The sequence below is a fragment of the Capnocytophaga sp. oral taxon 326 str. F0382 genome, assembly GCF_000318295.1.
Classification (GTDB): domain Bacteria; phylum Bacteroidota; class Bacteroidia; order Flavobacteriales; family Flavobacteriaceae; genus Capnocytophaga; species Capnocytophaga periodontitidis.
Map to the genome: position 1 here is coordinate 1 of NZ_KB291457.1, position 57,671 is coordinate 57,671.

48 protein-coding genes, 2 tRNA genes and 2 pseudogenes are annotated in these 57,671 nt (G+C 38.3%); 25 read left to right on the forward strand and 27 right to left on the reverse strand.

The annotated features are described in order from the left end of the window. Positions 1-199: 199 nt before the first annotated feature. The 12 genes and pseudogenes from HMPREF9073_RS12625 (at position 200) to HMPREF9073_RS12680 (ending at position 11,054) form a co-directional block, all read left to right on the forward strand. Positions 200-562, forward strand: a complete 363-nt coding sequence (locus HMPREF9073_RS12625; RefSeq protein WP_009414173.1) for a hypothetical protein — start codon at positions 200-202, stop codon at positions 560-562. Positions 563-583: 21 nt separating this feature from the next. Beyond that, a pseudogene (mtaB, locus tag HMPREF9073_RS12630) lies at positions 584-1,892 on the forward strand (tRNA (N(6)-L-threonylcarbamoyladenosine(37)-C(2))-methylthiotransferase MtaB). Positions 1,893-1,927: 35 nt separating this feature from the next. After that, positions 1,928-2,554 carry a hypothetical protein gene (locus tag HMPREF9073_RS12635; RefSeq protein ID WP_009414175.1) on the forward strand — a complete coding sequence of 209 codons (627 nt, stop codon included), beginning with the start codon at positions 1,928-1,930 and terminating at the stop codon, positions 2,552-2,554. Continuing rightward, positions 2,551-3,204, forward strand: a complete 654-nt coding sequence (locus HMPREF9073_RS12640) for a DUF4348 domain-containing protein (RefSeq protein ID WP_009414176.1) — start codon at positions 2,551-2,553, stop codon at positions 3,202-3,204. The genes HMPREF9073_RS12635 and HMPREF9073_RS12640 overlap by 4 nt, the downstream gene beginning before the upstream one ends. 1 nt (position 3,205) lies before the next feature. Next, positions 3,206-3,835, forward strand: coding sequence for a trimeric intracellular cation channel family protein (locus tag HMPREF9073_RS12645; RefSeq protein WP_009414177.1), 630 nt, complete (start codon positions 3,206-3,208; stop codon positions 3,833-3,835). Between the two features lie 102 nt (positions 3,836-3,937). Further along, positions 3,938-5,266 (forward strand): trigger factor, encoded by a 1,329-nt coding sequence (gene tig / locus HMPREF9073_RS12650; RefSeq protein WP_009414178.1) that lies wholly within the window; start codon positions 3,938-3,940, stop codon positions 5,264-5,266. Positions 5,267-5,542: 276 nt separating this feature from the next. Next, entirely contained in the window at positions 5,543-6,202 is a 660-nt protein-coding gene (gene clpP / locus HMPREF9073_RS12655; protein ID WP_009414179.1) for an ATP-dependent Clp endopeptidase proteolytic subunit ClpP, read from the forward strand. After that, positions 6,202-7,434, forward strand: a complete 1,233-nt coding sequence (gene clpX / locus HMPREF9073_RS12660) for an ATP-dependent Clp protease ATP-binding subunit ClpX (RefSeq protein WP_009414180.1) — start codon at positions 6,202-6,204, stop codon at positions 7,432-7,434. The genes clpP and clpX overlap by 1 nt, the downstream gene beginning before the upstream one ends. 24 nt (positions 7,435-7,458) lie before the next feature. Beyond that, a complete protein-coding gene (locus tag HMPREF9073_RS12665) occupies positions 7,459-8,061 on the forward strand; it encodes a thioredoxin family protein (protein WP_009414181.1) in 603 nt (200 codons plus the stop codon). A 13-nt stretch (positions 8,062-8,074) separates the two neighbouring features. Continuing rightward, complete coding sequence (locus tag HMPREF9073_RS12670; RefSeq protein WP_009414182.1) at positions 8,075-8,713, forward strand: hypothetical protein; 639 nt, start codon at positions 8,075-8,077, stop codon at positions 8,711-8,713. Between the two features lie 4 nt (positions 8,714-8,717). Further along, positions 8,718-9,392, forward strand: coding sequence for a tRNA (guanosine(37)-N1)-methyltransferase TrmD (trmD, locus tag HMPREF9073_RS12675; RefSeq protein WP_009414183.1), 675 nt, complete (start codon positions 8,718-8,720; stop codon positions 9,390-9,392). 27 nt (positions 9,393-9,419) lie between these two features. Next, the gene (locus HMPREF9073_RS12680; RefSeq protein ID WP_009414184.1) at positions 9,420-11,054 is read left to right on the forward strand and encodes an AMP-binding protein; all 1,635 of its coding nucleotides are present in this window, start codon (positions 9,420-9,422) and stop codon (positions 11,052-11,054) included. On the opposite strand, the gene HMPREF9073_RS12685 is transcribed toward HMPREF9073_RS12680, so the two are convergent. The 14 genes and pseudogenes from HMPREF9073_RS12685 to bioD form a co-directional block, all read right to left on the reverse strand. Next, a complete protein-coding gene (locus HMPREF9073_RS12685; RefSeq protein ID WP_009414185.1) occupies positions 11,049-11,537 on the reverse strand; it encodes a hypothetical protein in 489 nt (162 codons plus the stop codon). The genes HMPREF9073_RS12680 and HMPREF9073_RS12685 overlap by 6 nt on opposite strands. Further along, on the reverse strand, positions 11,521-12,603 hold the full coding sequence (locus tag HMPREF9073_RS12690) for a methylmalonyl-CoA mutase family protein (protein ID WP_009414186.1): 1,083 nt from the start codon (positions 12,601-12,603) through the stop codon (positions 11,521-11,523). Before HMPREF9073_RS12690 ends, HMPREF9073_RS12685 begins: the two co-directional genes overlap by 17 nt. 38 nt (positions 12,604-12,641) lie before the next feature. Further along, positions 12,642-13,915, reverse strand: a pseudogene (locus HMPREF9073_RS12695) (NAD(P)/FAD-dependent oxidoreductase). Positions 13,916-13,990: 75 nt separating this feature from the next. Then, positions 13,991-16,396 carry an RND family transporter gene (locus tag HMPREF9073_RS12700; RefSeq protein ID WP_009414189.1) on the reverse strand — a complete coding sequence of 802 codons (2,406 nt, stop codon included), beginning with the start codon at positions 16,394-16,396 and terminating at the stop codon, positions 13,991-13,993. A 63-nt stretch (positions 16,397-16,459) separates the two neighbouring features. Beyond that, positions 16,460-17,428 carry a polyprenyl synthetase family protein gene (locus HMPREF9073_RS12705; RefSeq protein ID WP_009414190.1) on the reverse strand — a complete coding sequence of 323 codons (969 nt, stop codon included), beginning with the start codon at positions 17,426-17,428 and terminating at the stop codon, positions 16,460-16,462. After that, positions 17,425-17,946, reverse strand: coding sequence for an NUDIX domain-containing protein (locus HMPREF9073_RS12710; protein ID WP_002678754.1), 522 nt, complete (start codon positions 17,944-17,946; stop codon positions 17,425-17,427). Before HMPREF9073_RS12710 ends, HMPREF9073_RS12705 begins: the two co-directional genes overlap by 4 nt. Positions 17,947-18,113: 167 nt before the next feature. After that, positions 18,114-18,713 carry a 50S ribosomal protein L25/general stress protein Ctc gene (locus HMPREF9073_RS12715; protein ID WP_002678801.1) on the reverse strand — a complete coding sequence of 200 codons (600 nt, stop codon included), beginning with the start codon at positions 18,711-18,713 and terminating at the stop codon, positions 18,114-18,116. Positions 18,714-18,763: 50 nt separating this feature from the next. Next, positions 18,764-19,708 (reverse strand): ribose-phosphate pyrophosphokinase, encoded by a 945-nt coding sequence (locus HMPREF9073_RS12720; protein ID WP_009414191.1) that lies wholly within the window; start codon positions 19,706-19,708, stop codon positions 18,764-18,766. A 105-nt stretch (positions 19,709-19,813) separates the two neighbouring features. Then, a complete protein-coding gene (locus HMPREF9073_RS12725; RefSeq protein WP_009414192.1) occupies positions 19,814-20,995 on the reverse strand; it encodes a proline dehydrogenase family protein in 1,182 nt (393 codons plus the stop codon). Positions 20,996-21,361: 366 nt separating this feature from the next. After that, positions 21,362-21,604: a hypothetical protein gene (locus HMPREF9073_RS12730; protein ID WP_009414193.1), complete on the reverse strand. Its 243-nt coding sequence runs from the start codon at positions 21,602-21,604 to the stop codon at positions 21,362-21,364. Positions 21,605-21,673: 69 nt separating this feature from the next. Then, a tRNA-Leu gene (locus HMPREF9073_RS12735) sits at positions 21,674-21,759 on the reverse strand. 23 nt (positions 21,760-21,782) lie between these two features. Beyond that, a tRNA-Gly gene (locus tag HMPREF9073_RS12740) sits at positions 21,783-21,855 on the reverse strand. 135 nt (positions 21,856-21,990) lie between these two features. After that, positions 21,991-23,784 (reverse strand): arginine--tRNA ligase, encoded by a 1,794-nt coding sequence (gene argS, locus HMPREF9073_RS12745; RefSeq protein WP_009414194.1) that lies wholly within the window; start codon positions 23,782-23,784, stop codon positions 21,991-21,993. A 16-nt stretch (positions 23,785-23,800) separates the two neighbouring features. Beyond that, on the reverse strand, positions 23,801-24,412 hold the full coding sequence (bioD, locus tag HMPREF9073_RS12750) for a dethiobiotin synthase (RefSeq protein WP_009414195.1): 612 nt from the start codon (positions 24,410-24,412) through the stop codon (positions 23,801-23,803). A gap of 201 nt (positions 24,413-24,613) precedes the next feature. Between bioD and HMPREF9073_RS12755 the strand changes: the two genes are divergently transcribed. Continuing rightward, positions 24,614-25,546 (forward strand): malate dehydrogenase, encoded by a 933-nt coding sequence (locus HMPREF9073_RS12755; protein ID WP_002678807.1) that lies wholly within the window; start codon positions 24,614-24,616, stop codon positions 25,544-25,546. Between the two features lie 135 nt (positions 25,547-25,681). Continuing rightward, positions 25,682-26,275, forward strand: a complete 594-nt coding sequence (locus HMPREF9073_RS12760; RefSeq protein WP_009414196.1) for a M15 family metallopeptidase — start codon at positions 25,682-25,684, stop codon at positions 26,273-26,275. Positions 26,276-26,291: 16 nt separating this feature from the next. Here HMPREF9073_RS12760 and HMPREF9073_RS12765 read toward each other — a convergent pair whose 3' ends face one another. Beyond that, positions 26,292-27,365, reverse strand: a complete 1,074-nt coding sequence (locus HMPREF9073_RS12765) for a glycoside hydrolase family 6 protein (RefSeq protein ID WP_034555950.1) — start codon at positions 27,363-27,365, stop codon at positions 26,292-26,294. A 132-nt stretch (positions 27,366-27,497) separates the two neighbouring features. Between HMPREF9073_RS12765 and HMPREF9073_RS12770 the strand changes: the two genes are divergently transcribed. The 5 genes from HMPREF9073_RS12770 to HMPREF9073_RS12790 are packed head-to-tail and all read left to right on the forward strand — an operon-like array spanning position 27,498 to position 33,462. Then, positions 27,498-28,670, forward strand: coding sequence for a metallophosphoesterase (locus HMPREF9073_RS12770; RefSeq protein WP_009414198.1), 1,173 nt, complete (start codon positions 27,498-27,500; stop codon positions 28,668-28,670). Positions 28,671-28,690: 20 nt separating this feature from the next. After that, entirely contained in the window at positions 28,691-29,569 is an 879-nt protein-coding gene (gene rfbA / locus HMPREF9073_RS12775; RefSeq protein WP_009414199.1) for a glucose-1-phosphate thymidylyltransferase RfbA, read from the forward strand. Between the two features lie 11 nt (positions 29,570-29,580). Next, on the forward strand, positions 29,581-30,642 hold the full coding sequence (locus HMPREF9073_RS12780) for a hypothetical protein (protein WP_009414200.1): 1,062 nt from the start codon (positions 29,581-29,583) through the stop codon (positions 30,640-30,642). A 27-nt stretch (positions 30,643-30,669) separates the two neighbouring features. Then, a complete protein-coding gene (radA, locus tag HMPREF9073_RS12785; RefSeq protein WP_009414201.1) occupies positions 30,670-32,034 on the forward strand; it encodes a DNA repair protein RadA in 1,365 nt (454 codons plus the stop codon). A 12-nt stretch (positions 32,035-32,046) separates the two neighbouring features. Beyond that, the gene (locus HMPREF9073_RS12790) at positions 32,047-33,462 is read left to right on the forward strand and encodes an oligosaccharide flippase family protein (RefSeq protein WP_009414202.1); all 1,416 of its coding nucleotides are present in this window, start codon (positions 32,047-32,049) and stop codon (positions 33,460-33,462) included. Positions 33,463-33,474: 12 nt separating this feature from the next. Here the strand turns inward: HMPREF9073_RS12790 and ybeY are convergent, their stop codons facing one another. From ybeY to HMPREF9073_RS12840, 10 genes are all read right to left on the reverse strand, one after another. Then, a complete protein-coding gene (ybeY, locus tag HMPREF9073_RS12795) occupies positions 33,475-33,894 on the reverse strand; it encodes an rRNA maturation RNase YbeY (RefSeq protein WP_009414203.1) in 420 nt (139 codons plus the stop codon). A gap of 3 nt (positions 33,895-33,897) precedes the next feature. Next, positions 33,898-34,113: a DUF2892 domain-containing protein gene (locus HMPREF9073_RS12800; protein WP_002678703.1), complete on the reverse strand. Its 216-nt coding sequence runs from the start codon at positions 34,111-34,113 to the stop codon at positions 33,898-33,900. Between the two features lie 260 nt (positions 34,114-34,373). Continuing rightward, positions 34,374-35,357, reverse strand: a complete 984-nt coding sequence (locus HMPREF9073_RS12805; protein WP_009414204.1) for a polyprenyl synthetase family protein — start codon at positions 35,355-35,357, stop codon at positions 34,374-34,376. Positions 35,358-35,408: 51 nt separating this feature from the next. Next, the gene (gene ftsH / locus HMPREF9073_RS12810) at positions 35,409-37,376 is read right to left on the reverse strand and encodes an ATP-dependent zinc metalloprotease FtsH (protein WP_009414205.1); all 1,968 of its coding nucleotides are present in this window, start codon (positions 37,374-37,376) and stop codon (positions 35,409-35,411) included. A gap of 4 nt (positions 37,377-37,380) precedes the next feature. Continuing rightward, the gene (gene rsfS / locus HMPREF9073_RS12815) at positions 37,381-37,752 is read right to left on the reverse strand and encodes a ribosome silencing factor (RefSeq protein WP_009414206.1); all 372 of its coding nucleotides are present in this window, start codon (positions 37,750-37,752) and stop codon (positions 37,381-37,383) included. A 191-nt stretch (positions 37,753-37,943) separates the two neighbouring features. Further along, positions 37,944-38,732, reverse strand: a complete 789-nt coding sequence (locus HMPREF9073_RS12820; RefSeq protein WP_009414207.1) for a zinc ribbon domain-containing protein — start codon at positions 38,730-38,732, stop codon at positions 37,944-37,946. 2 nt (positions 38,733-38,734) lie between these two features. Then, entirely contained in the window at positions 38,735-39,832 is a 1,098-nt protein-coding gene (locus HMPREF9073_RS12825; RefSeq protein WP_009414208.1) for a Nif3-like dinuclear metal center hexameric protein, read from the reverse strand. Next, complete coding sequence (locus tag HMPREF9073_RS12830; protein ID WP_009414209.1) at positions 39,829-40,377, reverse strand: tyrosine-protein phosphatase; 549 nt, start codon at positions 40,375-40,377, stop codon at positions 39,829-39,831. The genes HMPREF9073_RS12825 and HMPREF9073_RS12830 overlap by 4 nt, the downstream gene beginning before the upstream one ends. Next, on the reverse strand, positions 40,374-41,036 hold the full coding sequence (locus tag HMPREF9073_RS12835; protein ID WP_009414210.1) for an RNA methyltransferase: 663 nt from the start codon (positions 41,034-41,036) through the stop codon (positions 40,374-40,376). The genes HMPREF9073_RS12830 and HMPREF9073_RS12835 overlap by 4 nt, the downstream gene beginning before the upstream one ends. Continuing rightward, positions 41,033-41,542, reverse strand: coding sequence for a GNAT family N-acetyltransferase (locus HMPREF9073_RS12840; protein WP_009414211.1), 510 nt, complete (start codon positions 41,540-41,542; stop codon positions 41,033-41,035). The genes HMPREF9073_RS12835 and HMPREF9073_RS12840 overlap by 4 nt, the downstream gene beginning before the upstream one ends. 113 nt (positions 41,543-41,655) lie before the next feature. Between HMPREF9073_RS12840 and HMPREF9073_RS12845 the strand changes: the two genes are divergently transcribed. Next, positions 41,656-42,405: an ABC transporter ATP-binding protein gene (locus tag HMPREF9073_RS12845; RefSeq protein WP_009414212.1), complete on the forward strand. Its 750-nt coding sequence runs from the start codon at positions 41,656-41,658 to the stop codon at positions 42,403-42,405. A 64-nt stretch (positions 42,406-42,469) separates the two neighbouring features. Here the strand turns inward: HMPREF9073_RS12845 and HMPREF9073_RS12850 are convergent, their stop codons facing one another. Next, positions 42,470-44,149, reverse strand: coding sequence for a leucine-rich repeat protein (locus HMPREF9073_RS12850; protein ID WP_009414213.1), 1,680 nt, complete (start codon positions 44,147-44,149; stop codon positions 42,470-42,472). A gap of 76 nt (positions 44,150-44,225) precedes the next feature. Beyond that, positions 44,226-48,107 (reverse strand): response regulator, encoded by a 3,882-nt coding sequence (locus HMPREF9073_RS12855; protein ID WP_034555951.1) that lies wholly within the window; start codon positions 48,105-48,107, stop codon positions 44,226-44,228. A gap of 373 nt (positions 48,108-48,480) precedes the next feature. Between HMPREF9073_RS12855 and HMPREF9073_RS12860 the strand changes: the two genes are divergently transcribed. The 5 genes from HMPREF9073_RS12860 to pckA all read left to right on the forward strand — a co-directional run bounded on the left by HMPREF9073_RS12860 (position 48,481) and on the right by pckA (position 57,527). Next, a complete protein-coding gene (locus HMPREF9073_RS12860) occupies positions 48,481-51,399 on the forward strand; it encodes a SusC/RagA family TonB-linked outer membrane protein (RefSeq protein ID WP_009414215.1) in 2,919 nt (972 codons plus the stop codon). A gap of 21 nt (positions 51,400-51,420) precedes the next feature. Continuing rightward, positions 51,421-53,055: a RagB/SusD family nutrient uptake outer membrane protein gene (locus HMPREF9073_RS12865; RefSeq protein ID WP_009414216.1), complete on the forward strand. Its 1,635-nt coding sequence runs from the start codon at positions 51,421-51,423 to the stop codon at positions 53,053-53,055. Between the two features lie 20 nt (positions 53,056-53,075). After that, complete coding sequence (locus HMPREF9073_RS12870; protein WP_009414217.1) at positions 53,076-54,152, forward strand: substrate import-associated zinc metallohydrolase lipoprotein; 1,077 nt, start codon at positions 53,076-53,078, stop codon at positions 54,150-54,152. Between the two features lies 1 nt (position 54,153). Further along, on the forward strand, positions 54,154-55,467 hold the full coding sequence (locus tag HMPREF9073_RS12875; protein WP_009414218.1) for a DUF4302 domain-containing protein: 1,314 nt from the start codon (positions 54,154-54,156) through the stop codon (positions 55,465-55,467). A gap of 476 nt (positions 55,468-55,943) precedes the next feature. Beyond that, positions 55,944-57,527, forward strand: a complete 1,584-nt coding sequence (pckA, locus tag HMPREF9073_RS12885; protein ID WP_009414220.1) for a phosphoenolpyruvate carboxykinase (ATP) — start codon at positions 55,944-55,946, stop codon at positions 57,525-57,527. The last annotated feature ends 144 nt before the right edge of the window (positions 57,528-57,671 follow it).

The following is a 57,671-nucleotide window of genomic DNA, read 5'->3' on the forward strand; positions in this document are numbered from 1 at the left end:
GTACGACAAACGTGAGTTCTACGGTAACTTCACTCTATTTAGATAATAAAGCAAATTAACAAAATAATGAGAGAGCTATTCACCAGAGTAGCTCTCTTGTTATTATTTCGTAATTTGTATTTCGTAATTCGTAATTCGTAATTCGTAATTCGTAATTCGTAATTATTTTGTACCTTTGCCGCCAAAATGATTTTTTATTATGACGGAACACGAGCTGCTAAAAGCCCGTTGGGAGGAAATTGTGCAACGCCTCTCCGATACTTTTACAGAGGGTGAAACTCTGAATGTCGATGGTATCATCTATCTCATTGGAGTACAAGAACTCGGACAAATAGGTCGCCCTTACGCCAAAGATGAAAAAGTAGACCTAATGCACATCGCTATTTGTAAACTCCTTGAACCCTTTGGTTATTATAAATATGAATTTACTGACCCTGATGGTTGGCCTCATTATAGTTTAGTACAAGAGCTCCCCGCTCTCAAACCTGGAGAACAAACCATACTGATGAAAAAAGCCATTGTCCAATACTTTTTGGATAGAGACTTTTTTTCTAACGACTAATGACTAAACGCTAACAACTAAATGAAAAAAGTAGCATTCTATACTTTGGGTTGCAAACTCAACTTTGCCGAAACTTCTACTATTGCACGTAGCTTTGAAGAAGATGGCTATATTCGTGTTGATTTCGACGACCCTGCTGATATATATGTGATTAACACCTGCTCGGTTACCGAAAACGCCGACAAACAGTTCAAACAAATTGTACGCAAAGCACTGAAAACAAACCCTAAGGCATTCTTGGCGGCAGTAGGTTGTTATGCTCAATTAAAACCAGAAGAACTCGCTTCAGTAGATGGAGTTGATTTAGTATTAGGTGCCAAAGAAAAGTTCAATATCACTCAATATATTGATGACCTCACCAAAAACAACGAGGGCATCGTGCACTCCTGCGAAATTTCCGAAACCGATTTCTATGTCGGAAGTTATTCCATTGGCGATCGTACACGTGCTTTTTTGAAGGTGCAGGACGGTTGCGATTATAAGTGCACTTATTGCACTATCCCAATGGCACGTGGTATTTCGCGAAGTGATACCATCGAAAATATATTGAATAACGCTAAAAAAATATCCGACAAAGGTATCAAAGAAATTGTGCTTACGGGTGTGAATATAGGCGATTACGGCAAAGGAGAATTTGGTAATAAAAAACACGAACATACCTTTTTAGAATTAGTGCAGGCTCTTGATAAGGTCGAAGGTATCGAACGCCTGCGCATTTCCTCTATTGAACCTAATCTTATCAAAGACGAAACTATCGACTTCATAGCACAGTCTAAAAGTTTTGTACCTCACTTTCACATTCCATTACAAAGTGGTAGTAACGATATATTAAAAAAAATGAAGCGCCGCTATTTGCGTGAACTCTATGTAAGTAGAGTCGCCAAAATACGTGAAGTGATGCCTGATGCTTGTATCGGGGTAGATGTGATTGTAGGTTTCCCTGGCGAAACCGATGAACATTTCTTAGAAACTTATCATTTTCTAAACGAATTAGATATTTCTTACTTGCACGTATTTACTTATTCCGAGCGTGACAATACCGAAGCAGTACTTATGGATGGTGTAGTCCCCGATGCAGTACGAGCTAAACGTAGCAAAATGTTACGCGGATTGTCAGCTAAGAAACGCAATGCTTTTTATGAGAGTCAGTTAGGTAAAGAAAAAACAGTCCATTTTCGAGAGCGACAACAAGCAGGGATACATTCACGGGTTTACCGAGAATTATGTAAAAGTAAAAGCTCCTTGGGATCCTGCTTTAGTGAATACCCTCCACAAAGTAAAACTTACCAAAATAGATGTAGACGGAATGGTGCGCTTTGAGTTTGTATAAGTAGAACAAAGAAATTTAAAAATAATAAAACAACAATGGTACACTATAAAACAGAATTAATGTTAGAATTCCCTGGGTTTGTACTCTTCGATCCAGTAGTACTACAAGAGTTCCTACTCGAAAAAGGTATAGAAGATAATGATTTACTGAAATACTTCATCAATAACCCTGCAATAGGAGAGGAAAGTATCCAACGAGGAATATTACTACCTATCTATAATATAGAACCTTTTGATTATGAAATACTCATAAATACGACCTCAAAAAGTGAAATCCCTACCGATTGGGTAGTTTTTAAAAATGAAGTCTCATTGCCTCTACAAGTAAAAAGCGGAAGATTAGCTGTGGAAGATATCTTTATGATTATGAATTGGGATTATGAAAGTAATTATTCCGATTTTGCTACAGAAAAAAGTCTAAATCCTCAACCTAATGTAGAAGGAGGAGAACTAAATGGAGATACAGGAGATAGATTTGATATTCCAGCAGGTAATTATGGGGTAAAAGTATTAGGCTTTTTAGATGTAAATGAGCCTGATATTTTTGAGAGTAAGTGTGGTTATGAATTGTTTTTTGAAAAGATGGATACTTTGCCTATGATTCCTGAAAACATAAATGTAGATAAGTTGGATTATAAAGTAAAAGTAATATCTGAAAGATGAAAATCCTTTTAACAATTACCCTATCTCTACTGCTTTTTTCCTGCGATAACTCCGTTATAGGCTTCAAAAAATCTTGCAATGCCGATACTGCAAAGCAAACAGTTGCCGAATTAGCAGAAGTAAAAGCTAAAATAAAGCAATTAGAAACCCTTGCAGGGAATAATCCCACTTATTGGGTGCAGGATAGTGTGCAAAGAGATAATAAAACCTATTATCGTTTGCAACTACTCAACAAATTGTCGTATACCGATGTACATCTCTATACTTTTGCAGTGCCAAAAGATGATTGTAAACAGGTGTTTTGGGAACAAAAAAAAGGGACTCTATTACCTTATGCCGAAATGAAAAAACTAACTGAGCAAACAAAAACTCAGCAAAAGCAATTCCCCGATTTTTTTAAGCAATTCACTACTGATATGGCTTTTAGGCAGCAGCACTTAGCTGAACCGCTCTTGCGCTTATTGAGGCAGAATGACGACAGTGTACTTCTTACCGAAGAAGAACTCCTTACCGATGAGTTCAACGAATTACAAACATATAACTTTAGTTATTATCCTGATAGTGTGTTGTGTGAAAACACTGAAAAATCAATAACACTCGTCTTTATTCCTATAGGAAACACTTGGAAACTTACTCAAATTTGGCATTAAAATGGATGATTTGATTCAATTTTTATCACAAATCGACCAGATTTATCTCTGGGATTTAATCGGAACGACTGTTTTTGGTGTTTCGGGCGTATTGCTGGGCTTAGAACGCCGTATGGATATCTTTGGAATGCTCATCTTAGCCTTTGTAACAGGAGTAGGAGGGGGAACACTCCGCGATATTATGATAGGTAGTGTACCCGTATTTTGGATGAATAACCTCACTTATATATTGATGATTGTCATTAGTGTTGTGATTACCATTCTCTTCAAAAAGCAGTTTTCAGAACACTGGAGCAAATCACTGATGTTATTCGATACCATTGGGTTGGGGGTCTTTACAATTATAGGGATAGAAAAAGCCCTGCGTTTTGGTTTATCGCCTACCATCGCTATTATTCTGGGTACGATGACGGGTAGTTTTGGAGGAGTCATACGTGATATCTTAGCCAACAAATTGCCTGCCCTCTTTCATAAAGAAATTTATGCAACCGCTTGTATTGCAGGAGGTACAGTCTATTTCCTTATCGATGATTTTGTCAATCACAACTTAGTTGTATTCATCACTATAATGGTAGTAATTGCTGTGCGATTGCTATCGGTAAAATACCATTGGGAACTGCCAAAATTCTAATTCCTAATTCCTAATTCCTAAAAAAAACACATAAAACCTTGTGTATATAAACATTTTGTACTATCTTTGCAATTTGAAATTTTAGATTAAATATTTTTAAAAATGAATATCAACAGAGAGCAAGTAGATGCTTTAAATGCGATCATTAAGATAGCAATTGAAAAAAACGACTACGCCGATAAAGTAGAAAAAGTACTAAACGATTACAGAAAAACCGCTTCTATCCCTGGATTTAGAAAAGGTCACGTACCTGCAGGTATGATTAAAAGACAGTACGGCAAAGCTGTAAAATTTGACGAGATCAACCGTGTGTTGCAAGACTCGTTGTACAAATATATAAACGACGAAAAACTCAATATCTTAGGAAATCCACTGCCTAAAGAAAAACAAGATATCAACTTAGATGCCGACGATTTTACTTTCGAGTTCGAAATTGGCTTAGCTCCTACTATCGAAGTGAATTTAAAACCTAAAAAAGCTATAGTTCGCTATGAAATAGAAGTAGCCGATGACCAAATCGATAAACAAGTAGAACGTATCCAAAAACAATTTGGTAAACTCGTTGCTAAAGGTGAAGTAATCAACGATGATAGCCTTGAAATTACAGGTACTTTCTTCAACGAAGAAAAATCTATCGATTCTCAAGCTACTTTCACTTTAGAAGAACTTAGTGATGCAGCACGCAAAGAGTTCATCGGTAAAAAAATAGGCGACCAATTCCAATTGCAAACTAAAGGTTTGTTCAAAGATGCTCATAGTCTAATGCACTACCTCAAAGTATCTCACGACGAGGCTCACCACTTAGAGGTGGAAGTTACTTTCACTTTGGAAGAGGTAAACGAACGTCAAGGCGCTGCTTTAGATCAAGAGTTGTTCAACAAACTCTTCCCTGATGGAAGTGTAACTACTGAGCAACAATTGCGCGACAAAATAAAAGAAGGCGCTCAACACCAATACAACGAGCAAGCCGACCAGCATTTCCTCAACACAGTTACCGATTATTTAGTAGATAATACTAAGTTTGACCTCCCTGAAACTTTCCTTAAAAAATGGTTGCGTACAGCAGGTGAAAAAGAACTTACCGAGCAAGAAGCTGAAGAAGAATACAGCCGTTCAGAAAAAGGTTTGCGCTACCAACTTATCGAAGGTAAAGTGTTGGATGAAAATAACTTACATCCTAAGTTCGAAGAGTTGAAAGATTTTGCACGTGATTATATCAAAGGTCAATTAGCTCAATATGGTATGCCTACCGATGACGATAGCTATGTAGATGGTATCGTTGATCGCGTATTGCAAAACCGTGAAGAAGTACAACGTATTCAGCAACAATTAGTATTCAAAAAACTCATCGACTTCTACAAAGAAAATGTTAAAACAGAAGTTAAAAAAGTAACATTTGATGAGTTCGTAAAAATAGCTTTCCCTGAATAGTAATTTTTGCAAAATACTATAAACCAGTCCAAAATTGCTAATGATAAATACTATTGTTGTATCTTATTTGGCAATTTTGGACTACATTTATTAAAAATGAAACAAACAATTCTCAACCGACTACAAGCCCTTGGCGATGATATTAGTAAACTAAAGATAACCATAGAAGAACTCATCAATATTTTAGAAAATCAATATTTTAGAAAAATATAGATAAATTATAACCTAATCACCACAACACTAAAAACTAATGACTAACAACTAATAACTAAACAAATGAATTTAGCAGACGAATTTAAAAAATACGCAATTAAACAACACGGAGTAAACAGCCTTTACTACGATAAAATAGTAGGTAGTATGACTCCCTATATTATGGAAGAACGCCAGCTAAACGTAGCTCAAATGGACGTTTTTTCCCGCTTGATGATGGATAGAATCATCTTCCTTGGCACTGATGTGAACGATCAAGTAGCAAATATCGTTACCGCTCAATTGCTTTTCTTGGAAAGCGTGGATAGTGCCAAAGATATCCAAATCTATATCAACTCTCCCGGTGGTAGCGTATATGCAGGATTGGGTATGTACGACACTATGCAGTTCATCAAACCCGATGTAGCCACTATCTGTACAGGTATTGCTGCTTCAATGGCTGCTGTATTACTATGTGCAGGAGCTGAAGGTAAACGCTCAGCTTTGCCACACTCTCGTGTAATGATTCATCAACCCTCAGGAGGAGCACAAGGAGTAGCCAGTGATATGGAAATTAACCTCAAAGAAATGTTGAAACTCAAAAATGAACTCTACGAAATCATTGCCAAACACACTAAGCAACCTTTTGCTAAAGTGTATAAAGATTCTGAACGCGACTATTGGATGATAGCCCGTGAAGCTAAAGAATATGGTATGATCGACGAAGTATTAGAAAGAAAATAATGGCTAAAAAACAAGTAGAATATTGTTCGTTCTGCGGTCGTGCAGAATCTGAAACCGAAATGCTCATTCGCGGTATGGCTGGTAATATATGTAATTATTGCGTTGAACAAGCCAATCTCATTATTGAAGAAGCATTTGGTAGTAAAGCTCAAAAAGGTAAGCCTGTAGTATCAGGTGATATGACCCTCAAAACACCTCAAGAAATCAAACAATTCCTCGACCAATATGTGATAGGTCAGGATTTTACTAAAAAAATCCTCTCTGTGGCGGTCTATAATCACTACAAACGCCTACAACAACCCGATGCAGACGATGAGGTCGAAATCCAAAAAAGCAACGTCATTATGGTTGGCGAAACAGGTACGGGTAAAACCTTGGTGGCCCGTACTATTGCCAAAATGCTCAACGTGCCCATTGCTATTGTTGATGCTACAGTACTTACTGAAGCAGGATATGTGGGCGAAGATGTCGAAAGTATCCTATCTCGCCTCTTACAGGCTGCCGATTACGATGTAGAGAAAGCCGAACGTGGTATCGTTTTCATAGATGAAATTGATAAAATTGCCCGCAAGAGCGATAATCCTTCTATCACTCGTGATGTATCGGGTGAAGGGGTGCAACAAGCATTGCTCAAACTCTTGGAAGGATCAGTGGTGAACGTGCCGCCTAAAGGCGGGCGCAAGCATCCCGACCAAAAATATATTGAGGTAAATACCGAACATATTTTGTTTATTGCTGGAGGTGCTTTTGATGGCATCGAACGCGTTATTTCTAAACGTCTCAATATGCAAACAGTAGGTTACAACTCGTCCAAAAATACACAAGTCGATAGGAAAAATTTGGTACAGTATATCATCCCCAAAGACTTAAAAGATTTTGGTTTAATCCCCGAAATTATAGGTCGTTTACCTGTGCTAACCTATATGAATCCATTGGATAAGCACGCTTTACGTATGATTCTCACCGAACCTAAGAACGCCATTATCAAGCAGTATAAAAAGCTCTTTGAAATGGATGGTATTAAATTTGATATAACTGAGGAAGCTCTCAATTTTATCGTCGAAAAAGCCTTAGAGTACAAACTCGGTGCACGTGGCTTACGTTCACTATGCGAGAATATTCTCACCGACGCAATGTTCGAACTCCCTAATTCAGGAGTTAAAGAATTGATAGTTACTGAAGAATATGCGGAAGAAAAACTCAATAAATCAACTTTGCAAATTGCTTCCTAACTCTTAACTCTTACCTAAATAACAATGGAAAAAACACAAATCATCCGCAATAGCCTACTAAAATCCGTTTCCTACGAAACCTATCGTAATCTAATAGATAAGTACGAAGCCGAAGGTAAATCAAGTGGGGAAGAACAGACCGAAGAGCGTGTGTACTACACAGCTCTTAACCAAAAACGCTACAAACGTTTGGATAAAACTATAGAGATACCCGAAGAAAAAGCACAATTCTTTATAAATTATCCTAAAAGTATTTGTTTGTTAGTGATTACTGAAAGTTGGTGTGCCGATGCAGCTCAAATTGTACCTGTGGTACATAAAATAGCTGAACTCAACCCTAAAATTACTATGAAACTCGTTTTTAGAGATGAAAATGAAGCTTTGATGAACCTTTTTCTTACCAATGGCGGTAAAGCAATTCCTATAGTAGTGTTTTTAGACTTAGAGGATAAGGTACTAGCACATTGGGGATCTCGCCCATCAGTCGCTACCAAAATGGTAGAAGAGGAAAAAGCTAAAAATGGCAAACTCTCTCCTGAGTTCAAAGAAAACCTACAAAGATGGTATAACCAAGATAAAGGTGCTACCATTGTAGATGATTTCAAAAAGATTTTAGAAACTATATAATAATAATTTTAATATGAAAAAACTTACGTTTGTTGCAATAGCAGCTTTTGCTTTCTTTTCAGCTACTGCCCAAGAAGAAACTTCTATGCGTACTACTACACGTACTACTACTCAAGTAGCTCCTGTAGAAGCAGTACAAGAAGAAAAAATCCCCACTACTCTGTCTGAACAATTTCAGTATATGGTAGATAGATCAAACTCTTATGAGAGATTCAAACTGATTGACAAAACTAAATTAGCTACCTTTCAACGCAGTATGAACGATAGTATCAACAGTGTGAAGTCTCGACTTGAAGCTGAAAAACAAACCGTAAAAACACACGAAAATACTATCAAAACCCTCAACGATAATATCACAGAGCTACAAACAGCACTTGATGAAACTAAAAACCAGAAAGATAGTATGAACTTCTTCGGAGCTTTGCTTTCTAAAGGGCTCTACAATACTATTATGTGGGGAATTGTGGTTGTTTTGACAGTATTGCTTGTTTTCTATATCTATAGATATGCTAACGGAAATGTAGTTACTAAAAAATCCATCAGTGACTTAGCCGAATTGCAAGAAGAGTACGAAAACTATCGCAAAGCAGCTATAGAACGCGAGCAAAAAGTGCGTCGCCAGTTGCAGGACGAAATAAATAAACACCGTTAAACCAATGCGTCTTGATATTATATCGGTAGTCCCTGAAATAATGGAGAGCCCCTTTGCCTACTCCATTATGAAACGTGCTATTGATAAACAATTAGTGGAAGTGCATTTCCACAATCTACACGACTATGCTAATAATGCTTATCGTCAAGTAGATGATTATCAGTTTGGTGGAGGAGCAGGAATGGTGTTGATGATAGAACCTATCGATAAGTGTATTTCAGCCTTAAAAGCCGAAAGAGATTATGACGAGGTGATATTCCTCACCCCCGATGGCAAAACACTCCAACAAAAGATGGCTAATCAGCTCTCGTTAGCTGAAAATATTATCATATTATGTGGGCACTTCAAAGGGGTAGACCAGCGTGTGCGTGATCATTTTATCACTAAAGAAATCTCCATAGGAGACTATGTGCTTTCAGGGGGAGAATTAGGAGCTGCTGTACTCTGCGATGCAATCATTCGCCTCATACCTGGTGTCCTCTCCGACGAAACTTCAGCTCTCACCGATTCATTTCAGGACAATCTGTTAGCACCCCCCGTCTATACACGTCCTGCTAACTACAAAGGTTGGGAAGTACCCGAAATCCTTACTAGCGGTAATACACCTAAAATAGAACAATGGCGGGAAGATATGGCTTATAAACACACTAAAGCCAAACGCCCTGATCTGTTGAAATAACAAAAGAATAACTTAAAAATAATCCTTATGAATAGAAACTTAGCTTACACTTATGGAGCTTCCGATGTATCTCTTTTAGGAGAAACAATCGACCAGAACCTCCGTCGAACAGTAGAAAAATTTCCTCACAAAGAGGCGCTTATCTCTGTACATCAAAACTATAGAGTTACTTACACCGAGTTTTATGAGCAAGTAACAGCAGTAGCCAAAGGGCTCATCGCTTTAGGTGTAAAGCCAGGTGATAGAGGAGGTATTTGGTCTCCTAACTGCTATGAGTGGACACTCTTGCAGTATGCTACTGCCAAAATAGGCGTGATAATGGTGAATATCAATCCTGCTTACCGTACCAGTGAACTGATTTATGTGATTAATCAATCCGGAATATCATTTATTTTTGCAGCTCCTGAATTTAAGAGTAGCAATTATAAAAAAATGATTGACGATGCTCGTGAATTTACTGAAACCCTTAGAAAAGAGGTCTATTGGGGAGATAGCTGGCAACGCTTCTTAGAGAATGGTAAAAAAGTTACAGACGAGAAATTACTTTCTTTTGAAGAAAAAGTACAGTTCGACGATCCTGTAAATATACAGTATACTTCAGGTACTACGGGCAATCCTAAAGGTGTTACACTTTCCCATCACAACATCCTCAATAATGCCTATTTTATAGGCATCCGTATGAATTATACCGAGAAGGATAGGGTGTGTATTCCAGTGCCTTTTTACCATTGTTTTGGGATGGTTATCGGGAATCTTGCTTGTACAGTTCACGGAGCTACAATGGTAATCCCTAATGATAGTTTCGATGCTACCAAAACTCTCGAAACGATAGAAAAAGAAAAGTGTACATCGCTCTATGGAGTGCCAACAATGTTCATTTCTGAACTTTATATATTAGACAAACATCCTTACGATTTGTCAAGTTTGCGTACAGGTGTAATGGCAGGAGCTTTGTGTCCTCCCGAGATTATGAAACGCGTGAAAGAGCAAATGAATATGCACGAAATCACGATATGTTATGGTATGACCGAAACATCTCCCGTATCTACACAAACCAAGATAGGGGCGCCTTTTGAGAAACAAATTCACTCAGTGGGGACTATCCACGACCATTTGGAAATTAAGATTATCAACCCCGAGACTAAAGCAATTGTAAAACGAGGAGAAAATGGTGAACTCTGTACGCGTGGCTATTCGGTGATGTTGAAGTACTGGAATAGTCCGCAGGCTACACAACAGGTAATAGACGAACAACGCTGGATGCACTCTGGCGATTTAGCGATGATGGATGAAGATGGTTATATCCACATTTCAGGTCGTATCAAAGATTTGATCATTCGCGGTGGTGAGAACATTTCTCCTAAAGAAATAGAAGACTTCCTCTATACGTATGTAGGCGTAATGGACGCTCAAGTGATTGGGGTACCAAGTAAGAAATACGGTGAAGAGGTAATGGCTTGGATCAAACCTAAAGAAGGAGTTATCCTCACCGAACAAGAACTTCACGATTTTTGTAAGGGTCGTATTGCCCACTATAAAGTACCTCGTTATTGGAAATTTGTAGACGAATTTCCAATGACTATCTCGGGTAAAATACGCAAGGTGGAAATGCGTGAAATATCTGCAAGAGAACTTGGTTTAGATACCGAAGAAGAATTATAGATAAAAAGGATCAATAGTTTTTGTAACTAAACTATTTGCTATCAAGAGTTGGTTTTCTGGTAAAGCCAACTCTTTATTTTTGGTAATCAAATCATCGGTTTGAGCTATGAGAGCATAGAGATAATCGGTGATAGAATACACCCAGCAGCTGATTGGTATTTTGGCAATAGCGCGCAATTGGCGGAGAAATGCAATCATTTCAAAACTATTCGCAGGACTATCTACTAAAATGCGCAGTTTGTCGTTAAAAGATAATTCTCTGATAAAATCTTGTTGAGTACTATTTTCTAAAAGAAGGGAAGCAGGAATATAAACGTATGTCTCTTCACGAGTAAGCACTTGAGGTAATTCCTCTAAAGTACTAACTACCATTAGTTCATCGGTGATAATGCGCAAAGGGGGCACTTCTTTTAAATACCCCATTACGTGAAATCCGCGTTCATAAGGTGGTATGCCAGCTATGGCATTATGCGTTTCTGTCATAGTCTTCTTGTTTTAAGCGTTTTTCAAAAGGTTCCCACAAGCGTTTGAGCTCTAATACTTCAGATGATTTTTTTTTGCTAAAAGGATAGAAATCCCAATCTTTACGGCTGTATAAATCTATGGCAGGTAAAGAAGCGCACTGCTCATTAAAAAGTGCTTGCTCTCGTTGTGATTTCTGTTTTATGTCCTTTATCAAGCTAAAGTTTTTTGTGATAGCAGAAAGTCCCCCTTTTTTTGTAATCTGCTCTAACATTACAAGGGCTTTTTTGTACATTTCATAACTGAGACTTTCTATAGCATACATTCCATTAAGCAGAGTAGCGTTGCGTGTAGCTGTGATGTTTTGAATGGTTGTTACATTCGCTTTTTCAGTATTTAGGTTGTTATTTTTAAAGAAAAGAGGATTTTTAGGCAGTAGATAATCAGCACCTCCTAACACGGCAGCTTCATAAGCTAATTGTACATAGTTTTCGTTGTATGATGATTTCAGTAGCGATAAACCTCTACTTGATACTTCAGCGATGAGGCAAAGGGGTAGGGTAGGGAGTTGTTCATTTAGTAGCCTGCGAAAAGCACGCAATTTGGCTATTTCTAATAAAAAAGTACCTCCCACTGCGACTTTTACATTGAGTACATCAGCAGTGTGAGGATTTTCTTTGATTTGGGCTACCCCAAAGGCAATTTGTTGCACCATTGAGGCGCCTGCTTTTTGGTAAATTGTAGTATCAATAGCAAATGAGTTAGTAAATAAACACTGCAAGTTTGCAGGTAGCCATTCTTCTACTTCTTTTTGAGTAAATTTAGGATGTATATCCAACAAAAAGAAAGATACCGATTGCTCTTGCCAAAAAACAATACGCTTGAGTGTTGCTTCTTTATCAGATATGAAAAGAGGGACAGCTACTTGCGTTTTAGCGTTGATAGCATAAGGACTTTTTACATTTTCAGCGGTGTAAAACGGTAAAATAGGAATATCTTCTGCTGAAGTGAATATAAGCGACTCATAGTCTCTTCCCTCCAGCAGATATTGCAATTGTTGTTTCCATTGTTTTGCAACGATATCCATTTTTATTTACCTATTACTTGTTACCTGTTACTTGATTATCATCCTTTTGCTTTTTCGTTAGGGCGCAATACCATACGATAAGATTGATCTTTACTGATGTAATAACCTATCCAGTTGTACAAAGCTCTCATTTTGTTGCGGAAGTTTACCAGCGACATTATGTGTATAAATGCCCAAATAGCCCACGCTACGAAGCCTTTGAGGAAAATGTGTTTAGGCAAATCGGCGACGGCTTGGTTACGACCAATGATTGCCATTGAACCTTTATCGACATAACTGAAGGGAGTAGGGTTTATAAAATCTTTATTGAAGTTTTTTCCTAAGTTGTTAGCTTGTTGTATGGCTACTTGTGCGAGCTGAGGGTGACCTTCAGGGAAATGAGGGTCGGCGGTCATAATGGATGAATCGCCGATTGCATAGATGTTCTCGAAGCCTTCCATTTTGTTGTAAGCATCGGTTTTCATACGTCGTCCACGACCCAAGTATTGTTTGTCGTCAATACCTTTGAAGGTTTTAGCTGAAATCCCTGCTGCCCATATTAGGTTACGAGCATCGAGCACTGTACCGTCCGAAAGGTATACTTCGTCATTTACAAAATCGGTTACCTGTACTCCTAATTTGAGTTTTACCCTTTTTTAAGCAAGGACTTTTCGGTATATGCTTGAGCTTTTTTGCTCATAGGAGCAAGTACGGTGTTTTGTCCGTCGATGAGATAAATATCACCTAAATCGTCATAAGTAAGCTCAGGGTAATCCTTGCGCATAATGTTCTGTTTCATTTCAGCAAAGATACCTGATAGCTCTACCCCAGTGGGACCTGCTCCTGCAATAGCAAAAGAGAGTAGCTTACGGCGCAATTCTTTATCCTCAGTACGGGTAGCGCGCTCCAAACGGGTGTATACTAAGTTGCGGAGCATCAAAGCATCACCTACAGTTTTCATAGGCATAGCTTTTTCTTCTACATTCTTGTTGCCAAAGAAGTTAGATTCTGCCCCTGTAGCCATTACCAATATGTCGTACTGCAATTCGCCATTGCTCAAAATAATTTTGTTTTCTGAAGGAACAACTTCTTGTAAGGTAGCCATCCTAAAACGTGCATTTTTATACTTTCGGAATAAGCGACGGAAAGGGTAGGAGATAGATGACGGCTCCATAAATCCTGCTGCCAATTGGTATAATAAAGGTGGAAAGAAGTTGTAGTTATTCATATCCACCAAGGTAATTTTATATTTTCCAGAACGGTTCAACACTTTTACTAACTCTAAGCCAGCAAAGCCACCGCCTACAATTACGATATGTTTTTTGTTTTCCATAATAATTATTGTTAATTAGCCGATTTGATAATGACTAATTATTGTTTTTATTATCTTTATTATTAAAATTATAAACTATTTTTCATTTTCGTTGTTTTCCTCCTCTTCTTCTTTTGGAAAAATCTCAATTTTAGGCTCTTTGATAGTTTCTTTGTTAGACAAGCTGCGTTCTAACGACAAAAGCAAACTTGGTAAGAGCAATAAGTTGGTCATCATTGCGAAGAGCAGAGTAGCCGATATGAGTCCGCCGAGGGCTTTGGTACCTCCAAAACTTGAGAGTAAGAATACCGAGAAACCACAGAGCAGTACAATAGAGGTATAGAACATACTTACTCCTGTTTCGCGTAAAGCAGCATATACTGATTTGCTAATCTTCCAATTACGCGCTACTAACTCTAAGCGATATTTAGCCAAGAAGTGAATAGTATCGTCTACCGAAATACCAAAGGCAATACTGAACACAAGTATAGTGGAAGGTTTGAGCGGAATGCCAAAATAGCCCATCAGTCCTGCGGTGATGAGTAGCGGTAAGAGGTTAGGAATGAGTGAGACAACTATCATCTTGAACGAACGGAACATATACGCCATAATGAGCGCAATGAGCAAAATAGCTAAGGCTAATGACCAAATGAGGTTGGTAGCTAAATAATTAGTACCTTTGGTAAACAAATAGGCTTTTCCTGTTATTTTTACATCAAAACGATCGCTAGGGAAGAGCTTTTGGGCTTTGGTGTAGATGTTTTCCTCTATTTGTTGCATCTTTTCCGTACCAATATCCTTCATAAAAGTAGTGATACGTGCTGTTTGCCCTAAAGAATCTACATAAGCAGAAAGCATATTGGCATTGCCTTTAGAGTTCTTTACGTACGAAAGAATGAAATTTTGCTCTTGAGTAGTAGGTAAACTGTAATATTTAGGGTTGCCGTTGTAATAGGCTTGTTTGGCGTATTTTACTAAGTTTACTAATGAAAGAGGTTTGGATATTTCAGGGATTTCCTCAATATGAGTGCAGAGTTCATCAATGCGTTTGAGGTTAGCTAATTTAGTGACGCCATTTTTTTGTTTAGTATTAATGGTGATTTCCAAAGGCATAATTCCTCCATAATTTTTCTCAAAGAAGCCAATATCATCAAAGAAAGCAGCTGATTTAGGCATATCTTCAATGAGACTCCCTGAAATTTTAATTTTGTAAATACCTATGATACTCAAAATGAGCAACGCAATAGCTGTTGTAAATACCGCAATGCGATGGTGTTTAACTGTATTTTCAATGAATTTGATGAGTCCACCAATCCAGTTGCGGTGCAAATGCCTAAGGTGTTTTTCCTTAGGAATACTCATATAACTATAAATAATGGGGATAACCAATAGAGAGATGAAGAAAATAGACACTACATTGATAGAAGCAATCACACCAAATTGTTTAAGCAAGGTACTTTCAGTAAAAATGAAGGTAGCAAAACCGATAGCCGTGGTGAGATTGGTGAGCAGGGTTACATTGCCCACGTTGCGGATAACCCTAATAAGAGACTTGGCTTGGTTGCCGTGTTTACTAATTTCTTGCTGATATTTATTGATGAGAAACACACAGTTAGGGATACCAATTACAATCACTAATGGTGGAATAAGTCCTGTGAGAATAGTAATTTCGTAGCCGAAAAGCCCCAAAAATCCAAAAACCCACATTACTGCAATTGATACCACGCCCATAGAGATGAACATTGCCCTGAATGAACGGAAGAAGAAAAAGAAAATCGCTGAGGTGGAAAGTAAGGCAGCTAAGATAAATAGCCCAATCTCATCCATTATATTTTGAGCGCTAAGGGTACGAATATAAGGCATACCCGAAGTATGCACTTTGAGTCCAGTTTGCTGTTCAAATTTTTCTACAATGGGAATAAAATCGTTGAGGATAAAATCCTTGCGAGCTTGTGTATTGACAATTTTCTTGTTCATATACACGGCTGTTTGCAAGGTGTTATTTTTCTTGTTGTAGATAAGACCTTCGTAGAAAGGCAATTTTTCGGAGAGTATTTGCTGGAGACTATCAGCTTGAGCTTGAGTTTTTACTTCTCCTTCAATGAATTTATGAGTAACAAAGCGTTGCTGAGCAGTGTCCTTTACCAAGATAGGGAGGTTATTAATAGAGATAACTGCGTCTATTTGTTTAAATTGCTTCAGTTCGTTACTAAGGGCAATCCATTTGTTGAGCACCTCGGGCGTATAGATTTTTTCATCGTCTAACGCCATTAATATCAAGTTACCTTCTTCACCAAACTTATTGAGGAAGTGTTTGTACTCCATATTCACGGGGTGATCATCGGGGAGCATATTCGCTTCGGTGAAGGTAAAGCGAACGTTCTTCCACTGAGAAGCTAAGCCTCCAGTGATAGCAATTATGAGTAGTAGAAAAGCAATTCGGTTGCGCAATATTAAGCCAGCTATGGTACTCCAAAAACTGGCTTTTATCCATTTAAACATTTGGGTCTCTTCTTTAAATTAGCGCGCAAAAATAAGAATAATTTGCCAATTAGCAAATTTAAGTTAGACCTTTCTATTCATTAGCTTTAGGGCAAATTCTTTTAGATAATGGCGTTTTTCATCGCTGATGGTGAGCTCGGTGAGTGCACTAAGGGCTCTACGGGTAGTGTACTCTATTTCTTGACGTACAGCTGTAGTTGCTCCAGTGGCTTCGAATAATGCTTTTACTTCGTTGATTTTCTGCTGACTATCTTCGGTAGTAGCGTAGTGTTGTAACAGTGTTTTTCGCTGTTGTTCATCGGCTAATTTTAAGGCAGTTAGATAAAGAATTGTCTTTTTATTTTCGATGATATCACCACCTATACGTTTGCCAAAAGACTCATCGCCAAAAGTGTCTAAATAATCATCTTGCAGTTGGAATGCTAAACCTAATTCTTCACCAAAAGTATAAATCGGCATTTGATTTTCAGGAGAAGCATTAGCTATGATAACCCCCATTTGTAAAGCAGCCCCTATGAGTACAGCTGTTTTGTAGCGTATCATCTGTAAATAATCGGGGATACTTACTTCGGTTTGAATTTCAAAATCCATATCCCATTGTTGTCCTTCACATACTTGTAAAGCAGTACGTGAAAGTATTTTAGTAAGAAGAGAAAAAACCTCAGTAGGATAGTCGTCTAATAATTGATAGGCTTTAACCAGCATTGCATCGCCAGAGAGGATAGCGATATTGGTGTTCCATTTTTTGTGTACAGTAGTCTCTCCACGTCGTAAAGAAGCCTTGTCCATAATATCATCGTGAACGAGGGAAAAATTATGTAATATTTCTATAGCCATAGCTGCATTGAGAGCTTTGTGGTAATCGGCATCAAAAAGATCAGTTGCTATGAGAGTGAGGATAGGGCGCAATCGTTTGCCTCCCAATTGCAAAATGTAACGCATAGGTTCATACAAATTGCGGGGTTCTTTTACAAAAAGTTTAGAGTTGAGATGGTCTAAGAAGGCTTCTCTGTATTGTTCTACTGTTTTCATAGGGCGGATTTTTTTAGTTGTTGGATTACCGTTCTCACCGATACAAAACCTATTTTTTCTTCAGGGATTTCTTGTAGTTTGAACCATTCTAAGGCTTTGATTTCGTCGGGAGCAACTATGTGTACTTGTTCTTCAGCTAATTTGCACTCGAAGAAAATATCCATAGTGCGGTAAGGTACATTTTTGTACAGATAGTTGTTGGGAAAGGTAGTGATAAATCGCAATTGTTCAGGCTTTATAATCATTCCCATTTCCTCTTTTACTTCACGGCAAGCAGCTTCTTGAGCAGTTTCCTCGGGGTCGATAAATCCTCCTGGGAGGTCTAGTTTGCCTTTATCGGGATCCATATTGCGCACTGTAAAGAGTATTTTATCTTGGTGACGAAACACTACAGCTACAGCAGCAGCAATATTATGAAAATAGGTAAAACCACAATCGTGGCAGAGAAAGCGTACGTTGTTAGGGAACTCTATATGAGTAGAAGTACAATTAGGACAATGTTTAAAAATACTTTCCATAAAAAATAGTAATGTATAAAATCAGGCGACAAATATAGTGAAAAAAGTATTATACTCAGTATAAAAATTCTTTTTTAGTTGAATTAATATGAAAGAGACTGTCTAAAAAAGTTAAAACTAAACTTTTTAGACAGCCTCTTTTTGTAAGAAAATCTATTTACTAAATATTATTTCTTTTTAGCAGCTTTTTCAGCTTTAGCAGCGTCTTGAGCAGCTTTCATTGCGGCACGAGATACTCTTATCTGGCAAACTACAGTGTTATCTGGGTGCATAATTTTGTAGTTTTCTTGAGCTAATTTAGTAACATATAATTTGTTACCCATTTCCAAACCTGAAATGTTTACAGGAACGAAGTCAGGCAAGTTATCAGGAAGTGCTTTTACTTTGAGTTTGCGGTTAACAATACGCAAAGTACCACCAGCCATAATACCAGGAGAAGTTCCTTCGATTTGGATAGGCACTTCGATAGTGATTTCTTTGTTTTTGTTCAACTGATAGAAATCGATATGGATGATTTTATCAGTTACAGGGTCAAACTGAATGTCTTGCAGAATGGCATCGTAAGTTTTACCATTTAATTCAATCGCAGCGGTGTATACATTAGGAGTGTACACGATGTTTTTGAACGCTAATTCAGGTGCTGAAAAATGCAGAACATTGTCTCCTCCGTATAGTACGCAAGGAACCTGTCCAGCATTACGTAAGGCTTTGCTAGCTGCTTTGCCCACGCTTTCTCTTTGAGATCCTTTGATTGTAATTGATTTCATTTATTTATATATAGTTATTAAGTTACTTATTTTTAGTTAATCCCTAATTTTTACATTATAAATTTAGAACTGATAGGTTCATTGTGGTGTACTTTGTGCATTACGTCGGCGAATAGTTCAGCACAACTCAATACTTTTATTTTGTTTGAAGGTTGTTTTAGAGGTATTGAATCAGTTACGATTAATTCTTCTAAAGCTGAATTTTCTATACGTTCGTGAGCATTGCCACTGAGGATAGGGTGAGTAGCAACAGCTCTTACACTTACAGCACCTCGATCTTTCATTAGTTGGGCAGCTTTTACTAAGGTGCCAGCAGTATCAACCATATCATCGACTAATACTACATTTTTACCTTCTACATCCCCAATAAGTTCCATTGTTTCAATCACATTAGCTTGTTTGCGCTGTTTGTAGCAAATTACTACATCACATTTTAAAAACTTAGAATATGCATAAGCTCTTTTAGAACCACCCATATCAGGTGAAGCGATACACAAGTTATTTAAATTCAAACTTTGCAAATAAGGCAAGAAAATACTTGAAGCAAAAAGGTGATCTACAGGGCGTTCAAAGAAACCTTGAATTTGGTCGGCGTGCAAGTCCATTGTCATAATGCGAGTAGCACCTGCCGCTTGTAAGAGGTTAGCAACCAATTTTGCTCCTATGGGCACTCTAGGTTTATCTTTTCTATCTTGGCGAGCCCAACCAAAGTATGGCATTACCGCAGTGATATGGCGTGCTGAAGCGCGTTTGGCAGCGTCTATCATTAGCAAAAGCTCCATTAAATTATCCGAATTAGGGAAAGTAGAGCATATTAAGAAAACGCGTGCCCCTCTAATTGATTCCTCAAAAGAGGGCTGAAACTCGCCATCACTATAATAAGATAGTTTAACTTCACCGAGCGGAGTACCGTATTTTTCTGCAATTTTCTCAGCGAGTTCTATGCTTTTAGAACAAGCGAAGATTTTTGAATTAGGGATGGTTTCACTAAACATTTTTATCAGTAAGCATTAAGGTATAAAAACTTCTAATTTTTCAGGGCGCAAAATTACAAATATTAATGATAATAGCAACTATAACCCTAAAAAATATTCTGTTTATTATTTTTTTTCTTGGCTACGGCGTTTTTTCTCAGCTTTTAAAAGAGAAAGCTCGCGTCCTGTTTGTCCAGCTACTGAGGTGTTTTCTTCAGCACGGCGTATTAAGTAAGGCATTACTTCGCGTACGGGGCCAAAAGGCAAATATTTAGCGATGTTATAGCCTTCTTTAGAAGCATTGAAACTGATATGGTCACTCATTCCGTATAGTTGAGCTATCCACACGCGTTTGTCGTTAGGTTGCAATCCTTTTTCTTTCATTAAGTCCATTATCAAAGCTGCACTTTCTTCGTTGTGAGTACCTGCAAAGAGTGCAATTCGGTCGATATGTTCAATGATATATCGTACAACAGCATTGTAATTATCATCAGTAGCTTGCTTGTTAGGGCAGATAGGTGTAGGGTATCCTTGTTCGGCAGCGCGTTCATTTTCTTTTTCCATATAGGCGCCTCGTACGATTTTTACACCTATATAAAATCCTTTGTTTACGGCACGTTCATAGAGTCCTTTTAGATAAGGTAAACGATCGTGACGATACATTTGCAAGGTGTTGTACACAATAGCTTCTTCTTTGTTGTACTTTTCCATCATTTCTTCTACGAGGTCATCGGCAGCGGTTTGCATCCAGCTTTCTTCAGCATCTACTAAGATAGGAATTTTGTAGTCATAAGCACGTTTACAAGCAGCATCAAAACGCGCTTTGATGCGTTCCCATTCATTTGTTTCCGCATCGGTAAGAGCTTTTTTCTCAGTAATTTTTTGGAAGATAGCAAAACGACCAAAACCTGTAGGTTTAAACACTACAATAGGAATACCTTCGTCGCGGTGGAGGTTGCCAAAATCAATGGTTTCCATCGTCTTTTCAAAAGTAGCTTCGATAGAAGTTTCTTCATCTTTTCCTTCTACTGAGTAATCAAGTACAGAGCCAACACCTTTTTGGTGCATTTTTTTGATTACAGGCAGACAGTCTTGTTCGGAGATGCCACCACAGAATTGTTTGAAAACTGTGCGCTTGATAAGACCTTCTATAGGCAAACGCAGTTTTAAAGAGAAGTTGGTGAGGGCGATGCCTAAACGAGTAAGGGTGTTACTACCTATGAGTTTAAAGAGGCGGTAAGCCCAATTGAGTTCAGATTGGCTTTTAAGAGCAAAAGCCGTTTGAGTGTCGGAGAAACGTGTACTCATAACAATTTTACAATTAACGGTTGATGAGGCAAAAGTAATATTTTTATTTTGATTGTACAAATTTTAATTTCGTTTTTTGATAAAAAAGAAAAATAGAGAAGATTTTAGAGTTGTTTTTAGAAAGAGTGATTTATCAAAGTTTAGTGTTTTAATAAATTTATTACATTGATAATCAGTTGTTTTTGTGTTTGATACTAAAAAGGAAGATCTGTCTAAATTTTAGGAAGCTTTTTGTTCTTTTATTCGGGATATTTGCTGGTATCTTGATAGATATTAAAAATACCTTTAATAATCTTCTTTCTATCTTATCTACTACATAGGCCACAATATAAGGGTATCTCTTCATAGTTTAGGTACTACTTTATTTTATAAGGTAATTCCATATTCAGAAGCTACTTCATTAATCATTACATCAAAATTTTCACATTCCTCGAAAGGAGTGTTATGAGCCTCTATTTTATTAAGAAAATCTACTAATCTTGGCGTCATTTCAATAGGCTGAGGTATGTCCTCTTCTTGAATGATAAAGACATTTAAAGATCTTATAAAATCTTTTATTGAATTTAATTTATCTACATCAGAGGTAGCAAAGGTTACAGCTGTTTCCATAGTCAAAATATTTTTAAGGGTTACATAAAAGCAAAAAAATCACTACTTATAAGTAGTGATTAAGGGTTGTACTCGGAGCGGGACTTGAACCCGCACAGGCATTACTGCCCACTGGATTTTAAGTCCAGCGTGTCTACCGATTCCACCATCCGAGCCTTTATGATAGACATAAAAAAAGAGCGAAAAACGGGGTTCGAACCCGCGACCTCAACCTTGGCAAGGTTGCGCTCTACCAACTGAGCTATTTTCGCATATAAATTGTTTCAATAAACTTGCATCTGAAGAGTTACTTTGTTTCTCATTTGCGGTGCAAAGGTACGACAAATATTCATTCCTGCAAATTTTTGAGCAACTTTTTTTTTACTTTTTTACATATTTTTTATAACCTACATTCTTTCAGGTACTTGTATTCCTAACATTTTAAAAGATTCTGCGATGATTTCACCTATTTTTTTGCTCAGAGCTACTCTAAAATGGCGTTTGTTAGTGTCTTCTTCACCTAAAATGGAAACGTTTTGGTAGAATGAATTGAAGTCTTTTACCAAATCGTATACGTAATTAGCGACCACAGCAGGGCTATAATTATCCGCGGCATCTTGTACAATAAAAGGGAAAAGAGTGATACTTTTCAGTAAGTTTTTTTCTTTTTCTTGTAGAGCATCAGGTTGTATAACAGTTATTTCTTTGTTATTATTCGTTTCAGCGTATTTGCGTAAAATAGATTGGATACGAGCGTATGTGTATTGGATAAACGGTCCTGTATTTCCTTGAAAATCGATAGATTCTTTAGGGTCAAATAAAATACGTTTTTTAGGATCTACCTTTAATATATAGTATTTTAAGGCTCCTAAGCCAATAGTGTGATACAAATTTTCTTTTTGAGCTTCGGTATAGCCATCGAGTTTGCCGAGTTCCTGTGAAATTACTTTGGCAGTCTGTTCTATTTCAGCAATTAAGTCATCGGCATCAACAACGGTTCCTTCACGGCTTTTCATCTTTCCACTAGGCAAATCTACCATACCATAGCTGAGGTGGTACAAGTGTGAAGCCCAATCGTACCCCAATTTTTTTAAAATGAGAAAAAGTACTTTGAAGTGGTAGTCTTGTTCGTTACCAACAGTATAGACCATTCCTTTCACATCAGGATAGTCCTTTACACGTTGAATGGCAGTACCCATATCTTGGGTTATATATACTGAAGTACCATCGGCACGGAGTACCAACTTCTCATCTAAACCATCGGCGGTGAGATCGCACCAAACAGAGCCATCTTCTTTTTTGAAGAATACCCCTTTTTGTAGACCTTGTTCTACGATGTCTTTTCCTAATAAATAGGTATTGCTTTCGTAGTAGTACGAGTCGAAATCTACTCCTAAATTCTTATAAGTAACTGCAAAACCATCGTATACCCATCCGTTCATTTGTTTCCAAAGTTTCATTACTTCAGGGTCGCCTGCTTCCCATTGGCGAAGCATCTCTTGAGCTGCTACAAATATAGGTGCTTGTTTCTCAGCTTCCTCTTTAGATTTTCCTTGAGCTATTAGTTCTTGGATTTCTTCTTTATACGCTTTATCGAATGCTACATAGTAGTTTCCTACTAGTTTATCTCCTTTTAATCCTGTGTTTTCAGGAGTTTCTCCATTGCCAAAACGTTGCCAAGCTACCATAGATTTGCAAATGTGTATTCCTCTATCGTTGATAATTTGGGTTTTATACACTTTATGTCCGGCAGCTTTTAAGATTTCGGCTACTGAATAACCTAAGAGATTGTTACGGATATGTCCTAAGTGCAAAGGCTTATTAGTGTTAGGAGATGAGTATTCTACTAAAATAGCCTCTTTACTATTAGGTGTTGCTAATCCAAACTGAGGATTGTCTTTTATTTCTGTTAAAAAGTTGAGGTAATAAGTATCTGCGATAACAAGGTTTAGAAAGCCTTTAATCACATTGAAATCGGTTACTAAATTACCTACTTTTTCTTTGAGGTAAGTTCCTATTTGTTCGCCTATTTGCACAGGATTGCCTTTGATTTGGCGTAAAAGCGAGAAGACCACGAGGGTCACATCGCCTACAAACTCTTTTTTAGTTTGTTGCAATTCTACATTTTCTAAACTTACGTTGTACAGTTCTTGTACGGCTTGTAGTATATGTTGTTTTAGGCTGTCATTTAAATTTTGCATATATTAATTATCAATCTCAAGGGTTATTAACTTTTGTAGCATATTCTGAAATAACTCGTTTGTCGAAATAAGGTTCTTCATCAATATGTAGTAATACAGGCAAGTTAGTATGGTGTAAAATCACTTCTTCAGTAGATGGGGTAGGGGAGCCGCTAAATACTATACTATGAATGTTTAACCCTCTGTTTTTTAGTGTTTCGTAAGTGAGTAACGTATGGTTGATACTACCCAAATAATGACGAGAAACTAAAATGACTTTATCCGTAGGATGAATTAGGTCAAGCATCATATCTTTTTCATTGAGAGGAACGTACAATCCGCCTGCTGCTTCTATAACAAGTGTATTATTGGTTTCAGGGCGAACAATTTTAGAAAGCTCAATTCGCACACCGTCTAATTGAGCTGAAAGATGTGGACTTGCAGGAGTGTGTAATCCATAGCTATTAGGGTGAAATACAGTGCGTGTATTGCTGATAAGTCGTTTTACTTTGTCAGTATCTGAGTTCTCTAAGTCTCCTGATTGTATAGGTTTCCAATAATCAGCTTGAAAAGCCTCTGTAAGAATTGCTGAAACGATGGTTTTGCCAACTTCGGTGGAAATGCCCACCACAAAATAAGTGTCTTTCATTTTGAATGGTTTGTTTTGAGAGTGCAAAAGTACAAAGTAATTGGCAAATGAGCAAAAAATAGCGATTAGTTTTTAGTTTTTAAAATCCAAAAATTTTCTTAAAAATATTTGCACAATTATTAAAAACTTTCTACTTTTGTGGCTTGAAAATAACCATTGATTGAGTTTTTTATAACTCATCATTTTTAAATAATAGATTATATGAAAGTTACAGTAGTAGGCGCAGGTGCCGTAGGAGCAAGTTGCGCAGAGTACATTGCTATTAAAGACTTCGCGTCTGAAGTAGTATTAATTGACATCAAAGAAGGTTTTGCAGAAGGTAAAGCTATGGATTTGATGCAAACCGCTTCCCTCAATGGGTTTGATACTCGTATTACAGGGGTAACCAATGATTACTCAAAAACTGCAGGCAGTGATGTAGCTGTGATTACCTCTGGTATTCCTCGTAAACCAGGTATGACTCGTGAAGAGCTTATCGGTACCAATGCAAACATTGTGAAATCAGTTGTTGAACAATTGGTGAAATATTCACCTAATGTGATTGTAATTGTAGTGAGCAACCCTATGGATACTATGGCTTATTTGGTACACAAAGCTACTAAATTACCTAAAAACCACATCATTGGTATGGGTGGTGCACTTGATAGCGCACGCTTTAAATACCGCTTGGCAGAAGCGCTTAACAGTCCGATTTCAGATGTAGATGGTATGGTAATCGCTGCTCACAGTGATAGTGGTATGTTACCTCTTACACGTTTGGCAAGCTATCGCGGTGTGCCAGTAACCGAGTTTTTGAGTGCTGATCGTCTTAACCAAGTAGCCGAAGATACTAAAGTAGGTGGAGCTACTCTTACTAAACTTTTAGGAACTTCAGCTTGGTATGCTCCAGGAGCTGCTGTATCAGCCTTAGTACAAGCAATCGCTTGCGACCAAAAGAAACTTTTCCCTTGCTCAGTATTACTCGAAGGTGAATACGGACAAAAAGATGTGTGCGTAGGGGTTCCTGTAATCATCGGTAGAGATGGTGTTGAAAAAATTGTAGAGGTAAAACTTAACGATGCTGAAAAAGCTAAATTTGCAGAAAGTACTGAAGCAGTACGTGAAGTAAATAAAGCTTTAGCAAGTGTATTATAGTCTGCCTTAAGACCTTAAAATTAGAATAAAAGCGACTTTTCCGAAAAAAGTCGCTTTTATTTTATTTGGTGTTCCCGTTCTCCGAAGGGGATAATCCGCAAAAAATACTTATAACTATTAAAATTTCTTTTATTTATGAAATATATTCTTGCATTTTTTGTCACATTTATTGCTACGGCACAACAAACTGATTTTGTGCTTCTCAAAAGCCTTTCTTCCGATTTTGTATTTGATATGAAATATGCAACTCCTGATAACTTTCTTAAACAAGCTGTTTATGAGTGTGGAGAATGCTATCTGCGCAAAAAAACAGCGGAAGCCTTGGTAAAAGCTAATGAGGAGTTTAAAACTTTGGGATATCGCATTAAACTATTTGATTGCTATAGACCTCTTGAAGTGCAAAAAAAGATGTGGAAAATACTTCCAGGTACTCATTATGTAGCCAATCCTGCCAAAGGTTCTAAACACAATCGTGGAGCAGCAGTCGATCTCACTTTAGTAGATAAGGATGGTAAAGAATTGGATATGGGTACTCCTTTTGATTTTTTTGGTGAGAAAGCCCATCATACTTGTACCACCCTTTCTAAAAAAGTACTTAAAAATCGCAAGTTGCTGAAAGATATACTGAATAAATACAACTTCAAATCTATTTATTCGGAATGGTGGCATTACGAATACCGCCCTGAAATGCAATCCAAAGTAGAAAACTTTCAATGGAAATGTGAATAATTACGAATAATGGTAGTTATTTGAGATTGTTAGGGAGTTCTAAAATTTGTATGCTTTTAACTCTGATTGCGTTGTTAACTAAAGCACGAGTATATTCAGGATAAGGTTCTCCCGCTGCAGGGGCTCCCATTTTACATTCACCGTCGGAGCCCCCCCCTCCATTAATCCACAAATAAGCATCGGCGTGTGCCCCAGTGGTTTTAGTAGTGCTACGCGGACCTAAAGCTGCATTGAAGTTGTTGCAAGAGTTATAAGGAGCATTAGCATTTTGGTGTTTAGGTCTATTGATACCACTGCGCCCTGTGTCAATCACGTAATGCACATCTTTAAAACCTTTAGAAGCTAAGTAAGTTACAAACTTCTCAGCTCCAGCTTGTTCTTCAGCAGTGCCTCCTACTCCTGAAACATTTAGTGCGAAACCACGCATATATTTTAAGCCTCCATCTATAATAGCATTGGCAACAGTTTCAGGATGTTGGGTAACCAAAACAGAATTCCCGGCGTGAATATAACTCATTACTTTAGGGTTGTTCTTATTTAATTTTTCGGCAGCGTACCTTAGCAATTCAGCACGTTCATTGTATTTAGCCGAACCTCTTGGATGACCACAGTAGTTAATGGCATCAGGCTCAATAATAACCACCGCACGGCGTTGTCCAATAATGGCACTTACGCGGTCTATCCACTCTTTGTAAGAAGCAGCATTAGGGTGCCCTCCTTTTGAAAACGACCCACAATCGCGATTGGGAATACCGTAAAGCACCACAATAGGCGTTTTGCGGGCACGTTCAGCTCCTTCAACGAAGTTTTTAAGCCAACGGTCATTTTTCTCTTTACCACCACTACCAGGACTAACACCGCCGTCATACCAACCTCCGCAGGGCGTACCATACACTTGGTAATACAGCTTTTTCAGTTCTATATTAGGCTCCTTTTTCACTGCATTTAAGCGAGAAGGTTCCAAATAGAAATCCCAATCATAAGGTATTTGTGTAGTAGAAGTCTGTGTAGAGGGGGTGTTGTCTTCCCCTGATTTTTCACAAGCGATTGTTAGTAATAACAAAGTTACTAAGGATACTAATTTATTCATAATTTTCTTTTTAAATGTTTTAAGGCTACAAAGGTAGTGCTTTATTTTTAATTTTGCAAATTTACTAATCTGTAAATTTGTTATTTTCAAATAAATACTATACCTTTGCCAAAGTTTTTCACTTTTTATCTAATGAAAAAAACATATATTACTTTTTTAGCGTTTTTATGCTGTTTTGTTTTAGACAATAATAGGTTACAAGCACAAGAGTTAATGCCTATTCTCAGTCAGGCTCGTCTGCACAAAGATAACTCTAAAGCAGGCTTTGATGGACCTTATATTTTTTATACTGATAAAGGGATTGTTGTAAAGCAAATTACTGAGAAGAAAGGTGTAGCATTACCGTCTATTCAAACATTTACTAAGGATATCAAAGGTAAAAAATTCACAGCACAACTCAGTGATAAAGAATCTTTTAGTTTTAGAATTAAAAAAGAATTAAAGAATGAAACAGCAGTGTATAATATGCCTCAAAAACTCATTGCTATTTCGGACATCGAAGGTGAATTTGAGGCTTTTAAGCAGTTTTTGATAGCTAATGGGGTGATGAATGCTAAATACCAATGGAAATATGGTAAGGGGCATTTAGTGACGGTAGGTGATTTTTTTGATCGCGGACTTTGGGTTACACAAACACTTTGGCTTATCTATCATTTAGAACAACAAGCTGAAAAAGCAGGGGGTAAAGTACATTTTATACTTGGCAACCACGACTTGATGAATATGAATAACGACTTCCGCTATGTGCGCAAAAAATACTTCCAGAATGCTTCTTTATTACAAGATGAATATTTACATTTCTACAAACCTAATACAGAATTAGGACGCTGGTTGGCTACCAAAAATATCGTTGAAAAAATAGGTGATTATGTGTTTGTACACGCTGGTATCTCTATAGAAATTTCCAATTTAGGACTCACTGTACAAGAACTAAATGATAAAGCCCGTGACTACTATTTTGATAATCTAAAAGCACGAAAATGTAAAGATAGCTTGTATAGTATTCTCTATCAGTTTGGTATAAGTCCTACGTGGTACAGAGGTTGGGGCAAACAAACTATTGATACAACCGAGTCCAAAACTATTTTAGAACGTTGGCAAGTAGGTAAGTTTGTTATAGGGCATACTCTTCACAGTGAGGTAACCTACCTGATGAACAAACGAGTTATCGATCTTGATGTAGCACACGCTAAAGGGGTAATACAAGGATTGTTGATAGAGAATGGCAAAGAATATAAAGTAAATAGCAAGGGAGAAAAATCAGTTATTATTGAGAATGCTGAAATCCCTGAAAATGATGATTAACAACTAAACATTAATAACTAATGAAAGGAATTATATTAGCAGGAGGTTCAGGTACACGTCTTTACCCCATTACAAAGGGAGTTTCTAAACAATTGCTTCCTATTTATGATAAACCAATGATTTACTATCCACTGTCGGTGTTGATGCTCTCAGGCATCCGTGAGATATTGGTAATTTCTACCCCTCAAGATTTACCAGGTTTTGAGCGCCTGTTAGGTGATGGCTCTGATTTTGGTATTCGCCTTAGTTATGCCGAACAACCCAGTCCCGATGGCTTAGCTCAAGCGTTTATCATAGGAGAAGAGTTTATAGGAGATGATGATGTGTGTTTGGTATTAGGCGACAATATTTTCTACGGACAAAGTTTTTCAAAAATGCTTTTTCAAGCAGTAGAAAATGTAACGAAAGAACGCAAAGCTACTGTTTTTGGTTATTACGTAAAAGACCCTGAACGCTATGGGGTAGCCGAGTTTGACAATGCAGGTAATGTACTTAGCATTGAGGAAAAACCAGCACAACCCAAATCTAACTATGCAGTAGTGGGGCTTTATTTCTATCCTAATAAGGTGGTGAAAGTAGCTAAAAACATCAAACCTTCAGCACGAGGTGAATTAGAGATTACTACTGTGAATCAAGTGTTCCTAAATGACGGTGGACTAAAAGTACAACTTTTAGGACGTGGTTTTGCGTGGCTTGATACGGGTACTCACGATTCACTTAGCGAAGCATCTAACTTTGTGGAGACCTTAGAAAAACGTCAAGGACTCAAAATTTCTTGTTTGGAAGAAATAGCCTATCGCAAGGGGTGGATTACCGCTGAAAAACTGCAAGAACTCGCTAAGCCAATGCTCAAAAACCAATATGGGCAATACCTTTTGCAGTTAACAAAGAACAATTGATAATTAACAAAATGAAATCTTTTGTAACACTTATCTTAACCCTCTTTACTACTTTCTTTTTGCAGGCGAGTGATAGTTATAACTGGCATACTACGCAGGAGTATCAAGTGAAGAATGAGGAGGGGAGGTTGTTTTTAGTGAAAATAGCAAGAGATCCTAATGGTATTAGTATTGCTGAATATAAAAAAGTGCTATTGCCTAATAGCATTGGAAAAAATGCTTATTTTGTATCAGTAACTGAAGGTAGAGATACCAATCATTTGCTTATTGCTGATGATACTTGGTATTACTTTGTGAACAGTCATATTTTTTATAACAGCAGGGAAAAAATCACCCCTGAAAAAGTTTTTACAGTAGCAAGTGTTACTAAGTTTTTGGGTAGCCAGAATTTTCTTATCGATGGAGTTTGGTACAGAGTCAGTTATAACCCTTATGATAGGGAGCAACCTATCAAAAAAGAACTTATCAATAGTCCCATTGAGCAACTTTCCTCTCCGCAAAAAGAAAAGTCAAGCCTATTACAAAAAGATTGGTACTATGATGGAAAAAACTATTATAAGGAAGATGAGTTTTATAGTAATAAATGGCATCGTCTCAAGAACAAAAACTATATAACATTGATAACTCATAAGAAATATACCAATAAAGGTAGAGAGTCTTATCAACATCAATTACAGCCCTTTGTTCTGGTGGATGATGAAATACGATATTATGAAATAGATAATAGGCGAAATGTGTTCAAAGCGAGACTTGTAAGACGTGTACCCCTTACTTCTGAAATAAAAGATTTGCAATTGTGTTTTGCCTCAAAGGATAAATTGCTGATAGAAGATAAAGTTATAGAAAATATTTGCGATTTCGATACTATGACCTTTGTGGGCTCTGTAGTAGATGTTATAAATCCCAGTGGCGATTGGGCAGAGGTAGAATACAACTACTATTTCAAAGATAAAAATGGGGTTTATCTCTATCACACCAATGAAAAGACAATGAAAAAACTTTCATACGATCCTCAAACTTTTGATGAAACCAAAATGATTGAGTTTTATACAAATGCTGGTGCGAGTTTGTAGCTCGTAACCTTCTAACCTCTAATAAAAATGGCAAAACTAAAAACAGCATATTTCTGTCAAAATTGCGGTGCGCAATATAGCAAATGGCAAGGACAGTGTTACACTTGCAAGCAGTGGAATACCATTGTGGAAGAAGTCGTACATAAAGACACGGCTCCTGCTTGGCAAGAAAAAGAATCTCCTATCAAAAATAAGGCACCTAAGTATATCCCTATTTCTCAAATCGATACTCAGCAAGAGCCACGCCTCAACAGCAACAATCACGAACTGAACAACGTGCTCGGTGGGGGCATAGTGCCAGGGTCGGTAACGCTTTTAGGAGGGGAACCAGGGATAGGCAAGAGTACACTATTATTGCAAATAGCTCTTAACTTGCCCTATCGTACGCTCTACGTATCGGGAGAGGAAAGTGAAAAACAGATAAAAATGCGCGCCGACCGTATTCCGCATAAGCTCGATAATTGCTTTATTCTCACTGAAACTAAGACGCAAAATATCTTTCAGCAGATAAAAGAACTCTTGCCCGAAATCGTGATTATCGACTCTATCCAAACCCTACAATCCGATTATATAGAGGCATCAGCAGGGAGTATTTCTCAAATTAGAGAATGTACTTCCGAATTGATTAAGTTTGCTAAAACTACTCATACTCCTGTAATACTCATTGGGCATATCACTAAAGATGGACAAATAGCAGGACCTAAAATATTGGAGCATATGGTGGATACCGTTCTGCAGTTTGAAGGCGACCGCAATCACGTGTACCGTATCCTGCGCTCACTTAAAAACCGCTTTGGTTCTACTTCCGAACTGGGTATTTACGAGATGCTTAGCAACGGATTGCGCGAGGTGAACAACCCTTCGGAGATTCTCATTTCCAAAACTGATGAGACCATTAGCGGTACTTCTATAGCTGCCACCTTAGAAGGTATGCGTCCGCTGATGATTGAAATACAAGCCCTCGTGAGTACAGCGGTATATGGTACACCACAACGCAGTACTACGGGCTTCAATGCCAAACGTCTCAATATGCTTTTGGCTGTACTTGAAAAACGTGCAGGATTTCGCTTAGGAGCTAAGGACGTTTTCCTAAATATCACTGGAGGTATTACCATCGACGACCCTGCAACCGATTTAGGAGTGGCGATGGCTATCCTATCTTCTAACGAAGATATAGCGATTGAAAAGGACGTCTGTTTTGCCGGCGAAGTAGGATTAGGCGGTGAGATACGCCCTGTACAACGTGTAGAGCAACGCATTACTGAAGCTGAAAAATTAGGATTTAATACCATTTTTGTTTCTAAATACAACAAAATAGCTCTCAAAAATACGAAGATAAAAGTTATAACGGTCGCTAAAATAGAAGATGCGATACAAGAATTATTTGGATAAGAAGAACGCCTTATGTTGAGAAAACTCTTTAAAGATACCATTATTTACGGCATTGCTACTGTACTTCCTCGTGTGTTAACCCTATTGCTCACAAGGCTGTACGTGAATAAACTCGATACTGCCGATTTTGGTATCTATTCAGGGTTGTTTGTCTACCTTATCTTGGGGAATGTACTGCTGTCTTATGGTATGGAAACCGCTTTCTTCCGCTTTATGAATAAAGGCGAACAGAAGAAAAAAGTACAGTCTACCGCCCTTACTTCACTTACTATTAGTTCCTTAGTTTTTTTATTACTAGCTTATCTACTTAGGTATTCTATAGCCTCTTGGCTGAATTACGATGTGCAATATATTGTCTTTGCTATTTATATATTGGTGCTCGATGCCTTAGTGGTCATTCCTTTTGCTTGGCTCAGAAATAAAGGTAAAGCCAAACTCTACGCAATGGTAAAGATAGGGAATACAGCCTTAAATTTAGCGCTTAATATCTACTATCTAAATTATTTGTCTGTTGAAAATCTCGCAACAAATGGTGGTGTATACTACATTTTTTTAGCCAATGTGATTGCTAGTTTAGCGACATTTATTGTGCTGCTACCCATCTACCTCAAAATACGTTTCAAATTCTACTATCCTCTTTGGAAAGAGATGATGATCTACGCTTTTCCCGTACTTTTGGCGGGCATCGCTTTTGCTGTGAACGAAGGTTTTGACCGTGTGTTTTTGCGAATGCTCCTTCCTGCTGATACAGCCGATGGAACGATAGGTATCTACTCGGCTTGCTACAAAATGGGAGTGTTTATGAACCTCTTTGTCACTGCCTATAAACTTGGTATAGAACCCTTTTTCTTCAGTAGTGCCCAAGATAAGAATGCGCCTAAAACTTATGCACGTATCACCGAATACTTCATTGTGTGCGGAGGCTTTATTTTGCTCTTTATTACCGTATTCACTGATGTTTTTAAACTTATTTTAATACCTAATAAAGCCTACTGGGATGCGCTCTGGATTGTGCCTATTATCTTGTTAGCTAACCTTTGTTTGGGTATTTACCACAGTCTTTCGGTATGGTACAAAGTAACTGACCGCACGAGCTTTGGTGCGATTGTATCCTTGATAGGAATGGCAATTACAGTAGTGTTCAACTTTGCTCTTATTCCTTGGCTTAGCTATAAAGGAGCCGCTTTGGCTACCCTCATCACCTATGCTGCAATGATGAGTATCTCGTATTACTACGGACAAAAATACTACCCGATACCCTACAAAAAAAGGAAGATAAAAATCTTCCTTGGTATGAGTGTACTCTTCTCTTTTATAAATTTCTATGCCTTTGGCAATAGTATTTATATAGGTATTTTGTTTCTGCTTATCTATGGCTATTTAGCGAGCTTTGCAATCAAGCTAAAAGCGTTGCGGTCAAAAGCATAGTGTGATAGGCAGTTAAAGTTGGTCAAACAGCAACATCATTTCCTCTTCTTTTTGTCGCATTAGCGCACTGTCTTTGGGGGTTTTATCTTTATACCCACAGAGGTGCAACAACCCGTGTGCCAATACTCGCAACAGTTCTCTTTGGAAAGGCACTTTAAAGATTTCGGCATTTTCCTTTACGCGTTCTACCGAAATATAAATATCCGAGTGGAGTACTTTTCCCTCAGTATAATCAAAGGTGATGATATCGGTAAGGGTGTCGTGTTGCAAGTACTCTACATTTATTTTGTGCAAATACTCATCATCACAAAAAATATAGTTGATATTGCCTGCCTCTTTACCTTCGGATTTAGCAACACTTTTCACCCAGCGTTTTACCGAATTCTTATTATAAGGGAAGACAAAAGGAGTTTCGTTAAAAAAAGAAGTCATAATCTAACTATTTTTTTCTTTAGGCTTATAGGTGCTGATACCTAATAGCGCATAAATAGGAGAAAAATTGATGAGAATGGTTACCAATAGCAAAATAGAAACGCCTGATAACACCGATGCAATGGTTATAGAAAACTCGTTGAAATACCCCAAAATTGCCGTAATCACGATAATAAGTAAGCGGATATTCTTGTCTAAAGTGCTTATATTTCTTTTCATATCACTTTTGTTTAAATTTTGAGGACAAAGGTACAAATAATTTGTAAATTAGCAAATTTGGTAATGAGTAAATTCGCTCATTTGAATTTAAAAAACTACCCTCGCTCTCCCTCCCGAAAGGAAAGGGGCAATTCACAAAAGTGACTTTTTTAATGAGAAAACATCTAATATTTTCTACTATTCTAGAGTTTATTTAAAAATATAAGTCTACTACTATTTTAAAAGCGAATGCCGTTGTATTTAATTATGTAATACAGGATCTAAATTTTTCTGTCGATTACGTAATTTACCATTAAGGTAAGAGCTTCTTTATAAGGGGAAGCAGGGAAACCGTTGAGAATATTGAGTGCTTTTTGTTGAAACTCTTTCATTTTGGCAGTAGCATATTCTAATCCGTTGTGAGTTTTCACAAAGGCAATCACTTCTTTTACACGCTTTTTATCTTTGTTGTATTTCTTTACCGAATTGATGAGCCATTGCTTTTCTTTTTCTGTACAAGTATTGAGTACATAAATAAGAGGGAGGGTCATTTTTTGCTCTTTGATGTCTATACCAGTAGGTTTTCCGATTGCATCTTCGGTATAATCGAAGAGGTCATCTTTTATTTGAAAAGCCATTCCTATATACTCGCCAAAGAGGCGCATTTTTTCTATGAGTTCAGGCTGTTCAGGCTGTACTGAGCAAGCTCCCATTGCACAACAAGCCGCAATAAGGGTCGCTGTTTTTTGACGGATAATTTCGTAGTAAACATCCTCTACGATGTCTAACCGACGTGCTTTTTCTATTTGTAAAAGCTCACCTTCACTCATTTCGCGCACAGCAACTGAGATAATGCGCAATAGGTCGAAATCACCATTGTCTATAGAAAGGAGTAACCCCTTAGACAGCAGATAATCACCTACTAATACGGCTATTTTGTTTTTCCAAAGTGCATTGATAGAAAAGAAACCACGGCGTTTGTTACTATCGTCCACCACATCGTCGTGCACCAAAGTAGCAGTGTGAATGAGTTCTATAACTGAAGCACCCCTATAGGTACGTTCACTTACTTTACTATCATCAGAAAGCATTTTGGCTACTAAGAAAACAAACATAGGTCGCATTTGCTTGCCTTTGCGATTTACTATATAATAGGTGATGCGATTTAGCAAGGCTACTTTAGACGACATTGAATTGCGGAACTTCTGTTCAAAAAGTTCCATCTCTTCGCGTATAGGTTCTTTTATTTGAGCAGTTATTTTCATTTTGTTTTATATAAATAAGGCTTCCTTTTGCAAAAGGAAGCCTTTAAAACTCTATTCTGTTGGAGAAGTATTTTCAGTTTTTAAAGGAGTTTCCTCTTCATTACTATTGTGAGGGTCTTTAAACTTGCGTTTTCCAAAAATATTCTCAAGGTCATCTCGGAAGATAACTTCACGATCTAAGAGCAAGTTAGCCAAAGTAGTGAGTTTATCTTTATTCTCGGTGAGGATATCGATAGCACGTTGGTATTGCTCTTCTATAATTTTAGAAATTTCTTCATCGATGAGGTGAGCTGTTTTCTCACTATACGGTTTGGTAAAACTATAATCGGACTGGGCAGAATCGTAGTAGGTAAGATTACCGATTTTCTCGTTGAGCCCATAAATAGTTACCATTGCGCGGGCTTGTTTGGTTACTTTTTCGAGGTCACTGAGAGCACCTGTAGATATTTTATTGAATACTACTTTTTCTGCAGCTCTACCGCCAAGGGCAGCACACATCTCATCAAGTATTTGTTCAGTGCGTACAATTTGTCGCTCTTCCGGTAGATACCAAGCTGCACCAAGCGACTGTCCGCGAGGCACAATAGTTACTTTTACCAATGGAGCAGCGTGTTCTAACAACCAGCTTACGGTAGCGTGACCTGCTTCGTGGAAAGCAATAGCCTCACGTTCTTCAGGGGTAAGGATTTTAGTTTTCTTTTCCAAACCACCTACAATTCTATCTACTGCATCAAGAAACTCTTGTTTGCTCACAGCTGTTTTACCTTTACGTGCTGCAATAAGGGCTGCTTCGTTACAAACGTTGGCAATATCAGCACCTGAGAAACCAGGAGTTTGTTTTGCTAAGAAATCGATATCTAAGGTTTCAGCAGTTTTTATAGGGCGCAAATGTACTTGGAAAATCTGTTTGCGTTCGTTCAAGTTTGGAAGTTCCACATAAATTTGACGGTCGAAACGCCCAGCACGCATTAGGGCTTTATCCAAAATATCGGCGCGGTTAGTAGCAGCAAGCACAATTACATTGGTGTGAGAGCCAAAGCCATCCATTTCAGTAAGCAATTGGTTGAGAGTATTCTCACGCTCGTCGTTAGCACCAGTCATTGCATTTTTACCACGAGCACGACCTATAGCATCAATCTCGTCGATAAAGATAATAGATGGAGATTTTTCTTTAGCTTGTTTGAAGAGATCGCGCACACGAGAAGCTCCCACCCCTACGAACATCTCTACAAAATCAGAACCAGACAGAGAGAAGAAAGGCACTTGAGCCTCACCAGCTACCGCTTTGGCAAGGAGTGTTTTACCTGTACCTGGAGGACCTACAAGCAGAGCTCCGCGAGGTATTTTACCTCCTAATGAGGTATATTTATCGGGGTTTTTGAGGAAGTCTACAATCTCTTGTACCTCTTCTTTAGCACCTTCTAAGCCAGCTACATCTTGGAAAGTTACGCGGGTTTCTTTCTTTTCGTCAAACACCCGCGCTTTAGACTTGCCTATACTGAAAATACCACCAGGTCCACCAGCACCTGCCATACGACGCATTACAAATATCCACAAACCAATAATAACGACGAAAGGCAAGAGAGTGAATAGCAAATCGCCGATTACGTTTTGTTGGGTTTTGTTTTCACGAGTGGTACTGAGATTGTTATCTTTAACAATTTGGTCGAAGCGATTTTCGAAATTGCTCAAGTCGCCTAATTCAAAGCGATATTGAGGTACTTCGCCCGCATTAGCTCCCTGCATAAGAGAATTGCCTGTAGGTTTCACCTCTTTGTGTTCTTCTTTTTTAAGAGCATCCTCGGTGAGGTATACATTAGCCTCTTTGCGGTTTAAGATGATGATTTTAGCTACATCGCCATTGCTGAGGTATTCCTCAAATTTAGATTGAGGAATTTCTTTAGGTTGAGACCAAAAGCTCGCTCCTGAATAATAATTGAAGCCTATGAGAATGAGCAGTAATACGCCGTATAGCCAGTAGGCTGAAAAGCGATTTCCGTTACTTTTGTTATCCGACATATATTTAATAGTTAGTTTCTAAATTGATAAATTTGGCATCACCCCAAAGACCTTCGAGGTCGTAATGCTCACGTACTTTTGTTTGGAAGATATGAACGACTACATCCACATAGTCGATGAGAATCCATTCGGCGTTGGCCTCGCCTTCAACGTGCCAAGGGTGTTGATGTCCTTCGGCTTGGCTAACAATTTTTTGGATAGCTCCTGAAATAGCCGATACTTGGGTGTTAGAAGAACCATTACACAAGATAAAATAATCGCATACGGTATTTTCAACCTCGCGTAAATCCATAATGGTGATATCAGTGCCTTTTACTTTTTCTATACCAGCAATAATATTGCTAATAAGCTGGTTTGATGATATTTCTTTATTCAATGTTTTTATTGTTTTTACAGTTTAAATTTACAAGTGCTTCTTGAAAGCGCGCAAAGATAATACTTTCCTTTCACAAAAGCAAAAGATTTTAATAGATAGGAAGTAAAAGATAGGAGATAAGAAGTGAAAAAAGCTGTTTAGTGTTATACTAAACAGCTGATTTTGTGATTTTTGATTTTTATATTTCTTTATTAAGAAGCTTTGAAACTTTTGAAGAGAGCTTCCATTTTTTCTTTTTCTTCTTCGGCTAAAGCGGCATCAACCAAAATGCGTCCGCTATGTTCATCAGTGATAATTTTTTTACGAGAGGCGATTTCCACTTGTACTTGTGGAGGAATAGTGAAAAAAGATCCTCCAGAAGCACCACGCTGGATAGGCACCACAGCCAATTTATTCATTACACTACTGCGGATGCGTTGGTAGGCTTTTAGCAAACGTTCCTCTATTTTAGCAGCATATTCTTCAGCTTTTTCTTTAAGGAAGGCTTCTTCTTTTTCAGTTTCGGCTAATACCGAGTTGAGTTCTGCTTTTTTGTGTTTGAGGTGGGCATCGCGTTGGGCTTTGCGTTCGTCTACTTGCTTGATGGCTTCTTTCTTTTGGTCAACTTGAGCTTTACCTTCTTTGATGCGTTTTTCAGCCAACTGTACTTCCAATTCTTGAAATTCAATTTCTTTAGATAAAGAAGTGTACTCGCGGTTGTTGCGAACATTTTTTTGCTGGGTAGTGTACTTTTTGATGAGGGCTTTAGCCTCTTCAATTGTTGCTTTTTTCTCAGCGATACCCGCTTGTAAAGCATCTAATTCTTCTTTAAATTTAGCGTGACGTTTTTTGAGTCCTTCTACCTCATCTTCAAGGTCAGATACCTCTAAAGGTAGTTCGCCACGAGTGTATTGCAACTCGTCAATTTTTGAGTCAATTAGCTGTAAATCGTACAGAGCTCTTAGTTTTTCTTCTACAGTAATATCCACTTTTTGTGCCATATTTACGAATAATATTTGATAGGATTGGTATCCACATTTGATATTGAGAGGGCAAAGGTAGGAAAAATTTTTGAAAGATAGTCAAATAAAAGTGATTTTATGTATTGTTCACTTTCAAAATGACCTATATCGGCAAGGAGAATTTGTCCTTCAGCCTTGAAAAATTCGTGGTATTTGAGGTCGGCTGTTATATAAACATCAGCTTTTGCACGTTTGGCATTTTCTATAGCAAAAGCGCCACTTCCACCTAAAACTGCTACTTTTTTCACATCTTTACCAAGCAATGCTGAGTGACGCACTACACTCACTTGCATACGTTCTTTGAGGTAGGCTAAAAAATCTTCTTCGGACATTGATTTATTAAGTTCACCAATCATTCCCATTCCGATATGTTGGTGTTCATTTTCGAGTGTATATATCTCAAAAGCTACTTCTTCATAAGGGTGATTTTGACGAAGAGCCTGCAATATTTGTCGTTGTAAGTGTTTAGGGAAAATCACTCCTATTTGGGTTTCATCTTCAGTATGGAACACATTAGGTTCGCCAATGGTAGGGTGAGATTCCTCATTTCCTTTATAAGTGCCTTTACCTTCAAGATTAAAACTACACTCAGCATAGTTGCCTATATTGCCTGCACCGGCTGCAAAAAGAGCCTTGCGAAGGTTTTCGGCATCGGATTTTGGTACATAGGTGATGAGTTTTTGAATGGTATGAGGTTGAGGAATGAGAATACGTCTGTTTTGCAATTCTAAACGATTGCAGATAGATGCATTTACTCCTAAGAACTGATTATCGAGAGCCGTGTGCATACTATAGATCGCAATTTGATGCTGAATGGCTTTCATCACCACACGTTCTACATAGTTTTTTCCTGTGAGAGATTTGAGTCCGCTAAAGATAATAGGGTGAAAACTCACAATAAGGTTGCATTTTTTGGCAATAGCCTCGTCTACAACCGCTTCGAGAGTATCTAAGGTAATGAGTACCCCTTTTACTTCAGCATTGGCATCACCTACTAATAAACCAACATTGTCAAACCCTTCAGCATATTGCAGAGGGGCGAGTTTTTCTAATTCTTGAATAATGTCTGTTATTTTCATTGCATTCCTAAATGTTTACGCACTTCTTTTACAGTGCTTTCAGTGAATAATGCTTCTAAGTTTTTCCATACACTATGGTAGCCATAAGGACCATTAAGCATTTCTTTTTTAGCTTGTTCTATCGTCCAATTGTGATAAATAATACGATACATTGCTACCATTATACCTGTACGATCGGCACCGTGATAACAGTGAATTAGTACGGCTCCTTGTTTTTGGTGTTCGCGTATAATTTTCAGTGTTTGTGCTATTTCAGGGGCTTTGATACGCCAAGTGAGCAAAGGATGATTGATGAGCTTGATATTATCGGAAGCGTTGAAAATCTTCTTATCGCCTGAACGGGTGAAATAGCGTAGATTTACAATTGATTTGATAGGAATATTCTTAATAATAGCCCTATCCTCAGCTACTAATTGTTCGCTTCTGTAGAGCAAACTGTCCACTTTGTACAAATTAGCATCGGCGTGAATGAGCGTTGCCTTATGCTGTGACCACAGAGGTAGCAAAGCGAATAAAATAAAGTAAATTAGAAGTGTTTTTTTCATAAGGTATCTTTTATTTCTTCATATCGTGTAAGGACATCATTCACATTGCGAATTGATTGTTTTGTCCAGTGAATAAGCGTATTAAGTCGTTCTTCATCGCTGAGTTGCCAAGCTATCTCGCTGCGACGAAGTTTATCAGTGAGTTGTTGTAAGACAATAGCCACAGCTACCGAGATGTTTAAACTTTCGGTAAATCCCACCATTGGTATTTTTAAGAAAGTATCGGCTTGTGAAAGTACTTGTGCTGAGAGTCCTTCTTTTTCAGTGCCAAAGAAAAAAGCACTTTTTTTAGTAATATCAAAGTCATTGAGAAAATAGGCATCTTTATGCGGAGTAGTGGCAACAATTTGGTAACCTTGCGCACGAAGCGTATCAATGCAACTTTGAGTGTCGTTATAACGAAATACATCTACCCATTTCTGAGCTCCCATTGCTATTTTGGCATCAAGGCGTTTGCCGAAGCGCCCTTCAATGCTATGCGCTTGTTGCACGCCAAATACTTCGCAGGTACGCACAACGGCACTAGTGTTGTGCATTTGGAATACATCTTCCATCGCTACCGTAAAGTGATTGGTACGCTGTGCTATAATCTCTAAAAAACGCTCTTTGCGCTCTTCAGTAATAAATCGTTCTAAGTAAGAAAGTAGTTTTTTGTTCATAATATTTTTTCAAAAGCTTTACGGGGACTTCCCCTGAAAGAGACTTCGCCACAATATTGATAACCTAATTTTTCAAAGAGGTGCAACATAGGAGTATTGTCAAAATTGGTATCAGCGCGCAGAGAGTGAATGCCATTATCGCAAGTGAATTGTTCTATTTGTTGCAATAGTATTTTTGCTAAGCCTCTCCCTAAATGATTAGGTGCAATTGCTACCCTATGAAAGACTACAAAATCGCCAGAGGTGAGCCATTTGCCTTTGATACGAGCATATTCGGGTTCATCATTGATAAGCAAGGCACAATAACCTACTATTTCGTCGTCTTCTACAAGTACATAGCCATAGCCTTTGGCAATATCATTCGCTATTACTTGTTCATTAGGATAACCATCTTGCCACTGATTGCTACCTTCGGTTTTGCGACGCTGGATAGCAGCGGATAAGATTGTCCAAATGGCAGAAGCATCGGCTGGAGTTGCTACTTTGAGTTGTATTTTTTGAGTCATATTCAATTAGATAATCAGGTGACAAAAGGCAGGTAACAGAGGGCAAAAATAGAAAAAACTTTGCTCATTGACAAATTTTCGCTAACTTGCCCCGCTTTTAAGTTTTTTATGTTATGAATACAACCCCAAATGCGATTGAGGTACGACACCTCAGCAAACAATATAAAGAAACTACAGTTCTTGCCTTGAATGATGTGTCATTTGAGGTGAGGAAAGGAGAAGTTTATGGTATTTTAGGACCTAATGGAGCAGGGAAAACGACCCTGATGTCAATACTTTTTGGAAGTATTAAGCCTACAATGGGGAGTTTTACTATTGCAGGGCTTACCTATAAAGATACTTTACTGAGATATAAAATAGGCATTGTACCACAAGAATACGCTTTGTATCCCACACTTACCGCGAGAGAGAATTTACATTACTTTGGGAGCCTATATGGACTCAAAGGGAAGGAGCTAAAAGCAAAAACAGATGAAGCTCTTGAGCGTGTTGCTTTATCAACTGTAGCTGATAAGAAAATTGCTCATTTTTCAGGAGGAATGAAACGCCGTATCAACTTAGTAGCGGGGATATTACATACACCCGAAGTTCTTTTTTTGGACGAACCTACTGTAGGGGTAGATGTACAATCTAAAAATATAATCATTGATTATTTAAAAGAGTTGAACGTAAGAGGAATGTCGGTATTGTATACTTCACACCATTTGCAGGAGGCGCAGGATTTTTGCGACCGCATAGGGATATTGAGTGAGGGGCAATTGATAAAAGAAGATACTCCTAAAAATCTTATTAAAGAGGTACAAGCTTTCAATTTAGAAGAAGTATTTATTCAGGTAACAAGTAAAGCCAGTGAGAGTTCATAGCTGGGTATGTGAATAAAAAGTAACAAAAAAAGCTACCATTTGGTAGCTTTTTTTATTTTTAATTTTATTTGATAATATCTTTGTAATCTGCATTTAGTGCTTTATAACTGTCTGCTTTTTGAGAGGGTACATAAATATTACGTAAGTGTGTTTGAATAAATGCCTTTTTGTTTATATTAAAAGCAGTAGGGTTATGTGTAATTAGAGTGTGCAAATTCTTACATTGCATAAAGGCTTGATCTTCTATTTTGTTTACTTTTTCAGGGAGTATAATAGTTGTAAGTTTATAACAACCTATAAAAGCCCTTTTACCAATAGTAGTAACATTTGAAGGAATGTCTATATTTTGCAGATGATTACAATTAGCAAAAGTTTGTTCTTTTATTTCTGTAATCTGTGTAGTTTTATTTTCATCTGCTTCTACAGTTGTTAATCTAAAACATCCATTGAAAGCCTTAGCACCTATACTTTTCACTTTATTTCCAATGACAAAAGTTCTTAATTCGTATGACACTTGCTCTCCATTAAAAGCTAATTCAGCTATAAATTCTACGTCTTTTAGTTTAGGGTCGGCGTTCATATCGATAAAACGGGTGTTAGGGTTTTTCCATTTCAGAAGTGTTTTGCCGTCAGAACTAAGCTCATAATCGGTAGTGATTATTTGTTGTGCAGAGAGAGATATACCAGTAGAAGGCCAGCCAGTATTGGTTTTAGGTCCGTAGAATATTTTGTCCTCAGTATCAATGTAGTAATCGCCTTCTACACCTTGTGTATTAGGTTTCCCTTGACCTGCGTATATTTTAGATCCGTCTTTACCAGGGAGTCCTCTTTCGCCTTGAGCTTTGATGTTGGTATTTACATTACCGATATACCAATAGCCATCTTTGATATTGGGTTTAGGAGCATCGGCTCCATTTTGACCGTCATTACCTTTTTCTCCTTTTTCACCTTTGGCTTTAGTGTTTGATTTTATGCCATTTATTACCCAATAACCATCGTTATCAATTGTAATAGTAGGGGTGGTTCCATTTTGACCTTTTTCTCCTTTTTCACCTTTGGCTTTGGTATTGGTTTTTACGCCATTGATTACCCAATAGCCGTCGTTGTCGATAGAAATAGAGGGTGTAGTACCGTTTTGACCGTCCTCCCCTTTTTCCCCTTTTTCACCTTTGGCTTTGATGTCAGTTTTTACGCCATTGATTACCCAATAGCCGTTGTTGTCGATAGAAATAGTAGGTGTAATGCCGTTTTGTCCATTGGTGCCATTTTGACCGTCAGCCCCTTTTTCTCCTTTGGCTTTTACATTAGTTTTTTGTCCGTTAACAATCCAATAGCCGTCCTCAGAGATAGTAGGGGTAACGCCATTTTGACCGTCAGCGCCGTTATTCCCTTGTGCTTTTACAGCAGTTTTAGTATTGCCTATATACCAATAGCCATCATCTCCGATGTGAGGTATAGGAGCATCTTGACCGTTTTGCCCATCAGTACCGTTTTGTCCTTGTAGTCCTCTAAGGCTTACAGGGTTTCCCCAACCTTCGGCAGTTTTAGGCCCATATAGGTTTACAGAGGTAAGATCTATATAATAATCGCCTACGTTACCTATAGTAGCGGTAGGGGCTGTAGATCCCGAGAGAATAGTATTAGTACGCTCGCGCTCTACAATGCGTTCTTCTACGGTTTTAGTACATTGCACAGAGACAAGACTAAGACCTACAAACATTGCTAAAAAAACAATCTTTTTCATAAAATGCTAAATTACTAATAAATGTTAAAATATAAATCAAAGGTTATTATCAAAAAATGTGCCAGAGTGTTTCTTTTTATTTGCCGTTTCTATACTCTCGTGGGCTTACTCCCATAGCTTGTTTAAAAGCAGTACTGAAATATTTAGATGAGTTGAAGCCTATGTCGGTAGCGATATCATTGATAGGAAGATCGGTAGTTTTGAGGAGTTGACAAGCTACTTCTATACGATACTTATTTAGGTACTCGGCAATACCTAAACCTGTGATTTGCTTCATCTTGTTGTATAAACTAGCACGACTCATCGCCATTGCTTCAGCTATATTATTAGCATCAAGGTCAATTTCGTTGTAGCGTTTTTTGATGAGCTGGTTGAGTTTCATCATAAATTGTTCGTCAGCATTACTAATGGTAGTGAGGGCAGGCGAGGGGAGAAGCACTTCTTTTTCGTATCGTTGCTTGATGAGCTCTTTCTGTTTGATCAAATTACCTATCACTGATAGCAATAAGTCAATGTCAAAAGGCTTAGAAAGATAAGCATCAGCACCTAATTTATAACCTATTTTCTGACTCTCACCATCACTCTTAGCGGTGAGCAATATTATTGGTATATGACTGATGTTGAGCTGTTCTTTTACTTCTTTACACAACTGATATCCATTCATTATAGGCATCATCACATCGCTTACGATAAGGTCGGGTTGGTGAGTTTTTAAAAGCAATAGAGCTTCTTCTCCATTCACCGCTTTAAGTACATTCTTAAACAACGGACGTACTTCACTATAAAGATAGTTGAGAAAATCGGTGTTGTCATCTACTAAAAGTATACTGTATTGACTCATATCACTCACAGTAGTTTTTTCGGGTACTTGGATATCTGTTTCTTCGTTGTCGAATTTCTCTAATACATTACTATTATTGTAAGGTAATTCCACATAAAAAATAGTTTGTGCTCCTTCGTCATAAGCGCCTATTTTGCCATCGTGTTTTTCTACTAATTCTTTGCAATAAGCAAGACCTATACCACTGCCACCTTGCTGGTGTTTTCCTTGCTGAAATCGACTAAAGAGTTTGTTGGGGTCTATGTTTTGAAGTCCGATACCTGTATTTTCTACTTGAAAACGTACTATTTCGGAAGTATGAGTACTGCGTAGTCTTATAGTAGCTCCTTCATTGCTAAATTTTACGGCATTCATAAGTAAATTAGAGAGCACTACGCGTATTTTAGCTGTGTCAATAGCTATAGGCGGTAAGTTTTTGTCTAATTGTAGGTCTAATTGTATATGTTTGCTTTCAAATTCTTGTTCAAAATCCTTACTACAATCAGTGATAAGATGATTGAGGTCTGTATAGGTTTTAGAAAGTGTATTTTCTAATGAGGTAGAGCGATTGTAGTCTAATATCCAATTGATGATGTTTTTCATTGTATTGGCTTGTCTAAAAGCTCCTTCTAATTGTGTTTTTTGGGCAGGAGGAAGAGTGGAGGTATTGCTATCACTCAACAGTCGTTTCAAGGGAGCATAGATAAGTGTCAGAGGAGTGCGTAGTTCGTGGCTTACATTCGTGAGAAACTGAATCTTATCTTCGTTCAGTTCTTGCTGATGAAGAGCAATTTGCCATTTCAGTTGTTGCTTTTTGCGGCGCAGATAGCCCCATATTACTCCTGCTGTGATAGCTAACAGCAACAAACCTACGCTTACAAAAAACCAAGTCCGTTGATACCATACAGGTAATACTTCAAAAGAAAGCAAAGGTGTATCGGGAGTCCACGATCCATTTTGAGTCATACAAGCTACTGCAACTTGGTATTTGCCTACTGATAGAAGAGAGATATCAAGGCGATTGTCGTAAGTTTCAATCACAGAGGTCTGTTCTTTATTCTTAATTTTGAAACGGAAAAGCAAACGACGGAACATATCCTTTTCATTAAGTCCTACATTTATTTTCAATGAGTTAAAATAAGGAGGTATTTCTTTAGGAAAATTGTGAGCGCTGTATATTTTGCCATTTAGTTCAATGTTTTGTAAGAAGAGTAAGGGAGAAGTATTCTCACTTGAGCGTATCGCTTTATTGATTTTTGCTAATCCTCCCACTCCTGCCATATAGATGTAAGGAGAAGCTTTAGTCTGTACATAACCTGTAAGCACATCGTTAGGTAGAAAACCATCATTATCATCCCATATCATTATTTTTTTGTCGGGGATATGGTAAGAAAAGAGTACATTGCTAGCGTTTATCCATAGGCGTTGTACATCATCTAATTGCATATAACTGATTTGTCTAAAAAGGTTCTCGGTAGCTACATTCTCAAGTTTTTTATTGGATAAGGAATAACTAAAAAGCCCCTTATCTGTTGCGATCCAAAAGCTGTTATGAGTGTGATCATAACACACAGCACTGATGTTACACTCATTCTCTAAACTAAGAAAGGGTTTTAGTTCAGGCTGTTGTACATTCATTTGGTAAAGAGAGTTACCTTTGCTGAGGTAGAGAGTATTGCCTACTTCTGCCTTTAGTTGTAAAGCTATTTTAGGGGCAATATTTGGGGCAAAAGATATTTTAGTAAACTGTTTGTTTCTTAGTTGATAGAGATAAGTATTTTTAGCAGTAATGAGTATTAAATCATTGTTAATTCGGTATACAAAAGGAGTAAACCCAGTGTGACATTCTTGCTGGTTAGTCGTTTCATCACGAAGTAGAAAAGGTGTGTACTTACGAACATTAGTATTGTATATAAAAAGCCCTTTACTATAGAGAGATACTAAAAGCTCATTAGGTGAAAAGTAGGTGATAGACGACACCTTGTCGGTATAAGTGTTTAAATGATGTGTAAAATGTTCTGTTTGAGGGTTAAAAGCATTGATACCTCCACCATCAGTACCTATCCATAGTATGCCATTAGGGGCTTCATAAAGGCTGATGACTGCGCGTTCCGAAAGTCCATTATTACTACCCAAGGCACTATCAGTATAGGTTTTGATATAGGTTTCTTTAAAGAGAAAAACACCATCGCGCACAGTACCCGCCCACATATTGTGATTAGGGTCTTCGTAAAGTACAGTGATAGAGTTTACAGGGATGGAGTGCACATTACCCGCACTGTGTTGTATGTTGAAGAAACGCTGATCAGCAGGATTGAATACTGATACCCCTCCGCCATCAGTGGCAAGCCATATTCTATTTTTATAAGGCTTGATATCTAAAATAATATCATTAGGTAAGGAACTGTTTTGAGTGTGGTAATGCCCTATAAATGCTCCTGAAAGACTATAGCGAAAAAGCCCTTTTTGAAAAACTGAAAACAATACTTCTTTGCGATTAGTGTCGTAATAAAGACTGCTCAACGGACTAGCATTTTCAGTGATAAAAGCCTTTAGCAATTCATTTTTAAAAGAATAAAGATACAAACCATCACTTTCTGTACCTGCTAAAAGTGTATCGCTATCTATAGGAAATAAATGTGTGATGAGACATTCTTTATCTTTAGAGAGAGGGTCTTTGCGCAGAGGTAAACGCTCAATCTTCTTAGTAGCGTAATCATACTGATAGATAGCAGCATAACCTCCAAAGTACACACCTTTTTGGGTAGTACAGATAGAAAATAACTGCTGGTTGATAATAGGAAGAAAAGTATCTTGGTCTGAATTGTAGCGTAATACACCTTTGGGGGTGATAGCCCAAAGGTTTTGTTGAGCATCTTCCAAGAGCTGGTAAACATAATCGTCAATATACTTCTTAAGGTGATTCCTATCCACTCTATTGATTCCTTGCCGAGTGCCAATCCATAAAAGCCCTTTATGGTCGCGAACCATAGTAGTAACCCCCGATTGCGACAAACCGTGTTCTATAGAAATGCGTTTAAAATAGTATTCAGTAGTAGAACTTTGGCTATATCCTACTAATGAAAGGAAGCAACTTAATATGATAAATATAAAAGCTGGTAGTATTCTCATTCTCATCCTCATTTATTTGGAGTGCAAAGATAATAATAATTTGTCAATATACTAATTTAATGCAGAGTCGAACACACAACGAACACACAACGAACACACAACGAAGTTTCCCTAAAAACAATATCACAAAAAACTATCAAAAATAATTCTCCTTGCAATTTTCCGAGATTCTCAAGCCTCTCTCTAACTAAAAAGTCTATTAATATCACCATCTGCCTCGCCCAACTCGTCCGCACTGTCTAATAATCCCACTCCTCCACTCCCGATTATTATTTATTCACAATCTAATTAAAATATATTTCCCCAATTTTTTTAACAAAATATTTGCATCGTTTCGTTTAATGTCGTATATTTGCGACCTCATACCACAAAAAATAATATGAAGGTACTAAAATTTAAAACTCTCTCGCTACTGTGCGTTTTTGTATGGCTAACCCAATGGACTACCGCCCAAACGCAAACAGTAACTACTACTGCTACTACCTCTAAAACCACTACAGCACAAACTCCTATGAACACCATTACGCGCGGCGAAACTTCTATCTCAGGGAATACCAAACCCCTATGGGTGCTCAATGGGGTAATATTGGAAGACGATATAGATTTAAAACCTGAAGATTTAGTCTCCGACGACGCTAAAATGCTCATCGCCGCGGCTATACCTGGCCTTACCGCCGAAAGTATAGAAGGTTTTAAAGTACTTAAAGACGCTTCAGCTACCGCTATCTATGGCCAGCGAGCTATCGGGGGAGTTGTCGCTATTACCACTAAAAAAGGAAATGTAGGAAGTAGCAACATCACCTATACCAATGAATCTACCTTTCGTTTTATCCCTACCTATGCCGAGTATAATATAATGAACTCGCAAGACCAAGTCGCACTATACAAAGAGTTTTTACAAGCTGGACACTTCAAAGTCGATGATATCTACGCTCAAACGGGCGTGCTCTCGCGAATGTACCAACTGTATAAAATATTAGATGCCAATGGCAACCCTATGGTACCTAATACCGAAGCAGGGCGCGCTGCTTACCTCGGAGCTGCCGGACTTAGGAACACCAATTGGTTCAACGAGCTCTTTCAAACAAGTATAATGCAAAACCACACCCTATCTTTCTCCTCTGGAAATGAAAAATCTACTTATTACGCCGCTTTGAGTGTGCTCAGCGACCCAGGTTGGACGAAAGGAAGCTACTTAAATCAATACTCTGGAAACCTAAATGCTAACTACAACCTCTCTCGAAAAGTACGCCTGAATGTCATCAACGACTTGTCCTATAGAGAACAACTTTCTCCTTATCAAGATTTATATTCTTACGCCCTTAACAACTCCCGTGCCTTAGACCCTAAGGACTACTACACCCAAAAATACACTCCTTACAATATCTTCAACGAAATAGATAATGCCTATCGAAAAAGCTATACCGCCAATTTGCGTTTGCAGGCACAACTCTCTTGGAAAATTACCCCTAAAGTCGAAGCCTCTCTAATGGGCGCTATACGATACCAGTCTTATATCCGCAATACCGACCGCACCGAAAAATCAAACGAGGCAATGTCTTACCGCGAGATGTCAAACTCCTTCATCCGTGATAGCAATAATAATCTCTATAAAGACCCTAACGACCCTTTTGCTCTCCCCAGCATCGTATTGCCCGAAGGTGGCTTGCGCTCTAAACGAGAAATGACCACCCGTAGCAACAACTTCCGCGCTACAATAAGTTATAACGACAGCTTTAAAAACGGTTTGCACCTCCTATCGCTGTTTGGCGGTTTTGAAATGGATAATACACAGCGCAATACCGACTCTAACGACAATTACGGCGTCCTCTATAACTCAGGATATTATAGCTATTACAGTTATCTCCTCTTCAAAAAACGACAAGAAGAAAACAAAAACTATTACAGCATCAACAACACTGTGAACAACAACCAAGCCTTCTACGGAAATGTGAGCTATACATTTAAGAAACGTTATACCTTTGATGGAACTCTTCGATATGATGCCTCTAACAAGTTCGGCGAATCGCGTTACATACGATGGATGCCTACTTGGAACACAGGAGTAAAGTGGAACGTAACCGAAGAAAAATTCTTCAGCAAACTCAAACCGCTCTCGCTCTTATCGTTTAAAGCCTCTTTTGGAATAACAGCCATTTCCCCTTCTGTGAGCAATTCGCTTTCTCAAATCTATACCGATATGCCTTGGCGAAACTCAACCGAGCGTGAGATAGGCTTATACATAAAAAATGCTGCCAACCACGACCTTACCTATGAAAAAAACCAAGAACTCAACCTCGGTACTCAGTTAGGCTTATTCAACAATCGCATCAACATATCAGCAGAATGGTTCAACCGAAAGAGTTATGACCTCATTGGTGATATTGTAACCCAAGGCGTAGGAGGAACGATTACCAAAAAAGGAAATATGGCTGAAATGCGCATACGAGGCGTAGAACTCGGTTTGGAAACAACCAATATAAAAACAAGTGATTTCTCTTGGAAAACTTCTTTCGTGTATTCGCGTGCTACCAACGAGGTAACCAAATTGCTTACCGCCCCTACCATTAGAGATATGATAGGCTACTCTACCACCAGTAGCTCGCCCGCTGGTTTTGCCAAAGAAGGCTATCCGCTGAAATCTATTTTCTCTATACCTTTCAACGGACTGAATGACAAGGGACTACCTACTTTCTTGGACGCTAATGGCAACAGCACAGTGAGTGGTATTCGTTTTGACAACCGCAATGTTGATTTCTTGAAATATTCGGGTACACTTATCCCTACCGATAAAGGAAGTTTCAGCAACTCTTTTAGTTATAAAGGACTTTCGCTCGGCGTTGTTTTTACCTATTCTTACGGCAATGTGGTGCGCTTGCGTAAAATCACCAATGCTTATGCAACCGATTATAGTACCGCACCTAAAGAACTCAACAATCGCTGGTTGAGAGAAGGCGATGAGAAAAGCACTACAATGCCTACGCTTTTTACCTCTTATATGTTTGAACAATACCAAAGAGCCAATGTAATACAAGCGTACTACACCTATGATTATTCCGATATTCGCATAGCCAAAGGTGATAACATTCGATTAAAAGAAATCTCTATAGGTTATACTTTTGATAAAGAATTCTTGAAAAGAAACCATATCCGCCAGCTGAGTATGAAACTCCAAGGAACCAATCTCGCCTTGCTATATGCCGATAAACGACTCAACGGCGACGACCCCGATTATCTGGCTAATGGAACTCCTATCCAGCCAAAACGCCTTATATTTACTTTAAGAGTAGGTCTTTAATCTTAAAAAAACAGAAAAACGATGAAAAAGATATATATACTTATAGGTATAGCCGCATGCAGCTTGACCGCCTGCAACCAGTTACTCGATGAGTTGCCCGATAACCAAGTGCGCATCGATACCCCCGAAAAAGCACGCCGATTGCTCACAAACGCTTATCCTAAAACAAGCGAAATTGTCATAAGCGAACTCTCCTCCGATAATATTGACGATAACGGTACTATCATATCAGGCGCTAACTACTTGAGCAATGAAGCAAGCTATTGGCAGGTAATACGCGAATATAATAATAGCGACGGACTACAGAATGTTTGGACAGCTCACTACCAAGCAATTAATACGGCTAATAGCGTGCTCGAAGCCATTGAAAAAATGAGCGCTTCAGCAGAACTCAACGCTTGTAAAGGAGAAGCCTTAGTAGCGCGCGCCTATGCTCACTTTGTGCTGGTGAACCTCTTTTCTAAACCTTATAATCCCAATAGTAGCAGTACCGATTTGGGTATTCCTTATATGCTACAACCTGAAAGCGAACTCAATAGAAAATACGCAAGAGGTACGGTAGCCGAGGTCTATGCCAAAATAGATGCCGACCTCACCACAGGCCTACCTCTCATTAATGATAGTTATTACCAAACACCTAAATACCACTTCAACAAAAAAGCAGCTTATGCTTTTGCGGCACGCTTCTATTTGTATTACCAACAATGGCAAAAAGCCTTAGATGCCGCCAATGTAGTGCTCTCCACCAACGATGCTACTACCGAAGGACTCTTGCGCAATTGGAGCGACTTCACCGATGCAAGCAAAACAGGAGGAAAAGTATTCGGTAGGTTTGCCATTTATTACACCAATGAACGAATCAATGCCAATTTGTTGCTCTTGCCTGTGAGTTCCGAAATATCCGAAACTTATTTTACACCCTATACACGTTTTGTACACAACAAACGCACAAACGGCGAGGAAACACTCGTAACTGCAAACTTGTGGTATCCTCAACGCCAACCTAATAACAACTTCTCGTTTGGCTATTACTATTTCGAACCTTTTACCCCTACCAGCGCCCGTGCCGATGGGGTAGTAGTCGATAAATTTCCTAAATTCAATGCTAAAAATGAAGAAGGTACTACCGTCAAAAAAAGCATCGTTGTCCCTTTCACTACCGATGAAACTCTTTTGGTACGTGCCGAAGCTAAAATACACCTGCAACAATATGCAAGTGCGATCAACGACCTCAATATGTGGACAGGTAAATTCATCAAAAAAGATGTTACTATAGGAAGTTATACTTCTAAAAACCAATTCACCCAACAAGAAATTGTAGACTTTTACAACAATTTGGCTTATTCCTCTACCGCTACCGATAATGGAGCAACTCAAAAAAAACGCCTCGCTCCATCTTTTGCCATTGCCAACGATGGTATTCAAGAACCTCTCTTGCACTACCTATTACAATGCCGCCGTATCCTCACCCTTGGCGAAGGATTGCGCTGGCAAGATATACGCCGTTATAATATAGAGGTCGCCAGATATCAGCGTGACAACAGAAACCGAAACAACTCAACCATCAAAGCCATCTTGCCTCCTGACGATTTGAAACGCACCATACAACTACCCGATGCCGTTATTGGTGCAGGAATGCAAGCAAACCCAAGATAATAAAAATAAAAACTCAACGTATGAAAAAAATACTATATCCCCTTTGTGCAGCTCTTTTCTTCTTAGGTTGTAGCAACCACGATAAACTCAGTGATGATACACCCGAGAGTGACGGTTCTACCTTAAACCCTCAAAATGAGCTGGATAGATATTTAGATAAATATATAGCAACCCCTTATAGTATCGAGATAGTGTATAGGTATGAAGATAACAAGCTCATCAATCGTGAGTACTCCTATACTCCCACCCAATACGATAAGGCTGTACAGTTCGTCAATGTGTTTAAGTACTTATTTGTAGAACCCTATGTAAAAATAACTTCTACAACTTTCTTGAAGGAACATTCCTTCAATATGCTCATCTTGTTGGGGCAACCTGCTTTCAATAGTGATGGCTCTAAGAACGTAGGGCTTGCTAATGTAGGTAGAAAAGTGCACCTCACCGAGATAAACAACATCCAGCCTAATAATATCTACTGGCTGAACGATAACCTGTTGTCTACTCTCTATCACGAAAATTCACATACCTTGCACCAGTCAATACAGTACACTACCGATTACGAGAAAATATCGCTCAACGACTATCAAGGGGGAAACTGCTTTAGCCATTGGGGTAGCACTCGCGACTACCTAAAAGCTGGATTCATCACCGCTTATTCTAGTTACGACCACGACGAAGATTTCGTAGAACTATTAGCCCGTTACATTGTCTATTACAACGCCTCTTTGGATTGCGGTTGTGCCACTACCAATAGCAGCTTAGATACCGATGGTGATGGCTTCGACGATAGTTTGTACACCGCTTGGAAAGCCAAATTTGTGAATTATGGCGATATAACAGGCTACGAATCTGCTAGCGTTTGGGAAGAAGTACTCAAAGAAGCCGACGTAAAAATAAGAGATACCGAGACCTATACCGGCAAACAAAAATTAGAACAAAAGATAGCTATTATGAAAAAATACCTGTCTGAGACTTGGAACATCAATTTAGATGAGTTTAGAGCCGAAATTCGCAGCCGTTATCCTTATGTAGCTGGTAAAACCTTCGATGGCGTAGCCGTGCCTGCAAAAGATTTTTCAATATTAAACAACGATTAAAATGAAAAAATACCTATATATAGCACTATCAACATTGATGCTTATCAGTTGTAGTTACAAAGAAGACGATGTGTTCTCTCAAAAACCTTCCGAACGTAACAATAGCATCCTTCAAAAGTACAAAAGCCAATTAGAAGCCCCTAATACCTATTGGGTCTTGAGTAGTTACCCTGGCGAAAGCAACGTAGGCTTTTGGGTATACCCCTATAATCCTACTGTTTTTGCTACCGAAAGAGACTATCCCCGCTTCGACCGCAGTATCGGTGGCTATAACTATATCGTGAAGTTCGCCGATGGAAAGGTAACAGCCTCCTCTGAAGTCTTAAAGGATAATACCGAAGACACCTCTTACTTCAGATATACCATAACAGAAGGTCCTACCTTGAGTTTTGACACCTATAGTAAGGTATTACATCACTTTTCTTTTGTATCCAACTGCTTTCCTAAAGGAAGAGGTGGCGATATAGATTTTATCTTCCTCAAAGAAGAAAATGGCGTATTTACCTTGCGTGGTCGTACCTCTAACAACCTGATGACACTCAGAAAATTAGAAGGTGACAGAGAAACTTTCTTAAACAAACTGAGAGAAAACACAAATACTCTAAAGAACAAAGCACTGTCTCCTATCAGCGTAAACGGAACAGAAGTAAACCTGAAATTTTTCCCTACTTATAGACAGATTGCTTTCTTGTACAACAACAACCAAAAGTATGAGCAACGCGCTTTCCTAATGACCGAAAAAGGCTTTAAACTCTATGAACCCGTAACCATCAATGGTGTTACTTTCAGTGAGTTTTATATCAACAATGCCAAAACAGGACTCACCACTCCCGATGGAACGATTACAACCTCTTTTGTAACCTCCCCTTTCATTCCTACTGATAACACTCATCAAATAAACTTCAGTAGTGGATGGGTATCACCTATTTTATTAAACTATTTCAATAGAAGAAAAAGAGCCATTGCACGTGAGTATGGAGCTAATTTTGTTCTGTCCGAGTCGCTTTATTTTATGCCATTGGCTAATGGAAACGATGGCACAAGTGTTTCTCAACTATATGCCGATGTAAGTGGCTATAATTGTTATTACGAAGCCGATTTCGTAGGGGTAGCTGGCGAACCTAATCAAGTCGAAATCCTATTTAGAGACATTGGAGAAGACTATTATAACTACATCTACTTCTTTTCCGATGTAAAGAATCTATTGTTGCAATTAGCAAAATATAGTCCTTATAAGGTAGAAGATCAAAACAATGGTTATTACATCTTCACTAGTGCCCGTAACGACGAAGTCTGGTTTTACATCAAAAAATAACCCTTCCTCTGTATATACCCCCTTTTGCATCACCACACTTTGGCAAAGGTTCTAATAGCTTATCAAGCTATGACCTTTGCCAAAGTTAATCATTCTATTAATCAACACAATCGCCACCCCTCCCACTATTCCCACTATTCCCACCCCTCCCATCTCTCCCATCCCTCCCATCCCTCCCATCCCTGCCCGTGCGGCTTGCCCCTCCCACCATTCCCACCACTCCCATTGTTCCCATTGTTCCCACCGCTCCCATCCCTGCCCGTGCGGCTCGCACCTCCCACCGCTCCGCAATTCTCAGAGTTTCTCCGCGATACTCCTTCCTCATCATTTTTGCAAAAAAAATGTTAAAAATATTTGTTCATTACATTTTTTTTGCGTACATTTGCAGCGTTTTTCAGAGAGCTTTCCTACTGTGTAAATCAAAAAAAACATAAGTTAGTAAATTATAGAATTTTAAATAAAAAATTTAAGACATTATGAGTAAACCAAAAACACTTTCCGTTGATAAATACGGAATTAAAAACGCTAATGTTCGTTACCAATTGTCTGCTGACGAACTTCACCAAGAAACTTTGGACAAAAAATTAGGCGTTGAAGCTTCTTCTGGAGCTATTGCTATCAACACAGGTAAATTTACAGGTCGTTCTCCTAAAGACCGCTTCATCGTAAAAGATGATATCACCAAAGATCGCGTATGGTGGGGTAGTATCAACATCCCTTTCGAACCCGAAAAATTCGATAAACTATACGAAAAAGTAGTAGCTTATCTTTCAAGTAAAGAAATTTACGTTCACGATGGCTATGTTTGCGCCGACCCTAAATACCGCACCAATATCCGTACTATTACTGAACTTCCTTGGAGCAACCTTTTTGCTTACAATATGTTCTTGCGTATAGATGATAGTGAACTCCCTTCTTTCAAAGAAGATTGGTTAGTTGTAAACGCTCCTGGTTTTGAAGCTGACCCTGCTGTAGATGGTACTCGTCAAGCTAACTTCGCTATCTTGAACTTCACTAAAAAAATCGCCCTAATCGGTGGTACTGGTTATACCGGCGAAATTAAAAAAGGTATCTTCTCTGCTATGAACTTTGAATTGCCTGTGTTCCGCAACACTATGCCAATGCACTGTTCTGCTAACGTTGGTAAAGACGGTGATACTGCTATCTTCTTCGGCCTTTCTGGTACTGGTAAAACTACCCTTTCTGCCGACCCTAACCGCCACCTTATCGGTGACGACGAACACGGTTGGACTCCTGAAAATACCGTTTTCAACTTCGAAGGTGGTTGTTATGCTAAAGTAGTTGACCTTACCGCTGAAAAAGAACCTGAAATCTTCGGTGCTATCAAAAAAGGCGCTATCCTTGAGAACGTAATTATGGATGATAAAGGTGTTGTTGATTTCTCTCGCACTGATATCACTGAAAACACTCGTGTTTCTTATCCTATTTACCACATCGCAAATATCCAACCTGGTTCAATAGGTCACAATCCTAAAAACATCTTCTTCCTTACTTTCGATGCTTACGGCGTATTGCCTCCAATCTCTAAATTGACTCCTGAACAAGCTGCTTACCAATTCGTTTCTGGTTATACTTCTAAAGTTGCCGGTACTGAGGTAGGTATCACTACTCCTCAAAAAACTTTCTCTGCTTGCTTCGGAGCTGCCTTTATGCCTCTTCACCCAGCTGAATACGGTAAACGTTTGGCTGAAAAAATCAAAGAAACTGGCGTAAACGTATGGTTGGTAAACACTGGTTACAACGGTAAAATGAAAAGATGTAGCTTGAAAGATACCCGCGCTCTTATCACTGCGGCTCTTACCGGCAAACTTAACAACGTTGAATACAAAGAATTGCCTATCTTCGGATTCAAAGTGCCTCAATCTTGCGACGGTGTTTCTGACCAAAGCATCTTGAACCCAGAAAATACTTGGAGTGACAAAGCTCAATTCAGCGCTAAACTCAAAGAATTAGCTGAATCATTTGTACAAAACTTCAAAGATAAAAAATTCGCTGAAGGTGCAAGTGCCGACGTCCTCGCTGGTGCTCCTAAATTGTAATTTGACTTTAAAGGACATAGTTTGAAAAAGGTTGCTTCCCCATCGGAAGCAGCCTTTTTCTATTATTATCTTCTATATTTTGAATATATTTGTTGTTGATTTTATAATGCGAGTTATACTTTATAATTTTGTATGTTAAAAAAA

Bases quoted from the DNA above. Each gene is read 5' to 3' on its own strand.
- HMPREF9073_RS12625 (WP_009414173.1), top strand. From the start codon at position 200: ATGACGGAACACGAGCTGCTAAAAGCCCGTTGGGAGGAAATTGTGCAA.
- HMPREF9073_RS12635 (WP_009414175.1), top strand. From the start codon at position 1,928: ATGGTACACTATAAAACAGAATTAATGTTAGAATTCCCTGGGTTTGTA.
- HMPREF9073_RS12640 (WP_009414176.1), top strand. From the start codon at position 2,551: ATGAAAATCCTTTTAACAATTACCCTATCTCTACTGCTTTTTTCCTGC.
- HMPREF9073_RS12645 (WP_009414177.1), top strand. From the start codon at position 3,206: ATGGATGATTTGATTCAATTTTTATCACAAATCGACCAGATTTATCTC.
- tig (WP_009414178.1), top strand. From the start codon at position 3,938: ATGAATATCAACAGAGAGCAAGTAGATGCTTTAAATGCGATCATTAAG.
- clpP (WP_009414179.1), top strand. From the start codon at position 5,543: ATGAATTTAGCAGACGAATTTAAAAAATACGCAATTAAACAACACGGA.
- clpX (WP_009414180.1), top strand. From the start codon at position 6,202: ATGGCTAAAAAACAAGTAGAATATTGTTCGTTCTGCGGTCGTGCAGAA.
- HMPREF9073_RS12665 (WP_009414181.1), top strand. From the start codon at position 7,459: ATGGAAAAAACACAAATCATCCGCAATAGCCTACTAAAATCCGTTTCC.
- HMPREF9073_RS12670 (WP_009414182.1), top strand. From the start codon at position 8,075: ATGAAAAAACTTACGTTTGTTGCAATAGCAGCTTTTGCTTTCTTTTCA.
- trmD (WP_009414183.1), top strand. From the start codon at position 8,718: ATGCGTCTTGATATTATATCGGTAGTCCCTGAAATAATGGAGAGCCCC.
- HMPREF9073_RS12680 (WP_009414184.1), top strand. From the start codon at position 9,420: ATGAATAGAAACTTAGCTTACACTTATGGAGCTTCCGATGTATCTCTT.
- HMPREF9073_RS12685 (WP_009414185.1), bottom strand. From the start codon at position 11,537: ATGACAGAAACGCATAATGCCATAGCTGGCATACCACCTTATGAACGC.
- HMPREF9073_RS12690 (WP_009414186.1), bottom strand. From the start codon at position 12,603: ATGGATATCGTTGCAAAACAATGGAAACAACAATTGCAATATCTGCTG.
- HMPREF9073_RS12700 (WP_009414189.1), bottom strand. From the start codon at position 16,396: ATGTTTAAATGGATAAAAGCCAGTTTTTGGAGTACCATAGCTGGCTTA.
- HMPREF9073_RS12705 (WP_009414190.1), bottom strand. From the start codon at position 17,428: ATGAAAACAGTAGAACAATACAGAGAAGCCTTCTTAGACCATCTCAAC.
- HMPREF9073_RS12710 (WP_002678754.1), bottom strand. From the start codon at position 17,946: ATGGAAAGTATTTTTAAACATTGTCCTAATTGTACTTCTACTCATATA.
- HMPREF9073_RS12715 (WP_002678801.1), bottom strand. From the start codon at position 18,713: ATGAAATCAATTACAATCAAAGGATCTCAAAGAGAAAGCGTGGGCAAA.
- HMPREF9073_RS12720 (WP_009414191.1), bottom strand. From the start codon at position 19,708: ATGTTTAGTGAAACCATCCCTAATTCAAAAATCTTCGCTTGTTCTAAA.
- HMPREF9073_RS12725 (WP_009414192.1), bottom strand. From the start codon at position 20,995: ATGAGTACACGTTTCTCCGACACTCAAACGGCTTTTGCTCTTAAAAGC.
- HMPREF9073_RS12730 (WP_009414193.1), bottom strand. From the start codon at position 21,604: ATGGAAACAGCTGTAACCTTTGCTACCTCTGATGTAGATAAATTAAAT.
- argS (WP_009414194.1), bottom strand. From the start codon at position 23,784: ATGCAAAATTTAAATGACAGCCTAAAACAACATATACTACAAGCCGTA.
- bioD (WP_009414195.1), bottom strand. From the start codon at position 24,412: ATGAAAGACACTTATTTTGTGGTGGGCATTTCCACCGAAGTTGGCAAA.
- HMPREF9073_RS12755 (WP_002678807.1), top strand. From the start codon at position 24,614: ATGAAAGTTACAGTAGTAGGCGCAGGTGCCGTAGGAGCAAGTTGCGCA.
- HMPREF9073_RS12760 (WP_009414196.1), top strand. From the start codon at position 25,682: ATGAAATATATTCTTGCATTTTTTGTCACATTTATTGCTACGGCACAA.
- HMPREF9073_RS12765 (WP_034555950.1), bottom strand. From the start codon at position 27,365: ATGAATAAATTAGTATCCTTAGTAACTTTGTTATTACTAACAATCGCT.
- HMPREF9073_RS12770 (WP_009414198.1), top strand. From the start codon at position 27,498: ATGAAAAAAACATATATTACTTTTTTAGCGTTTTTATGCTGTTTTGTT.
- rfbA (WP_009414199.1), top strand. From the start codon at position 28,691: ATGAAAGGAATTATATTAGCAGGAGGTTCAGGTACACGTCTTTACCCC.
- HMPREF9073_RS12780 (WP_009414200.1), top strand. From the start codon at position 29,581: ATGAAATCTTTTGTAACACTTATCTTAACCCTCTTTACTACTTTCTTT.
- radA (WP_009414201.1), top strand. From the start codon at position 30,670: ATGGCAAAACTAAAAACAGCATATTTCTGTCAAAATTGCGGTGCGCAA.
- HMPREF9073_RS12790 (WP_009414202.1), top strand. From the start codon at position 32,047: ATGTTGAGAAAACTCTTTAAAGATACCATTATTTACGGCATTGCTACT.
- ybeY (WP_009414203.1), bottom strand. From the start codon at position 33,894: ATGACTTCTTTTTTTAACGAAACTCCTTTTGTCTTCCCTTATAATAAG.
- HMPREF9073_RS12800 (WP_002678703.1), bottom strand. From the start codon at position 34,113: ATGAAAAGAAATATAAGCACTTTAGACAAGAATATCCGCTTACTTATT.
- HMPREF9073_RS12805 (WP_009414204.1), bottom strand. From the start codon at position 35,357: ATGAAAATAACTGCTCAAATAAAAGAACCTATACGCGAAGAGATGGAA.
- ftsH (WP_009414205.1), bottom strand. From the start codon at position 37,376: ATGTCGGATAACAAAAGTAACGGAAATCGCTTTTCAGCCTACTGGCTA.
- HMPREF9073_RS12820 (WP_009414207.1), bottom strand. From the start codon at position 38,732: ATGGCACAAAAAGTGGATATTACTGTAGAAGAAAAACTAAGAGCTCTG.
- HMPREF9073_RS12825 (WP_009414208.1), bottom strand. From the start codon at position 39,832: ATGAAAATAACAGACATTATTCAAGAATTAGAAAAACTCGCCCCTCTG.
- HMPREF9073_RS12830 (WP_009414209.1), bottom strand. From the start codon at position 40,377: ATGAAAAAAACACTTCTAATTTACTTTATTTTATTCGCTTTGCTACCT.
- HMPREF9073_RS12835 (WP_009414210.1), bottom strand. From the start codon at position 41,036: ATGAACAAAAAACTACTTTCTTACTTAGAACGATTTATTACTGAAGAG.
- HMPREF9073_RS12840 (WP_009414211.1), bottom strand. From the start codon at position 41,542: ATGACTCAAAAAATACAACTCAAAGTAGCAACTCCAGCCGATGCTTCT.
- HMPREF9073_RS12845 (WP_009414212.1), top strand. From the start codon at position 41,656: ATGAATACAACCCCAAATGCGATTGAGGTACGACACCTCAGCAAACAA.
- HMPREF9073_RS12850 (WP_009414213.1), bottom strand. From the start codon at position 44,149: ATGAAAAAGATTGTTTTTTTAGCAATGTTTGTAGGTCTTAGTCTTGTC.
- HMPREF9073_RS12855 (WP_034555951.1), bottom strand. From the start codon at position 48,107: ATGAGAATGAGAATACTACCAGCTTTTATATTTATCATATTAAGTTGC.
- HMPREF9073_RS12860 (WP_009414215.1), top strand. From the start codon at position 48,481: ATGAAGGTACTAAAATTTAAAACTCTCTCGCTACTGTGCGTTTTTGTA.
- HMPREF9073_RS12865 (WP_009414216.1), top strand. From the start codon at position 51,421: ATGAAAAAGATATATATACTTATAGGTATAGCCGCATGCAGCTTGACC.
- HMPREF9073_RS12870 (WP_009414217.1), top strand. From the start codon at position 53,076: ATGAAAAAAATACTATATCCCCTTTGTGCAGCTCTTTTCTTCTTAGGT.
- HMPREF9073_RS12875 (WP_009414218.1), top strand. From the start codon at position 54,154: ATGAAAAAATACCTATATATAGCACTATCAACATTGATGCTTATCAGT.
- pckA (WP_009414220.1), top strand. From the start codon at position 55,944: ATGAGTAAACCAAAAACACTTTCCGTTGATAAATACGGAATTAAAAAC.